Origin of the sequence: Pseudomonas sp. Ga0074129, from assembly GCA_001465025.1 — a bacterium.
Classification (GTDB): Bacteria; Pseudomonadota; Gammaproteobacteria; order Pseudomonadales; family Pseudomonadaceae; genus Aquipseudomonas.
The window spans coordinates 1-51,153 of the sequence record LNDO01000044.1 but is presented as its reverse complement, the minus strand read 5'-3'; the positions used below and the strand labels follow the sequence as shown (position 1 = coordinate 51,153).

35 protein-coding genes, 1 tRNA gene and 3 pseudogenes are annotated in these 51,153 nt (G+C 58.1%); 22 read left to right on the top strand and 17 right to left on the bottom strand.

Annotated features, from left to right (window positions below):
• Window positions 1-97 precede the first annotated feature (97 nt).
• Both AUK77_RS03220 and AUK77_RS03215 read left to right on the top strand, forming a co-directional pair.
• Window positions 98-676: pseudogene (locus AUK77_RS03220) on the top strand (efflux RND transporter periplasmic adaptor subunit); the annotation flags it as partial.
• Between the two features lie 12 nt (window positions 677-688).
• On the top strand, window positions 689-3,850 hold the full coding sequence (locus tag AUK77_RS03215) for an efflux RND transporter permease subunit (RefSeq protein WP_296126035.1): 3,162 nt from the start codon (window positions 689-691) through the stop codon (window positions 3,848-3,850).
• 125 nt (window positions 3,851-3,975) lie between these two features.
• Here the strand turns inward: AUK77_RS03215 and AUK77_RS03210 are convergent, their stop codons facing one another.
• Window positions 3,976-4,518 (bottom strand): ATP-dependent zinc protease, encoded by a 543-nt coding sequence (locus AUK77_RS03210; RefSeq protein ID WP_296126033.1) that lies wholly within the window; start codon window positions 4,516-4,518, stop codon window positions 3,976-3,978.
• Between the two features lie 290 nt (window positions 4,519-4,808).
• Between AUK77_RS03210 and AUK77_RS03205 the strand changes: the two genes are divergently transcribed.
• Window positions 4,809-5,309, top strand: coding sequence for a disulfide bond formation protein B (locus AUK77_RS03205; protein ID WP_296126030.1), 501 nt, complete (start codon window positions 4,809-4,811; stop codon window positions 5,307-5,309).
• Window positions 5,310-5,589: 280 nt separating this feature from the next.
• Window positions 5,590-6,597 carry a TRAP transporter substrate-binding protein gene (locus AUK77_RS03200; protein WP_296126028.1) on the top strand — a complete coding sequence of 336 codons (1,008 nt, stop codon included), beginning with the start codon at window positions 5,590-5,592 and terminating at the stop codon, window positions 6,595-6,597.
• Between the two features lie 80 nt (window positions 6,598-6,677).
• On the opposite strand, the gene AUK77_RS03195 is transcribed toward AUK77_RS03200, so the two are convergent.
• The 9 genes from AUK77_RS03195 to AUK77_RS03155 form a co-directional block, all read right to left on the bottom strand.
• Window positions 6,678-8,177 carry an efflux transporter outer membrane subunit gene (locus AUK77_RS03195; RefSeq protein ID WP_296126027.1) on the bottom strand — a complete coding sequence of 500 codons (1,500 nt, stop codon included), beginning with the start codon at window positions 8,175-8,177 and terminating at the stop codon, window positions 6,678-6,680.
• Window positions 8,174-11,281, bottom strand: coding sequence for an efflux RND transporter permease subunit (locus AUK77_RS03190; RefSeq protein WP_296126025.1), 3,108 nt, complete (start codon window positions 11,279-11,281; stop codon window positions 8,174-8,176). The genes AUK77_RS03195 and AUK77_RS03190 overlap by 4 nt, the downstream gene beginning before the upstream one ends.
• A gap of 157 nt (window positions 11,282-11,438) precedes the next feature.
• Complete coding sequence (locus AUK77_RS03185) at window positions 11,439-14,531, bottom strand: MdtB/MuxB family multidrug efflux RND transporter permease subunit (protein WP_296126024.1); 3,093 nt, start codon at window positions 14,529-14,531, stop codon at window positions 11,439-11,441.
• The gene (locus tag AUK77_RS03180; RefSeq protein WP_296126022.1) at window positions 14,528-15,769 is read right to left on the bottom strand and encodes an MdtA/MuxA family multidrug efflux RND transporter periplasmic adaptor subunit; all 1,242 of its coding nucleotides are present in this window, start codon (window positions 15,767-15,769) and stop codon (window positions 14,528-14,530) included. The genes AUK77_RS03185 and AUK77_RS03180 overlap by 4 nt, the downstream gene beginning before the upstream one ends.
• A gap of 207 nt (window positions 15,770-15,976) precedes the next feature.
• Window positions 15,977-16,477, bottom strand: coding sequence for a thiol peroxidase (gene tpx / locus AUK77_RS03175; protein ID WP_296126019.1), 501 nt, complete (start codon window positions 16,475-16,477; stop codon window positions 15,977-15,979).
• A gap of 129 nt (window positions 16,478-16,606) precedes the next feature.
• The gene (locus tag AUK77_RS03170) at window positions 16,607-17,950 is read right to left on the bottom strand and encodes a sodium:alanine symporter family protein (protein WP_296126017.1); all 1,344 of its coding nucleotides are present in this window, start codon (window positions 17,948-17,950) and stop codon (window positions 16,607-16,609) included.
• A gap of 290 nt (window positions 17,951-18,240) precedes the next feature.
• Window positions 18,241-21,906 carry a translocation/assembly module TamB domain-containing protein gene (locus AUK77_RS03165; protein ID WP_296126015.1) on the bottom strand — a complete coding sequence of 1,222 codons (3,666 nt, stop codon included), beginning with the start codon at window positions 21,904-21,906 and terminating at the stop codon, window positions 18,241-18,243.
• Complete coding sequence (locus AUK77_RS03160; RefSeq protein WP_296126013.1) at window positions 21,906-23,633, bottom strand: autotransporter assembly complex family protein; 1,728 nt, start codon at window positions 23,631-23,633, stop codon at window positions 21,906-21,908. Before AUK77_RS03160 ends, AUK77_RS03165 begins: the two co-directional genes overlap by 1 nt.
• Window positions 23,634-23,727: 94 nt before the next feature.
• Window positions 23,728-24,369, bottom strand: a complete 642-nt coding sequence (locus AUK77_RS03155) for a GNAT family N-acetyltransferase (protein ID WP_296126011.1) — start codon at window positions 24,367-24,369, stop codon at window positions 23,728-23,730.
• Between the two features lie 143 nt (window positions 24,370-24,512).
• On the opposite strand from AUK77_RS03155, the gene xthA reads away from it, so the two are divergent.
• Both xthA and AUK77_RS03145 read left to right on the top strand, forming a co-directional pair.
• Window positions 24,513-25,328, top strand: a complete 816-nt coding sequence (gene xthA / locus AUK77_RS03150) for an exodeoxyribonuclease III (protein WP_296126009.1) — start codon at window positions 24,513-24,515, stop codon at window positions 25,326-25,328.
• A 101-nt stretch (window positions 25,329-25,429) separates the two neighbouring features.
• Window positions 25,430-26,812, top strand: a complete 1,383-nt coding sequence (locus AUK77_RS03145) for a phosphate ABC transporter substrate-binding/OmpA family protein (RefSeq protein ID WP_296126006.1) — start codon at window positions 25,430-25,432, stop codon at window positions 26,810-26,812.
• Between the two features lie 93 nt (window positions 26,813-26,905).
• On the opposite strand, the gene AUK77_RS03140 is transcribed toward AUK77_RS03145, so the two are convergent.
• Complete coding sequence (locus AUK77_RS03140; RefSeq protein ID WP_296126004.1) at window positions 26,906-28,135, bottom strand: acyl-CoA dehydrogenase; 1,230 nt, start codon at window positions 28,133-28,135, stop codon at window positions 26,906-26,908.
• A gap of 157 nt (window positions 28,136-28,292) precedes the next feature.
• Between AUK77_RS03140 and AUK77_RS03135 the strand changes: the two genes are divergently transcribed.
• On the top strand, window positions 28,293-29,216 hold the full coding sequence (locus AUK77_RS03135) for a LysR family transcriptional regulator (RefSeq protein WP_296126001.1): 924 nt from the start codon (window positions 28,293-28,295) through the stop codon (window positions 29,214-29,216).
• A 204-nt stretch (window positions 29,217-29,420) separates the two neighbouring features.
• Here the strand turns inward: AUK77_RS03135 and glp are convergent, their stop codons facing one another.
• Window positions 29,421-30,635 (bottom strand): gephyrin-like molybdotransferase Glp, encoded by a 1,215-nt coding sequence (glp, locus tag AUK77_RS03130; protein WP_296125998.1) that lies wholly within the window; start codon window positions 30,633-30,635, stop codon window positions 29,421-29,423.
• Complete coding sequence (moaB, locus tag AUK77_RS03125) at window positions 30,632-31,171, bottom strand: molybdenum cofactor biosynthesis protein B (RefSeq protein ID WP_296125996.1); 540 nt, start codon at window positions 31,169-31,171, stop codon at window positions 30,632-30,634. Before moaB ends, glp begins: the two co-directional genes overlap by 4 nt.
• Window positions 31,172-31,238: 67 nt before the next feature.
• On the opposite strand from moaB, the gene mobA reads away from it, so the two are divergent.
• The 3 genes from mobA to AUK77_RS03110 all read left to right on the top strand — a co-directional run bounded on the left by mobA (window position 31,239) and on the right by AUK77_RS03110 (window position 32,319).
• On the top strand, window positions 31,239-31,820 hold the full coding sequence (gene mobA / locus AUK77_RS03120; protein WP_296125992.1) for a molybdenum cofactor guanylyltransferase MobA: 582 nt from the start codon (window positions 31,239-31,241) through the stop codon (window positions 31,818-31,820).
• Between the two features lie 73 nt (window positions 31,821-31,893).
• A complete protein-coding gene (locus tag AUK77_RS03115) occupies window positions 31,894-32,115 on the top strand; it encodes a YgdI/YgdR family lipoprotein (RefSeq protein WP_296125991.1) in 222 nt (73 codons plus the stop codon).
• A gap of 127 nt (window positions 32,116-32,242) precedes the next feature.
• A tRNA-Pro gene (locus AUK77_RS03110) sits at window positions 32,243-32,319 on the top strand.
• A gap of 88 nt (window positions 32,320-32,407) precedes the next feature.
• Here AUK77_RS03110 and AUK77_RS03105 read toward each other — a convergent pair.
• Complete coding sequence (locus AUK77_RS03105) at window positions 32,408-32,650, bottom strand: glutaredoxin family protein (RefSeq protein WP_296125988.1); 243 nt, start codon at window positions 32,648-32,650, stop codon at window positions 32,408-32,410.
• A 50-nt stretch (window positions 32,651-32,700) separates the two neighbouring features.
• The gene (locus AUK77_RS03100) at window positions 32,701-33,858 is read right to left on the bottom strand and encodes a DUF5610 domain-containing protein (RefSeq protein ID WP_296125985.1); all 1,158 of its coding nucleotides are present in this window, start codon (window positions 33,856-33,858) and stop codon (window positions 32,701-32,703) included.
• A gap of 260 nt (window positions 33,859-34,118) precedes the next feature.
• On the opposite strand from AUK77_RS03100, the gene AUK77_RS03095 reads away from it, so the two are divergent.
• Window positions 34,119-35,393, top strand: a complete 1,275-nt coding sequence (locus AUK77_RS03095) for an OprD family porin (protein ID WP_296125983.1) — start codon at window positions 34,119-34,121, stop codon at window positions 35,391-35,393.
• Between the two features lie 66 nt (window positions 35,394-35,459).
• Here the strand turns inward: AUK77_RS03095 and AUK77_RS03090 are convergent, their stop codons facing one another.
• Entirely contained in the window at window positions 35,460-36,668 is a 1,209-nt protein-coding gene (locus AUK77_RS03090; protein ID WP_296125980.1) for an ammonium transporter, read from the bottom strand.
• Between the two features lie 388 nt (window positions 36,669-37,056).
• On the opposite strand from AUK77_RS03090, the gene AUK77_RS03085 reads away from it, so the two are divergent.
• The 7 genes and pseudogenes from AUK77_RS03085 to AUK77_RS03055 all read left to right on the top strand — a co-directional run bounded on the left by AUK77_RS03085 (window position 37,057) and on the right by AUK77_RS03055 (window position 44,968).
• A complete protein-coding gene (locus tag AUK77_RS03085) occupies window positions 37,057-37,374 on the top strand; it encodes a YqjD family protein (protein WP_296125977.1) in 318 nt (105 codons plus the stop codon).
• A 13-nt stretch (window positions 37,375-37,387) separates the two neighbouring features.
• Window positions 37,388-37,771 carry a phage holin family protein gene (locus AUK77_RS03080; RefSeq protein ID WP_296125974.1) on the top strand — a complete coding sequence of 128 codons (384 nt, stop codon included), beginning with the start codon at window positions 37,388-37,390 and terminating at the stop codon, window positions 37,769-37,771.
• Entirely contained in the window at window positions 37,768-38,112 is a 345-nt protein-coding gene (locus tag AUK77_RS03075; protein WP_296125970.1) for a hypothetical protein, read from the top strand. The genes AUK77_RS03080 and AUK77_RS03075 overlap by 4 nt, the downstream gene beginning before the upstream one ends.
• 73 nt (window positions 38,113-38,185) lie before the next feature.
• Window positions 38,186-39,450 (top strand): annotated as a pseudogene (locus AUK77_RS03070) (EAL domain-containing protein).
• 71 nt (window positions 39,451-39,521) lie between these two features.
• Window positions 39,522-40,853, top strand: a complete 1,332-nt coding sequence (locus AUK77_RS03065) for a deoxyguanosinetriphosphate triphosphohydrolase (RefSeq protein WP_296125968.1) — start codon at window positions 39,522-39,524, stop codon at window positions 40,851-40,853.
• 3 nt (window positions 40,854-40,856) lie between these two features.
• The gene (locus AUK77_RS03060; protein WP_296125964.1) at window positions 40,857-41,906 is read left to right on the top strand and encodes an FUSC family protein; all 1,050 of its coding nucleotides are present in this window, start codon (window positions 40,857-40,859) and stop codon (window positions 41,904-41,906) included.
• Between the two features lie 95 nt (window positions 41,907-42,001).
• Complete coding sequence (locus AUK77_RS03055; protein WP_296125961.1) at window positions 42,002-44,968, top strand: HD domain-containing phosphohydrolase; 2,967 nt, start codon at window positions 42,002-42,004, stop codon at window positions 44,966-44,968.
• 101 nt (window positions 44,969-45,069) lie between these two features.
• Here AUK77_RS03055 and AUK77_RS03050 read toward each other — a convergent pair whose 3' ends face one another.
• Window positions 45,070-45,411: a YggL family protein gene (locus AUK77_RS03050; protein WP_296125958.1), complete on the bottom strand. Its 342-nt coding sequence runs from the start codon at window positions 45,409-45,411 to the stop codon at window positions 45,070-45,072.
• Window positions 45,412-45,784: 373 nt separating this feature from the next.
• Here AUK77_RS03050 and dacB point away from each other — a divergent pair, with 373 nt between their 5' ends.
• The 4 genes and pseudogenes from dacB to AUK77_RS03030 form a co-directional block, all read left to right on the top strand.
• Window positions 45,785-47,239 (top strand): D-alanyl-D-alanine carboxypeptidase/D-alanyl-D-alanine-endopeptidase, encoded by a 1,455-nt coding sequence (dacB, locus tag AUK77_RS03045; protein ID WP_296125955.1) that lies wholly within the window; start codon window positions 45,785-45,787, stop codon window positions 47,237-47,239.
• Between the two features lie 237 nt (window positions 47,240-47,476).
• Window positions 47,477-50,218 carry a hybrid sensor histidine kinase/response regulator gene (locus AUK77_RS03040; protein ID WP_296125953.1) on the top strand — a complete coding sequence of 914 codons (2,742 nt, stop codon included), beginning with the start codon at window positions 47,477-47,479 and terminating at the stop codon, window positions 50,216-50,218.
• A gap of 61 nt (window positions 50,219-50,279) precedes the next feature.
• The gene (locus AUK77_RS03035; RefSeq protein WP_296125951.1) at window positions 50,280-50,528 is read left to right on the top strand and encodes a YheU family protein; all 249 of its coding nucleotides are present in this window, start codon (window positions 50,280-50,282) and stop codon (window positions 50,526-50,528) included.
• Window positions 50,529-50,630: 102 nt separating this feature from the next.
• A pseudogene (locus AUK77_RS03030) lies at window positions 50,631-51,061 on the top strand (GGDEF domain-containing protein); the annotation flags it as partial.
• Between the last annotated feature and the right edge of the window lie 92 nt (window positions 51,062-51,153).

Sequence of the window (51,153 nt, the reverse complement as noted above, 5' to 3'; positions counted from 1 at the left end):
CCGTGAAAATTGAATCGTCTTCATGATCAATCCCTCGTATTCGGAGATGTCACGATTCAGTTTAGACCACTGCAACAGTTAACTCAGACAGAGCCTTCTTAAATACCTCGAACTGGCGCGCCAAGCTGGCACTGAGGCGCGTGATACCAGTCCTGTGTACCTGGGCTTGTCCAGCGAAGAAGGCCATCCGCACCTGGGGCAACTGGACTTTCTCGACAATCAGGTCAACCCGCAGACCGGCACCCTGCGTGGTCGCGCGGTGTTTGATAACCGTGATGGGCGCTTTACTCCGGGCTTGTACGCACGGCTAAAACTGGTGGGCAGCGGCCAGTACCCGGCTTTGCTGATCAAGGATGAAGCTGTCGGTACGGATTTGGGTAAGAAGTTTGTCCTGGTTCTCGATAGCAACAACACCGTGCAGTACCGCGCTGTCGAGTTGGGGCCAAAGCTTGAGGGTTTGCGTATTGTGCGCAGCGGCCTAAACCGGGGTGAACGCATCGTGGTCAACGGCTTGCAGCGTGCATTTCCAGGCACCCAGGTGGATCCGCAATCGGTGGCCATGGCCGATGAGCAAACCCAGGCGCGCCTGACCTCACTGCGCCAGGCGTTTGAACGGCAAGGTCGCGGCAAGGTTGCCGAGCGAACCCAGCCATCAGCCAACGCGCCACGCAGCTAACGGACATCGAGCATGAATTTTTCGCAATTTTTTATCCAGCGACCGATCTTCGCTGCCGTGCTGTCGTTGCTGATCCTTATTGGCGGTTCAATCTCTCTGTTTCAACTGCCTATCAGTGAATACCCGGAAGTTGTGCCACCCACCGTTGTGGTGCGGGCAGTCTTCCCCGGTGCCAACCCCAAGGTCATTGGCGAAACCGTCGCCTCACCACTGGAGCAAGCGATTACCGGCGTTGAGGGCATGCTCTATATGTCCTCCCAGTCCACCGGTGATGGCCGTCTGACATTAACCATCACCTTTGCCTTGGGCACCGATCTGGACAACGCCCAGGTGCAGGTGCAAAACCGCGTCACACGTACTCAGCCAAGCCTGCCCAGTGAAGTACAGCGCCTGGGCGTCACCGTCGATAAAGCTTCACCCGACCTGACCATGGTTGTGCACCTGACCTCGCCCGACAATCGCTACGACATGCTGTATCTGTCCAACTATGCCGCGCTGAACGTAAAAGATGAGTTGGCGCGTTTGGACGGTATTGGCGATGTGCAACTGTTCGGCTTGGGTAACTACTCACTACGCGTCTGGCTTGACCCCAATAAAGTGGCTTCGCGCAACCTCACCGCTACTGACGTGGTTAACGCCATTCGCGAGCAGAACCGTCAGGTGGCCGCAGGCAGTTTAGGTGCGCCACCCTCGGCGGCAGGCAACAGCTTTCAGCTATCGATCAATACCCAGGGCCGTTTGGTGACTGAGGAGGAGTTCGAGAACATCATCATTCGTGCGGGCGATAACGGTGAGATCACCCGCCTTAAAGACATCGCACGGGTTGAACTCGGCTCCAGCCAATATGCCCTGCGCTCACTGCTGAACAATCAACCCGCCGTCGCTATTCCGATTTTTCAGCGCCCAGGCTCCAATGCCATCGAGATTTCTGACGCTGTGCGTGAACGCATGGCGCAGCTGAAGCAGCAATTCCCGCAAGGCATGGATTACGCGATCGTCTACGACCCGACCATTTTTGTGCGCGGTTCCATCGAAGCCGTGGTTCATACCCTGCTTGAGGCCGTGGTGCTGGTGGTGCTGGTGGTGGTGCTGTTCCTGCAAACCTGGCGGGCCTCGATCATCCCGCTGGCCGCGGTGCCGGTGTCGCTGATCGGCACCTTTGCCGTGATGCACATGCTGGGATTTTCGCTCAACGCGCTCTCGCTGTTCGGCCTGGTATTGGCCATCGGCATCGTGGTTGACGATGCCATCGTTGTGGTGGAAAACGTCGAGCGCAATATTGGACTGGGCAAAACGCCCCTCGACGCTACGCGCCAAGCGATGAAAGAAGTCACCGGGCCGATTGTCGCCACGGCGCTGGTTCTGTGCGCGGTGTTTATACCCACGGCGTTTATATCCGGGCTAAGCGGGCAGTTTTATCAACAATTTGCCCTGACCATTGCGATATCGACGGTCATCAGCGCATTCAACTCACTGACCCTGTCCCTTGCCCTGGCCGCCGTGTTGCTGAAAAGCCACGACGCGCCGAAAGACCGCTTCTCCAAGCTGCTGGATCGTGGTTTTGGTAGTTGGTTATTCACGCCCTTCAACCGCCTGTTCGACCGAGCCAGTCACGCCTATGTCGGTACCGTGAAGCGCGTGCTACGCAGCAGCTCCATCGCCTTATTGCTTTACGCCGGGTTGCTGGGCCTGACGTACTTGGGCTTTGCCAGCACACCCAGCGGTTTTGTCCCGGCGCAGGACAAACAGTACCTGGTGGCGTTTGCCCAGTTACCCGATGCGGCGACACTGGAACGCACCGAAGCGGTGATCAAACGCATGTCAGACATCGCCAGCCAGCACCCAGGGGTGGCCAATACCGTGGCGTTCCCAGGTTTGTCGATCAACGGGTTTACCAACAGCCCGAACAGCGGCGTCGTCTTTACGCCGCTCAAACCCTTTGATGAACGCACTGATCCGGCCATGAGTGCCAGCGCCATCGCTGCCGAACTTAACGCTCAATTCAGCGACATTCAGGACGCCTACATCGCTATTTTCCCGCCGCCACCAGTGCAGGGTTTAGGCACCATCGGCGGCTTCCGCTTACAGGTACAGGACCGCGCCAACCTGGGGTACGACGAGCTGTACGTGCAAACGCAAAACATCATCAACAAGGCTCGTCAGCTACCCGAACTGAACCCGATGTCGGTGTTCAGCAGTTATCAGGTCAATGTGCCGCAGATTGATGCGGCCATCGACCGCGAAAAAGCCAAAACCCACGGTGTGGCCATCAACGACATCTTCGACACCCTGCAAATCTATCTGGGCTCGTTGTATGCCAATGACTTCAACCGCTTTGGCCGCACCTATCAAGTCAACGTGCAGGCCGAGCAACAGTTCCGTTTGGAGCCCGAGCAAATCGGCCAGCTCAAAGTGCGCAACAACCGCGGCGACATGGTGCCGCTTGCCGCCTTTATCAACGTCAGTGCCACTGCAGGTCCTGACCGTGTGATGCATTACAACGGTTTCCTTACGGCTGAGATCAACGGTGCCGCAGCGCCGGGTTACAGCTCCGGCCAAGCCGAAGCCGCCATTGCCAAACTGCTAAAGGATGAACTGCCCAACGGCATGAGCTTCGAGTGGACCGACCTGACCTTCCAGCAAATTCTGGCGGGCAACAGCGCGCTGTTCGTCTTCCCGCTGTGTGTGCTGCTGGCCTTTCTGGTGTTGGCAGCTCAGTACGAAAGCTGGAGCCTGCCGCTGGCGGTGATTCTGATTGTGCCAATGACGCTGCTGTCGGCCATCACCGGGGTCATTCTGGCGGGAGGCGACAATAACATCTTTACCCAGATCGGCTTGATCGTACTGGTGGGATTGGCCTGTAAAAACGCCATTCTGATCGTCGAATTTGCCAAGGAGCAGCAGGAGGAAGGCCTCGATCGCGTCAGCGCAGTGCTGCAAGCCTGCCGTCTGCGCTTGCGCCCCATTTTGATGACCAGCTTCGCCTTCATCATGGGCGTGGTGCCCTTGGTGCTGTCGTCGGGGGCGGGGGCGGAAATGCGCCATGCCATGGGCGTTGCCGTCTTTTCCGGCATGCTCGGGGTGACGTTCTTTGGTCTGCTGCTGACACCGCTGTTTTATGTGTTGATCCGCGCCTTTGTCGAGAAGCGTAAAGCACGCACCCCGCAGACATAGCCGCCGAGGCTAAGCGCCAATGACTGATTTTTTACCCCACAGCTTTTGCTCCTGGCTGTGGGGTTTTTTATGCAGCGCAGAGTGCGATAAGCGTATACGCGGGTAGCAAAAGTCAGCTGTAGCGCTTAGGCGCAGCTAGGCTGCCCAGCCGAATAGCGCAGGCTTGGGCTGACCGCCGCGTTGAGTTTTTTCAGCGCCGTAGAACCAATAAGCAGCGGAAAATCGAAGGCACTGCGGTCGGTCAGGTTCACCTCGATACTCTTCAACTCATCGCCCACGCAGATCTCCATATTCACCACTGGACGTGCGCTGTAGAGCTGTTTGTCACCGGGTTGGCGATCATCGGCACGCCTTTTGATGTAACTCATACGCGCCAGTGGCTTCTCGATAACTGGAGCCTGTTCAACAGATTGCACACCCAGCTGAAAACGTACCCACTCACCGCCATCGCGTTTAAACACATGAATGTTCTTCGCGCTGAGCGAGGCGGTTTCAGCGCCCGTGTCGAGTTTGGCAGGCAGTTTGAGGTCCAATTCATTAAGCAATACATGCTCATGCAGGCCATAAATTTGAGGTTGATTGGCTGTCGCACTGCCGCTGAACAATGCGCCGCACACTGTGAAGGCGACCGTTAACGGTTTAAGGGCAGTGACGATTACTGAGGGCATGAAGAAACTCCTGAAAGCAAAAACGTGACCTGATTATAAATAAGTAGCCTGAATTGAAACTGAACTGGCTGCTGCGCTTGTTGGTGAACGTGATGCCCTCACAATGACCCGCCGATGAATGCCCCTGCTTCTACCTAGGGGTTGTTTGCCGTGGCTATGAGCATCATCCTTGCTGCACTGCCGCTAACGTTTGTTTGCTTGATAAAGCAACTTCAAGCCTTCGCAGGCGTCACACAGCACGCTGTACACCTCGTTTGTTAACGGCCGCATGCGGCCTTTCGGAGACTCAGATGCCACCCGCTACCCCGCTTAAAGCGTTGTTTGCCCTGATAGCCCTTGCTTGTTTTGCCATGCTTGGCGCGGCGTTGATGCTGCAACACATGTGGGGCTGGGAGCCCTGCACCTTGTGCATCCAAATTCGCCTGTGGCTGCTGTGTGGTGGCGTGATCAGCCTGCTGATGTGCTTGCTGGAGACGCTCGGGTGGCGTGTGTTGAACCTGTTGTTATGGCCTTTGCTGCTTGCTGCGGCAAGCATGGCGGTGTACGACAACACCCACTTGGTGTTGATCGAAACAGGCGTACTGGAGAGCACCAGTTGTTCGCCCTTCCCGTTTTATGCCTTCTACCTGCCGTTGCATGAATGGATGCCCAACGTGTTTATGAGCGCTGGTGTATGCGGACAGAACGACTACAACGTGCTGGGCTTCCCCTTTACCTTGTGGACCCTGCTCGGCGTAAGCCTTTTGCTGTCGTTGTGCCTTTACAGCGCTTGGCGGGCTATACGGCGCTGAGTATTTTTCAGGCGGTTTTTCGCCATAAAACTCATGAATAAGCGATTTTTTGCCGATACTTTATTCATTTTGGCGATTATCCGCCGCGCACCGTGCGGTCTGTCACGGTGCTTTTATGGCGTTATGCTCGGTGCAGTGGTTTAACTGAAGTGGCATGTGCATTGCCATACAAACTGGCTAGATCAGCGGGTAACGACCATGCTGAACACCGAAACGCCGACCTGACATCATCAATCTGATCAGGATCGACGTCACTAAAACAACAACTAGGAACATCACCATGTTCAAGTCGATCTGCGCTTTCGCCGCCAGCAGCCTGTTGCTGGCGTCAGCTTCACTGCATGCGGCCACTGATCAAGGCGTCATCGTGATCAAGTTTGCCCACGTAGTGGCAGATAACACCCCCAAGGGCCAAGGCGCCTTGCTATTCAAAAAACTCGCCGAAGAACGTCTGGGCGACAAGGTGAAGGTTGAGGTCTACCCCAATTCCACCCTGTTCGGTGACGCCAATGAACTTGAAGCGCTGACGAAAAACGAGGTGCAGTTGCTTGCACCGTCGCTGGCCAAGTTCGAGAAGTACACCAAAGCGCTGCAAGTCTTTGACCTGCCCTTCCTGTTTGATGACCTGGAAGCGGTTAACCGTTTCCAGAAACGCGCCAAAGGACGTCAATTGCTGCGCGCCATGGAAGATCATAACATTGTCGGTTTGGCCTATTGGCACAACGGTATGAAGCAACTTTCGGCCAGCAAAGCCCTACAGCTACCGGCTGATGCGGCGGGCTTGAAGTTCCGTATTCAACCCTCAAGCGTGCTTGAGGCGCAGTTCAACCAACTCGGCGCGACACCCGTGATCATGCCTTTTGCCGAGGTTTTTGATGCGCTGAAAAACGGCAGCGTACAGGGTGCGGAAAACCCTTGGTCGAACCTCTACAGCAAGCAACTGCATACCGTGCAGCCTTACATCACGGAAACCAACCACGGTGTGCTCGACTACATGCTGGTGAGCAACCCGCGCTTTTGGTACTCCATTCCGCATCAGGTGCGCACCGAGCTTGAAGGCATCATTGATGAAGTGACCTTTGAGGTGAATCGCCAGGCCGAAGCCGCCAATCAGGCTGATCGCGCACGCATTGCTGCGGCCACGGGCACACAAATCATCACCCTCAGCGACGAGCAGCGTGAGGCCTGGCGCAAAGCCATGCAGCCGGTGTGGCAAGAGTTTGAAGGTGTGATCGGTGCCGATGTGATGAAAGCGGCGCAGATAGTCAACCGCAACAAGCGCGACTAAACCCTTGCCGGCGCCGCTGAGCATGCAGCGCCGGCTATGTTTCGCATCATTCGTGCCCCAGCTCTACGCGGCAACTGCGCCTAAGGTGCTGGCGATTCGCTCGGTAATTCGCTGAGCACTTCGCTTTGCCAACCGCCGCCCAGCGCCGCGATCAACTGCACGCTGGTGGTCAGGCGCGTGCCCAGCAGGCTCAAGTTATTGCGCTCGTTACTCAACGCGGTGGCCTGCACGTTGACCACGCTGTTGAAGTCCACTGAACCGGCGCGGTATTGGTTTTCGATCAGGCGCAACGACTCACGCGCCGCTGCCAGCGCCTCTTGCTGAACCCCCGCTTCTTCTTCCAGCACACGCAGTTGCACCAGCGCGTCTTCCACCTCGCGGAAGCTGTCGAGCACGGCCTGGCGGTATTGCGCCACGGTCTGGTCGTAGGCCGCTTCACTGCGTTCACGCTCGGCCTGACGTGCGCCACCGTCAAACAGGGTCAAGGCCAACTGTGGGCCAAGCGACCACACGCGATTGGGTAAATCAATCCAGTTGGCAAAGCTGCTGCCCCGGTAACCACCGCTGGCTGAAATATTCAGGTCTGGAAACCAAGCGGCTTCGGCGACCCCGATTTCGGCATTGGCGGCCATGACCCGGCGCTCAGCGGCGGCAACATCCGGTCGCCGCTCCAACAATTGCGACGGCACGGCCAAGGGAATCACGGGCAACGTGGGCAACTGTTCGCGCGCGGCAATGCTCAGTTCACTGGGCGGCACGCCGATCAGCACCGCGATGGCATGTTCCAACTGCGCGCGCTGCCATTTCAGGTCGATGGCTTGCGCCTGGGTGCTTTTCAGTTGGGTCAGCGCTTGGCTGACATCAGAGCGCGGCACGATACCGGCGTTGTATTGGTTTTCGGTCAGCTTTAGTGAGCGCGCATAGGCGGCCACCGTGGCATCCAGCAGACGTTGCTGATCATCCAGCACACGCAGTTGCAGGTAGTTTTGCACCAGTTCGGTTTGCAGGCTGAGTTTGACCGCCGCCAAATCAGCCGCGCTGGCCTCAAAACCGGCGCGGTTGGATTCCAGCGAGCGGCGCAACTTGCCCCAGATGTCCAGCTCCCACGCCGCGTTGAGGCTCAGGTCGTAGCTGCGGGTGACGCCACTGCTGCTGGCTGTACTACTGCCGCTGGCCTGACTGCCACGAGTGGCCCCAGCACTGCCGGACAATGTGGGCATAAACGCTGACCGAGCGCCCTGCACCAAGGCGCGCGCCTGACGAAATTGCGCTTCGCTGGCGGCCAGGTTCTGGTTGGACACATTCAGGCGTTCAACCAGCGCGTTAAGTTCGGCATCGTTATACAGCTGCCACCACTGGCCGCGCGCCAGTTCATCGCCGGGCTTGGCTAGGGTCCAGCCTTCAATCTGCTTGAACTGTACCGGGGTTTCCAGCGCCGGGCGTTGATAGTCGGGGCCGAGCATGCAGCCGCTGAGCAGCAAGCTGAGCGTCAGCAGCCCTAAATAGGAGCGGACCGGTTTGGTAACAGAAAAGGTTTCGCGAGCATGGCGCGCGCCTACGGGTGTTGGCAGCAGAGTCATAACGGGGTTTCCAAAGCAGCGTCAGTACGCACACCACGCCAGCGGTTGACCCGGTGGCGCAGACGATCGAAATACAGGTACACCACAGGCGTGGTGTACAGCGTCAGTAATTGGCTCAACACCAGCCCGCCGACAATGGTGATGCCCAGTGGCTGGCGCATTTCCGAGCCTTCAGCACTGCTGAGCATCAGCGGCAGCGCACCGAGGATGGCCGCCAGTGTGGTCATCATGATCGGGCGAAAACGCAGCAAACAGGCCTGCCGAATCGAGGCTTCAGGGCTTAGGTGCTGCTGGCGTTCCAGTTGCAGGGCCAGGTCTATCATCAAGATGGCGTTTTTCTTGACGATGCCGATCAGCAAGAACAGCCCCAGCAGCGAGATCAGGCTGAATTCGATGCTCATCAGCTGCAGCGCTAACAGCGCACCGACCCCGGCTGAGGGCAAGGTGGACAGAATGGTCAGCGGGTGTACGTAACTTTCATAAAGCACGCCTAGCACGACATACACCACAACCAAGGCCAGCAGAATCATCCAGGGCTGGTTCTGCTGGGTCTGTTGGAACGCACCGCCCGTGCCGCCCATCATGCCCTGTACCTCAGTGGGTAAACCTACGCGGGCAATGGCGTTATCGATGGCGATGTTGGCCTCATCCATGCTGACGCCATCAGCCAAGGCAAAGCCGATGTTTTCGGCGGCAAACTGGCCTTGGTGATGCACGCGATCTTCTTCAATGCTGCGTTCCCAGCGAGCAAAGCTGGAGAGCGCGACGCGCGTACCCTCGCCAGTGATCAGCTGGATCTGGTCGAGGGTTTCCGGGTATTGAGCGAATTGTGGGTTGATCTCCATGACCACGCTGTACTGGTTCAGGCTGTCGTATATAGTCGATACCTGACGCTGGCTGAAGGCATTGTTGAGCACGGCGGTGATCATGTTCATGTCCACGCCCAGGCGCTTGGCCGTGTCGCGGTCGACAATCAGGCGGATCTGCTGGGTGCCCTCGGCTTCCTTGGCATCGATATCGGTCAACTCTGGCAACGCACGCAGGGCTTCACGCACCGGCGGCAACCAGGTGCGCAGCAAATCCAAATCACCGGACAGCAACATGTACTCGGTTTCCGAGCTGCGCCCTTCTCGCCCGCCTACTTGCAGGTCTTGATCAGGCATGAGGAACATTCGTCCGCCCGGTACCTTGGGCACGGTTTTGCGCAGCCGGTTGATCACCTCTTGCGAGCTGGCGTTGCGTTCGTTGATGGGTTTGAGCCGCACGATGATAAAGGCGTTGTTGATGCCGCCACTGCCGCCAATAAACCCCGCCACACTTTCCACCGCAGGATCGGCCAGGATGGCGCGGCGATAGATTTCCATTTTCGGCTGCATCACCTGAAACGACAGGCCGTCATCGCCGCGAATCATGCCCATCAACTGGCCGGTGTCCTGCTGCGGCAGAAAGGTTTTCGGCACGCTGACAAACAGGAAGATGTTCAGCGCGATAGTCGCCAACAAGCTGAACAGCATCAAGAGTGAATGGCGCAGTGCCCAATCCAGGCTGCGTTGGTAAAACGCTAAGACCCGCTGCTGCACGACCGCGCCCCAGCGCTGCATTGCACTGGGCGATTGCTCGGCACGTTCAGCCTTGAGCCAGCGTGCGCAGAGCATGGGCGTCAGCGTCAGTGACACCAACAGGGAGATCACAATGGCCACGGCCAAGGTGATGGAAAACTCACGGAACAGCCGCTCGACGATACCGCCCATAAACAGAATCGAGATAAACACGGCCACCAACGACAGGTTCATTGCCAGCAAGGTAAAGCCCACTTCGCGCGCGCCTTTAAAGGCCGCGGCCATGGGCGTCTCGCCGGCTTCGATGTGCCGTGAGATGTTCTCCAACACCACAATGGCGTCGTCTACCACCAAGCCGGTGGCGATGATCAAAGCCATCAGCGAAAGGTTGTTCAGGGAAAAATCCAGCAAATACATCACGGCAAAGGTGCCAACCAGCGACACCGGTACGGCCAGCGCCGGGATAAGCGCGGCCCGCCAGCGCCCGAGAAAGGCAAACACCACCAGAATCACCAAGCCGGTAGCGATCAACAGGGTGTGTTCGGCTTCACGCAGCGTGGCGCGAATCACCGGCGAACGGTCCATGGCCACTTGCAACTCAATGTTGGCGGGAATCACTGCGCGCAAGGTCGGCAACTGTTCACGGATGCCGGCAATGGTTTCGATGATGTTGGCTCCGGTTTGCCGGTTGATAACCAGCAATACCGCTTCCTGGTCATTGAAAAAGCCGCTGTTGTAGCGGTTTTCTACGCCGTCGGTGACGGTTGCCACATCGCCCAGGCGCACGGCAGCGCCGTTCTGGTAGCGGATGATCATGGGCAGGTAGTCAGCGGCTTTATCCAATTGATCGCTGGCCTGCACTTGCCAGTGGCGGTCGGCATCTTCCACCGCGCCTTTGGGGCGTTTGGCATTCGCTGCGGTGATGCTCTGGCGCACTTCATCCAAGGCAATGCCGTAGTGATCGAGCAGGCGCGGTTCTAAAGCCACGCGCACGGCGGGCAAGGAACTGCCGCCAATCTGCACCTCGCCCACGCCGGTGACTTGTGCCAGCTTTTGCGCCAGCACAGTGGAGGCCACGTCGTACAACTGACCTTTATCGAGCACCTCACTGGTCAGCGACAAGACCATGATCGGTGCTTGCGACGGATTGACCTTGGCGTAAGTGGGCATGCTGCGCATACCGCTGGGTAACAACTGCCGCGAGGCATTGATCGCCGCCTGCACTTCACGGGCGGCGGCGTTGATGTCACGGTCCAGATCAAACTGGATCATGATCCGCGTGCTGCCCTGGCTGCTGCGGCTGTTCATCTGGCTGATGCCAGCGATGGTGCCGAGCGAGCGTTCCAGCGGCGTGGCCACGCTGGACGCCATAATCTGTGGGCTTGCCCCCGGCAGGCTGGCCTGCACGGTGATGGTGGGAAAATCCATCTGCGGCAGCGGCGCGACAGGCAACAAGCCAAAGCTCACGCCACCCAGCAGCAGAATGGCCAGGCTCAGCAGCAAAGTGGCGACCGGGCGACGGATAAAAGGCGCGGAGAGGTTCATGGCAGCAGCCACAAGCGGCAAGTGGCAAGCCGCACGCGAGAAGCAGAAACCCCGCAGTTTGTAGCCCGGATGAAATCCGGGAGAAGGTCTAACGGCTGATACCGCTCCCGGATTTTATCCGGGCTACGCGTGGACGCTCGGTCTTTTCTATGCGTATTCACACCGCCACCCCGGCCGCACTGCGGCCACTGATGCGCCGCGACAGGCGATCGAAGTACAGGTAAATCACCGGCGTGGTGAACAACGTCAGCACCTGGCTGAGCAGCAGCCCGCCGACCATCACCAAACCCAGCGGCTGACGCAGTTCTGCGCCTGAGCCGGTGGCCAACATCAGCGGAATGGCACCAAACAGCGCCGCCATGGTGGTCATTAAAATCGGCCGAAAGCGCAGCAGCGCCGCTTGGTAAATGGCAGCTTCGGGCGTCATGCCCTGATTGCGTTCAGCGTCGAGGGCGAAGTCGATCATCATGATCGCGTTCTTTTTGACGATGCCGATCAGCAGAATGATGCCGATGATCGCGATAAGACCAAGCTCATTACCGCTGATCAGCAACGCCAGCAGCGCGCCCACCCCGGCTGAAGGCAAGGTGGAGAGGATGGTGATGGGGTGGATATAGCTCTCGTAAAGCACCCCCAGCACGATGTACATGGTGACGATGGCCGCCAAAATTAGCAGCAAGGTGCTCGACAACGAGGCGCGGAAGGCCTCGGCAGCGCCCTGGAAATGCGTCTGCACGGCTGGCGGAATGCCGATCTGCTGCTTAACCGCCTCGATTACGTCCACGGCCTCACCCAGCGATACACCGCTGGCCAGGTTGAAGGACAAGGTCGCCGCCGGAAACTGGCCAATGTGATTAATCAACAGGCTGGCGGCGCGCTCCTCCACCTGTGCCAAGGTCGATAACGCCACCTGCTGGCCATCCGCCGCGCGCACGTGAATCTCGCGCAGCGCTGCTGGGCCAATGCTGCCGGCGTTGGCGCTTTCCAGCACCACGCGGTATTGGCTGGACTGGGTGTAAATGGTGGAAATCTGCCGTTGGCCAAAGGCGTCGTACAGGGCGTTATCAATATCGGCCACGCTTACGCCTAAGCGCCCGGCGAGGTCGCGGTCGATCTGCAAGAACACTTGCAGGCCACGGTTTTGCAGGTCACTGGCCACATCAGTAAGCGCGGGTTGTTCGCGCAGCGCACTGACCAGCTTGGGCACCCACTCTTCCAGCAGGCGGATATCCGGTGACTCCATGCTGAACTGAAACTGCGTGCGGCTGACGCGGTCTTCGATGGACAAATCCTGCACTGGCTGCAAGTACAGTTCGATACCGGGGATACGCGCCAGCGCCGGGCGCAAGCGCTCGATCACCTCGCTAGCGCTGACATCACGCTCAGCGCGGGGCAGCAGGTTGATCAGCAAACGGCCACTGTTGAGCGTTGGGTTGTCGCCGTCCACACCAATGTAGGACGACAGGCTGGCCACGGCCGGATCTTGCAGGATCACCTCAGCCAAGCGCTGCTGGCGTTCACTCATGGCCTTGAAGGAAATCGACTGCGGTGCTTCGGAAATGCCCTGAATCACCCCAGTGTCCTGCACCGGGAAGAAGCCCTTGGGCACGGCTAAGTACAGCACCACGGTCAGCACCATCGTGCCGATGGCCACCAGCAGGGTCAGCGGCTGATGCTTGAGCACCCAGGTCAGGCCAATGCTGTAGCGGGCAATCATGCCGTCAATCACCGCACCTGCAGCGTGGTAGAAACGCCCTTCTGTCTCGGGCTTTTCCGCTTTAAGCAAACGGGCGCACATCATTGGGGTCAGGGTCAGCGACACCACCAGCGAGATCAGAATGGCCACGGCCAGGGTGATGGCGAACTCGCGAAACAAGCGCCCGACCACATCGGCCATAAACAGCAGCGGGATCAACACGGCAATCAGCGATAGGGTCAGCGAAACCAGGGTGAAACCGATCTGTTTGGCACCTTTGAGCGCGGCATTGAACGGGGTTTCGCCTTCTTCCAGATGGCGGGCGATGTTTTCCAGCATGACGATGGCATCGTCCACAACAAAACCGGTGGCAATGGTCAGGGCCATCAACGTCAGGTTGTTGAGGGTAAAACCGGCGAGGTACATCACGGCAAAGGTGCCGATCAATGACAACGGCACGACAATCGATGGAATCAGGGTGGCTGAGAGCTTACGCAGGAACAGGAAGGTCACCAGCACCACAAGGGTGATGGCCAGCAGCAATTCATGTTGTACGCCTTTGACGGCGGCGCGGATGGTTTCGGTGCGGTCGGTGAGTACCTGCACTTCAACGCTGGCTGGCAAGCCTTGGGTCAGGCCGGGCAGCATGGCTTGAATGCGGTCGACCACATCAATCACGTTGGCACCCGGTTGGCGCTGGACATTCACCAGCACCGCTTCACTGCGGTTGGCCCAGGCCGCCAGACGCTGGTTTTCCGCGCCGTCGACGATTTCGGCGACATCTTTGAGGCGCAGCACCGCGCCATCCTGATAGCCGAGAATCAGCTCGCGATACTCCTCAACGGACTTCAACTGATCGTTGGCATCCAGTTGCGACACCCGCGTCGGCCCATCGAAATTGCCTTTGGGCTGGTTGACATTGCTGGCGGTGATCAGCGTACGTACGTCGCTGAGGTTCAGGCCGTAGGCCGCCAAGGCTTGCGGATTGACCTGCAAGCGCACTGCCGGCTTTTGCCCGCCAGCCAGGGTTACCAGCCCTACGCCGGTGGTTTGCGCCAGCTTCTGTGCCAGGCGCGTATCCACCAAATCAAACACCTGCGGCAGCGGCATGCTGCTGGAGGTGATGGCCAACGTCAGCACCGGGGTATCGGCCGGGTTGACCTTGTTGTACACCGGCGGTGCCGGCAGGTCGTTGGGCAGCAGGTTGCTCGCCCCGTTGATCGCGGCCTGCACTTCCTGCTCCGCCACATCCAGGCGTACGTCGAGGTTAAAGCGCAGGGTGATCACCGACGCGCCGCCCGAGCTGGTCGAGGACATCTGCTTGAGCCCGGCCATCTGGCCGAATTGGCGCTCCAGCGGCGCGGTCACCGCGCTGGTCATCACGTCCGGGCTGGCACCGGGATACAGGGTCATGACGCGAATAGTCGGGTAATCCACTTCCGGCAGGGCCGACACCGGCAACAGGCGATACGCCAGCACGCCACTGAAGAAAATCGCCAGCATGATCAGCGTGGTGGCGACCGGGCGCAGGATAAACAGGCGAGAGATGTTCATTGGGCGCGCGGCGCTCCCTGGCGCTCGCGTGGCGGCTGTTCGGCAGCAGGCGCAGCGGTCGCCGGTTTGGCTGCGTTGTCGTCGATTACTTCAACCTGATTACCCGTGCGCAAACTGTCAGTGCCTTCCAGCACCACGCGCGCGCCAGGTTGTAGCCCCTGCTCGACCACGCTGACTTGGCCATCACTGGCTCCGACGGTGATCGGGGTCAGGTGCACTTTGTCGGCCTCATCCACCACATAGGCAAAGGTACCGCCGGCCCCAAATTGCAACGCCGCCGCTGGCAGTAGCGTAGCGTTGCTCAGGGTTTTCACGCGCAGGCGCACGTTGACGAATTGATTGGGGAAGAGCATTTCATCAGCATTGGCGAAGCGCGCTTTGAGCTTGATCGTGCCGGTGGCGGTGTCGATGAGGTTGTCGACGCTTTCCAGTTCGCCTTCTGCCAACTTCTGCCGCTCGCTGCGGTCCCAGGCTTCCACTGTCAGGGTTTGCCCACTGCGCAGTTGTTGCGCCACGGCGGGCAGCTCCGCTTCGGGCAAGGTGAACATCACGGAAATGGGTAGGGTCTGGGTGATCACCACCAGCGGCAACGCATCGCCCGCGCCGACCAGGTTGCCGATATCCGCCTGACGAATCCCCAAACGCCCGCTGATCGGTGCGCGCACCTGGGTGAAGTCAAGGTTGAGTTTGGCCGTGGCCACGTCCGCCTGCAGGCTCTTGAGACCACCGCGATACTGTTCAACCAGGGCTTGCTGGGTGTCGAGGGTCTGCTTGGCAATGGATTGTTCAGCGTAGAGACCCTGATAACGGGCCAAGTCCAGTTCCGCATTGCGCAACTGTGCCTGACGCTCTTGCAGCGCACCTTGCGCTTGCTGCAAGGCAATCTCGTAAGGGCGCGGGTCAATCACGGCGAGCAAATCCCCTGCCTTGACCTGTTGCCCGTCTTTGAACAGCAATTTGACCAATTCGCCATCCACCCGGCCACGCACATTCACCGTGTTGTAAGCCGTGACGGTGCCCAAGGCTTTGAGGATGACCGGAAAATCCCCCTGCGTAACGCTGGCCACGCGCACCGGCACCGCACCCCCGTCGCCCCAAGGGCCGCCACGTTTGGGCGCATCGGGTTTGCTGGGCCAGAACCACCATAACCCCGCCACCAGAACGGCCAATGAGAGCGCGCCGATCAGCCATTGGCGAGACGCGTGTTTGGAACGGGCGGTGAACTGTGTATCAGGCATGGCGAGGGTCACTGTCTTGGGGAGCGTGAACGATATTCACTATCAGGCAGGATGCAAAGCCTCTTTACCGCCTATTTACCTTTCACTTACGTAACTAAATGTCTGAACTGGCTGTAAAAACCCAACCTGCACTGCGCCGCCCAGTACCGTTTTGCGCAAACAAAAACGGCCTGCAAGCAGGCCGTCTGAACCGAGTGAGTCGCGGTGCTACTTGAGCGCCGCCAGGGCTGCCTCATAGTCCGGCTCGTCGGCAATCTCGCCAACCAATTCGCTGTGCAGCACCTTGTCGTGTTCATCCAGCACCACAACGGCACGGGCTGCCACGCCAACCAGCGGGCCGCTGGCAATGGCTACGCCGTAGTTCTGCAGGAAGTCAGCACCGCGCATGGTCGATAGGTTGACCACGTTTTGCAGGCCTTCTGCACCGCAGAAACGCGCCTGAGCGAACGGCAAATCGGTGGAGATGCACAGCACAACGGTGTTATCCAACTGACTGGCACGGGTGTTGAAAGTGCGCACCGAGGTGGCGCAGGTCGGCGTGTCCACGCTTGGGAAAATGTTCAGGACTTTACGCTTGCCGGCCAGGCTGGCCAGGCTGACATCACTCAGATCGCCTGCCACCAGGCTGAAGGCTGGAGCTTGTTGACCGACCTGGGGCAATTGACCGGCGACTTCAACCGGAGAACCTTTGAGGGTGACGTGTGCCATGGAGTTAATCCTTTCTTATGCTGATTAAAAAATAAGGGCGCGAACCTGCTAGCAGCATGCTCGCGCCCGGTGATACAGCGAGCAAGGCTGACCAGTGGGTCAGCCTACCCTGCTCGCCCATTCCCTACATTAATTTTTTGCGAAATGCTCTTTGGTCAGTTTCACCACAATCGGGCTGAGCAGCAGCAACGACAGCAGGTTGGGGATGGCCATCAAGCCATTGAGGGTGTCGGCCACCAGCCAGGCAAAATCGAGTTGGGCAATTGCACCGAACGGCACCGCCACCACCCAGAGAATCCGGAACGGCAGAATGGCTTGGGTGCCGACCATGTACTCCCAGCATTTCTCGCCGAAGTAGCTCCAACCCAGGATGGTGGTGAAGGCAAACACCACCAGGGCCAGCGTCAGGATGTAACCGCCAACGCCTGGCATAGCCTGCTCAAAGGCTGCCGCCGACAAGGCTGCACCGCTGGCACCGCTGGTCCATACGCCCGAGGTGATGATGGCCAGACCGGTCATCGAGCAGATGATGATGGTGTCGATAAACGTCCCGAGCATGCCGATCATCCCCGAACGCACCGGGCTGCTGGTGGTACCAGCCGCTTGCGCGATACCAGCAGTGCCCAAGCCAGCCTCGTTGGAAAAAATACCGCGCGCCACGCCAAAGCGGATGGCCGCCATCACCGCCGCACCGGCAAAACCACCCGTCGCAGCAATGGGGGTAAAGGCGTAAGTGAAGATCATCTCAAACGCGGCTGGAATTTCAGCCGCATTGACCACCAGCACCACCAAGGAAGCGATGATGTAGGCCACGCACATAAACGGCACCAGGGTCGCAGCAACCTTACCAATGCGTTTGATACCGCCCAGAATCACCATGCCGACAAACAACATGGTCACCACGCCGGTGACCCACAGTGGGATATTGAAGGTGGTGTGCAGCGCAGAGGCCATGCTGTTGACCTGCACCATGTTGCCGATACCAAAACCAGCCAGGCCGCCAAAGATGGCAAACGCAGTGCCCAACCACAGCCATTTTTTGCCCAGGCCGTTTTTGATTGCGTACATCGGCCCGCCGACGTGCTCACCGTTTTTGTCTTTTTCGCGGTAATGCACAGCCAGCACCACTTCGCTGTATTTAGTGGCCATGCCCACCAGCGCGGTGCACCACATCCAAAACAGCGCGCCAGGGCCGCCCAGGAAAATCGCGGTGGCCACACCGGCGATGTTGCCGGTACCCACGGTAGCCGCCAGGCAGGTCATCAAGGCTTGGAAGGGGCTGATTTCGCCACTTTCGGCGTCGCCTTTCTGACGCCCTTGCCACATTAATTTGAAGCCTGCGCCAATCTTGCTCAACGGCATAAAGTTGAGGCGCAGCATGAGGAACAGGCCGGTGCCGAGAATCATCACCAGCATGGGCGGGCCCCACACCACGCCGTTGAGTTGATTAACCAGGGTGTTGATAAATTCCATGCTCATTTCCTTATTTTTGTAGTGAACGCGAGGGGGTAACCTGCGCTTCTCCGATGGCCGGGTAGGCATCGTTACAAGCACGCACATTGTGTTTGGCAGGCGTGTCGGCAACGGATCGGGCTCTATCAGTCAGCATCAAGACTGGCCAGTTTCAAGCGGCGGCCAGTATATGAAGAGTCTGATAGGGGGATTCACTGTTTAGATTTCAACGCTCAGACGTTTTGAGCGAGGGGCGCAATTTAAACGCGATTTAACACGCTTAATCCAGCTTAACCCCGGATAAACAACGGCTAAAAATCACGCCGGTAGAATAAATCGAGTGAACTGGCCAACCCGCTGGCAGCCTCGAGATAGAGCTTGCGGCTTAGCTCAAAGCGTAAGGCAATGGTGTTCGCAGGCTCGAACACACCCATGCCATACCGCAGGCTCAAGCGTTCGGACAGGTTGCCGCTGGCCACCACGCTGGTGGTTAGCCCGGTGCCCTGAGTGTCGAGCTGAAAATCACTGATGCCCAACCCCTGCGCCAGGCTGTTGACCACCGTGGCGCTGCTGGCCATACCCAGTGCCAGTGCGGCTTGGGCGAGCATGGTGTTATCTCCACCACCCTGCCCCAATGGCCGCCCCATGACCAGATAAGACAAGGCCTGCTCCTGGCTCATGGCCGGTTCAGAAAACACCGTGCTGGTGGGTTGCGCGGCATTGCCACTCAGGCGCAGGCCGGCGGTGACGTCGTTAACTTTACGCACCGCTTCAATGTCGAGGAACGGCTGATCAATCGGCCCAGCAAACAGCAACCGCGCACGGCGCACTGTGAGGCGTTGGCCATAGGCACGAAAATTCCCCTTGTTCAGGCTCAACTCGCCACGGGTGTCCAGGTCGTTGCCAATGTGCACGCGCCCGAGCAAGTCAGCAGTCAGCCCGAATCCTTTGAAACTCAAGCGCTGCTGGCCGACGTCAACGTCGATATCCATGGCAATGGCTGTGCTGGCGGAAGAACCGTCGGCGCTACCCAACACCAAGGCGTCGCGGGACAACTGCACGGTAGAGGGCGGCAATTCTCGCACCTCAATCTGCCCGCTGGGGATCAGCAACTTACCGGCAAGCGAGAGCTGGTCATCACGCAAACGCAGGCGCAAATCCGGTTCAACGAGCAACGCGGCGTAAGGTTCTACCGTCACCGGCAATTGTGTGCCGGTGACGTGCAACTCCATGGCCAAACCTGCATCCCAGCTCATTTGCCCAGCCAGTGTGCCCTTCCCACTTTCACCGCTACGCCAATCGCCATTCAGCTGCAGCTGATCACCATCGATCTGCGCACGCACCTGCAGGGCTTCGATGCTCATGGGCAGTTCAGCGCCGCTCACCTCGCCATTATCCACGCGCAGGTTGCCGTTGATCTGTGGCGATAACAGCGAGCCTGAAAGCGTGCCGCGGCCGTTTATCTGCCCCGCGAGACGTTCAACCATGGGCACAAACGGACGCAGCAGCGCTAGATCCAGGCCATCAAGGCGGAAGCTGCCGGACAACGGTTTGTTCGCTGGACGCGGGTCTAGCTGGGCTTGCAGCGCCAATGCACCAATGGCTGGGCCGCGCAGCTCAAGTTGATTGTCGATGCGCTGCGGGCGTAACTGCGAACTCAGGCGCAGGCTGTCGTAGGCAAAGTCCAGCCACTGTTCTTGCTCACGGATGCGCCAGAAGCCGCGGCCAGCATCCAGCTCCAGAGTGCCGACCGGGCCGCTCGGGGTGATGTTCAGTTGCAAGCGACCATTGAGTTCGCCCTGCCAGCTGAAATCCGCTGGCCACAACGCGGCCAGGCTGCTCATGGGCAACTGGCGCAGTTGATAGTCCAACTTGGGGGTGGGCAACAGTTGCTGCTCGGTTGCGCAGAGGCTGGCGGCGGCAGACTGCCAACAATGCGCGCCCAGGCTCAGCTGACCGTTAGCCAGGCGTTGCACCCGCGCCGGTTGCTGCAACTGCCAGCGCTGCCCGCTGCTGGTTAACTCACCACGGCTCAGGCTACCGCGCCAGTTGCCTTTGTCCCACTGCCCAACCAAGACCAGTTCGCTGTGCAGCTGCGGCCCTTGCAGGCTCAGCGCCAGACGTTGCTGACGCACATCACCTGAGGCGTCCAAATTCAGGCTGCCGAGATCCTGTTGATTCAGCTCAAGGCCTTGCGCCTGCACACTGAGTTGAGCCTTTTGCTGGGCATTGAGCGTCGCATTCAGATCAAGTTGCCGCACTTGCTGGTCGGCATAGCTCAGGCGCTGGCCTTGCAGTTGTAACTGCCCTTGTGGCGTTTGCAGGGTGCCCGCCAATCTCAGCGCCCCGCTCAGTTGCCCTTGCAGGCCTGGCCATAACTGCGCCAAACGCGGCATGTTTAGCTGCAATTGGCCGCTGAGTTGCTGTTGCAAGGCCGCCTGGCCACTGAGGCGGTTATCCCCCAAGCGCACGTCCAAGGCGCTCAGTTCGCCTTGATCGAGACCACCGGAAAATTGCGCCAGCAACTTTGCCGGCTGGCCACGCAACCGTCCGCTCAGGTCGATATCTGCGCTGAGCTTGAGCTGCCCATCGTCCAGGCTACCGGCACTGTTGAGCGGCCCCGCCAGCGCGCCCGGCAACTCGGCCAGCCAGTACGCCGGGTTTAATTGGCTCAGTTGCAGGCGCACATCCCAGCGCAATGGCCCGGCAAACCCGAGGGAAGCTTGGCCTTCCGCCTTGCCCTGCCCCGCGTGCAGGCGTAGTTCGGGCAAATAGAGATTATTGAAGTCACCACTCAGAGGGCTTTGCAGGCTGAATGCCCCTGCCGGGCCGTCCAGCTCAGCGACGAAATGGCCCAGGTAGTGGCCATCCTGATATGCCAGTTCGCCATTCAGGCTACGCAGCGCCACCGGAGGTGCTTCTGCCAGGGGATACAAGCGTTGCCAGGGAAACTGCTGCCAAGCAAATCGAGTGTCGAGGCTCAGTCCTTGCTGCCAGTTGACCTCACCACTGAGGTGCACCTGCTGCTCGGCATCGGCGTCGAGATTAAGGTGCTTGATCTGCGCGCCCTCGGCACTTAGCAAGGCGCTCAGCGTTAAGGCCATAGGGGCATCGGCGGCAGGCAGCGAAGCCGAGCCGTCGAGTTGATAACCAGCGGCCAAATCACCACGGGCAGTGATCAACACCTGCTCAAGTGTCAGGCTGTTTGGCAGTTCAGCGCTGGCTTTAAAGGACTCCACCTTGGCCTGTAATTCGGCCGGCAGGTGTGAGTCCAAAGGCTGTAACCAGCCGCTCAATACCGCATTTAAGTAACCCTGACTGTTACCGTTCAGTAGCAAGCGTTCGCCCAGCGCACCCGTAAGTTGCAGTGTTAAAGGCCAGGCCTGTTTATCCGGTGCCGGTAACTGCACGTGGGCGTTAAGGTTTACCGGCCAGTCGCCTTGCGTTTGCAGTTGGCCACTGAGTGCCAGGTGCAGATCGTCACGCTTGAGGCTAAGGCGGTCGATCTGTACGCCCTGTGCATCCCAACGCGCCGCCAGTTGCAGCGTCTGTAGCTGCTCTACGCCGTTAAGTTGCAGGCGTTCGATCTGCACATCGTCCAGGTGCAGGGTCAGTGGCAGGCGCAGCGCGGGCAGCACGAGAGGCTCGCTGCTCGGGCTTTGTGCTTCTGGGTAAAACAGCTGCACCGGCCCGCTGTGCAGCTGTTCAATGCACAGCGTCATGCGCAGCAGGCAACTGGGCGATGCACGCAAACGGGGGGTGAGCACCTGCGCGCGGGTATCGCCTTGTTGCCAGCTCAGTTGCGCCGCCTGCCAGCTCCCCGCCAAGCGCCCCTGAAAACCGTCCACCTGCAAACCCGGCACCTGCGCCAGCAACCAACGGCTGCCCGCTTGCGTGCCCACCAGCGCAACGAGGCTCACGAGCAAAACCAATAGCAGCGCGGCGAGCCCAAAGAGGCCTTGGCGTATAGGACGCATCACAGCTCCGGCCCCATGGAAAAGTGCAGGCGCACGCCGCCCTGATCATCCAGCGGATGGGCCAGATCGAGGCGCAATGGCCCTAGCGGTGAGACCCAACGCACCCCCACGCCAACCGCGCTTTTTAGTGATGGCAGCGCGAGCGAATCGAAGGTATTGCCCTGATCAAAAAAGCTCGCCAAGCGCCAGCGCTCGGTCAAGCTGAATTGATATTCAGCACTGGTGGTAAACAGGTAGCGCCCGCCTATTTTATCCCCCGCGCGGTTCTGCGGTGACAGGCTTTGATAGTCATAGCCACGCACGCTTTGATCGCCACCGGCAAAAAAGCGTAGCGAGGGCGGCACCTTGGCAAAACCGTCTGATTCCGTGCCACCCACCTGCACCCGACCGAGTACACGGTGGCGCTGAAACAGCGTAGTAAGGCCCTTGAGCTGAATATTGCCGTGCAACACGTTGGCATCCGACAACAGCCCTTTGGCGGCACCGGACAGATCAAACTGCAAGCGATAGCCCTGGTTGGGGTCCACTTGGTTATCGCTGCGCAACAACGAATAACTGATGCCGGGCATCAATAAGGTGCTGATCCCAGCCTCGTCGCCCAGGTCATATTCCTCATGCTGTGCTTTCAGCGACAGCACGCGCTGCCAACCGCTGTCGAGCTGGCTGTGCCATTCCGGGCCGAAGGTCAGCAAGCGGCTGCGGCTGTCGGTGTTGGCCAGGTCTTCGGCCTGATAACCGCCGGCCACGCGCAATTTGTCGGTCAGTGGCGGGTCGAGCGGCACGTCATACCACAGGCCGACGTTTTGCCGTGGGGCGGACAGCTCAAGCTCCGCTCCGTAGCTGTGCCCCTGAGTATTGGCCCAGTGACGCGTCCAGTTGGCGCGCCCGCGCGGCCCCACGTCAGTCGAAAAGCCCAGCCCCAAGCCCATGCTGCGCGGCTTGCGCACTTGCAGCTCAACCTGCACCGGAATCTGCTCGCCCTGCGCCATCGCTGGGTTGGCGTCCACCTGCACCGATTCAAAATAACCACTGGAACGCAACGCCTGATAAAGCTCGGCAATCAATGCCGAGTCATACGGGGTTGGTGCGGTAAACGGCACCATGCGCTGCAGCAGTTGATCATCGAACGGCGCGTCACCGTTAAAATTCACCGCACCCATTTGATAGCGCGGGCCGCTGTTGTAGATTAGTTCGATGTCCGCAACACCCGCATCAGGATCAATCAGTAAGCGTTGCTGCGTGAAGCGCCCGGCAAAGAAACCATAACGCGACGCCTGATTTTGAATGTCACGTTTGGCGGCATCGTAATGCCCGTGATTGAGTTGAGCGCCTGGCCGCAGCGACGAATTGGCGGGTTGCCGAAAAGCGCGCAGCTCACTGGCCGGCCCCTCGACGCGCACCTGCACCTCACGCAAACGCACGGGTTCACCGGCTACAACCACTAGGGTTAAGCGCGGCTTTTCGCCGTCACTGACTTCGCTGCTGATCTGCGCTTGGTAATAACCCAAGGTTTGCACCGCCTTGAGCGCCGAGCTTTCAGCCACGCGACGAAAGCGCTGCAGCGCCTCGGCATCACGCTCACCCAGATTGCCGATATAGGCTTCAACATTGCTTTTCAGCGCGGTATTGGCCGGCTCAATCCGCACACGCAGTTGAGCTTCAGCCAGAGCCAGAGCGCTGAACGGCAGGCACAAAAGACCAATTATGAGAGTGAGAAAAACACGCATGAAGCGATGCTAGCACGAGCCAATGGCCGATTTAGAGCCTCAGTAACGGACAATAGTTGCGACGCGCCGCCATTCTGCACCGCGTCGCAACCCATCAGGCGCTGGCTTTAACTGCCAACTGCGGGCTTGGATGAAAGAACACGTGCTCGATAATCGGGCCAATGGCTACTTGACCGATTTCCTCGTAACCCTGACGTTGATAGAACGCGAGGTAATGCGGGTTACCGGTATCCAGCACCACGCCTTGCGAGCTGGCGTCTTCGGCGCACCAGTTATGCAGGGCTTCCAATAACTGCTCACCCAACTGCTGGCCCTGGTATTGCGGATGCACCCCCAGCAGCGGCAAGACGTGATAAGGCCCCGGCGGCAAACAGGTGATCACCGCCTCATGGTATTCAAGGTAGCGCTTGGTGCAGCGAAACCCGGTGCTGAGCAACATGCGCATGCGCCAAGACCAACTTTCGGTGATGTCCATGCGTCGTTGTGGCGGCGCGATAAGCGCCATGCCAATCAAACGGTCATCAATCAGCAAGCCAATGGCCGGCAGGTCTTCAACAAAATGCTGCTGCACCAATTCACGCACCGTGGCGCGTACGCGCTGGTCATAGCCAGGGCGCTCGGCTTCAAACAAGTAAGCGAACGTCGGGTCATGGCGGTAAGCGTGATAGAGCAGCGAGCGTGCTTCACGGGCATAGCCGCTATCGAGCATACGAATTTCGGCGAGACTATTGGGCATCGGCGTGACCTCATGTTGTTCTTGATTTACGGGCCTTTTGGCACGTTAGCACCGCCCATCCGCCACCGCCATAGACTGGCCGTGTGCACGGTTAATCGGATAGCATCGCGCGCTTTCCACAGCGACATCCAGGACTGCAGCCCATGAAGATTGTCTCCTTCAATATCAACGGCCTGCGTGCACGGCCGCATCAACTCGAAGCGCTGATTGAGAAGCACCAGCCCGATGTCATCGGCCTGCAGGAAACCAAAGTCGCCGACGAACAGTTCCCCGAGGCGCATATCCGCCAGTTGGGTTACCACGTGCATTATCACGGGCAAAAAGGCCACTACGGCGTCGCCCTGCTGTCACGTAAAGAACCGCTGAGCGTGCATAAGGGCTTTCCTGGTGATGCCGAGGACGCGCAGCGGCGTTTTATCTACGGCACCTTTGCCGACGCACAAGGCAATCCGGTGACGGTGATGAATGGCTACTTTCCGCAAGGTGAGAGCCGTGATCACCCGACCAAGTTCCCGGCCAAGCAACGCTTTTACGCCGACTTGCAGCACCTGCTGGTCAATCAATTCAACCCGGAACAAGCGTTGGTCGTGATGGGCGATATCAATATCTCGCCTGAAGATTGCGACATTGGTATCGGTGAACCCAATCGCCTGCGCTGGCTTAAAAGTGGCAAATGCAGCTTTCTGCCCGAGGAGCGCGAGTGGTTAGCCACCCTGAAAAACTGGGGTTTGGTCGATAGCTTCCGCCACCTCAACCCAGCGGTGAATGATCGCTTCAGTTGGTTCGACTACCGCAGCCGGGGTTTTGAGGATGAGCCTAAACGCGGCCTGCGCATTGATGTGATTTTGGCGTCTCAGGCCTTGCAGGCACGCATCGAAGATGCCGGTATCGACTATGACCTGCGCGGCATGGAGAAGCCCTCCGATCACGCACCTATCTGGTTAAAACTGGCCGAATAAGCCGGCCCAGAGCGGCTGCCCGATAAGTGGCTGTCATATTTCAGTCACTTATTTGTCTTATCGTCGCGGCACTTTCAGCCACCACATAAGGTGATTGCCGCATGCCGCGCACCCTCTCTGCTGCCGATCAAGAAACTTGGCCACGCACTATCAGTTTTCTGGTGCTCGGCTGTATCTGTTATGCACTGCCTTGGTCAGTCTTTGCGGCCCTGCCCATCCCTAGCGATAACAGCAGCGTGCTGCGCATACAGGGTTCCAACACCATTGGCGCCCGACTGGGCCCGGCACTGGCGAAGGGCCTGCTCGAAGAGCAAGGTTTGAAGGCCATTCGCATTGAGCCCGGTATGGCAGAAAACGAACAACGCGTGCTGGCCAAAACCGATGATGGCCGCAGTGTCGTTCTGGATGTGGCTGCCCATGGTTCAGGCACCGGGTTTACCTCCCTGGCCGCTGCCACTGCTGATCTGGCTGCCTCTTCACGCCCGATTAAAGACAGTGAAGCCCAGAGCCTGCTCGCCTTGGGTGATATGAACAGCGCCAGTGCCGAGCAAATCATTGCCCTGGATGGCCTGGCTATCATCCTGCATCCCAGTAACCCACTCGCGGCATTGAGCACCGTGCAACTGGCGCAAATTTTTGCTGGTGAAATCACGGACTGGGCGCAATTGGGCGCACCGGCCGGGGCCATCACCCTGTATGCCCGCGACGATAAATCCGGCACCTTCGACACCTTCAAAGAACTGGTGCTGAGCGCCAACAGCAAAGCTCTGGCAGCAAAGGCAAAGCGCTTTGAGTCGAGTGAGCAACTGTCGGATGCCGTCAGCCAGGATCGCAACGGCATTGGTTTTATCGGCCTGCCCTACATTCGCCAGGCCAAAGCCGTGGCCATTGCCTCCGGTGACTCACAGCCGATGCTGCCCAGTTTGACCCTGATCGCCACAGAGGATTACCCACTCTCACGCCGCCTGTTTTTGTATAACGCCCCCGATACAAACAACCCTTGGACCCAGGCACTGGTGCAATTCGCCCACAGCCCAAGGGGCCAGGCCATCGTTGAGCAAAGCGGCTTTATTGCGCAAACCGTGCAGGCCGTGAAAATTCCGGCGCATACGCAAATGCCAGCCAGCTACCAGGCATTGGCGCAAAATGCACAGCGCCTCTCGGTTAACTTTCGTTTTCAGGAAGGCAGCGCCAACCTCGACAATAAAGCCTTGCGTGATCTCAACCGGCTGATTAAGTACCTGCGTGACCACGACAAGCTGCGCGATAAAGTAGTGCTGGTTGGTTTCGGTGACGCAAAAGCCGACCCGGCCCGCGCCGAATTGCTGTCCAAGCTGCGGGCAATGGCGGTAAGGCGTGAGCTAAACAAAGAAGGGGTTATTTTCCGCGACATTATCGGCATGGGTGACGAACTGCCGGTGGCCGCCAACACCGCCGATGACGGCCGCATCAAGAACCGCCGCGTAGAGGTCTGGGTCTATTAACCGGTTACTGACCTTTTCTCGCTGCCGAGACGGTTTCTAAACAGTAAAACGCAAGAGGCCCGCATTCGCGGGCCTCTTGTTTAACGCTCAGCCTTAGCGGCTGGCTTTCATCAAGTCTTTCGACACGTACTTGCCAATCTCGAACTTACCAATCGCCGCACGGTGCACTTCGTCCGGGCCATCGGCCAGACGCAAGGTGCGCTGCATGGCGTACCAGTAGGCCAGCGGGAAGTCGTTGGACACCCCAGCACCACCGTGGATCTGGATCGCACGGTCAATCACCTTCAGCGCCACATTCGGTGCCACGACTTTGATCTGAGCGATTTCACTGGCGGCAATCTTGTTGCCCACGGTGTCCATCATGTAGGCCGCATTCAAGGTCAGCAGGCGCGCCATGTTGATTTCCATACGCGAGTCGGCGATGTGGTCAATGTTGCCGCCCAGCCGAGCCAGTGGTTTGCCGAAAGCGGTGCGACTGATGGAACGCTCGCACATCAGTTTCAGCGCACGCTCAGCCATACCGATGGAGCGCATGCAGTGGTGGATACGGCCTGGGCCAAGGCGACCCTGGGCGATTTCGAAGCCACGACCTTCACCCAACAGCACGTTTTCATAGGGCACGCGCACGTTCTCGAACAGCACTTCGGCGTGGCCATGCGGGGCGTCGTCGTAGCCAAACACCGGCAGCGGACGCAGCACTTTCACCCCAGGGGCATCCATCGGCACTAGAATCATCGAGTGTTGCTGGTGGCGCGGGCCGTCCGGGTTAGTCAGGCCCATGAAAATCATGATCTTGCAGCGCGGATCACAGGCACCTGAAGTCCACCACTTGCGGCCGTTGATTACCCACTCATCACCCTCACGCACCGCACGGGCCTGCATGTTGGTGGCATCGGAGGACGCCACCGCCGGCTCTGTCATTGCAAATGCGGAACGGATGGTGCCGTCCAGCAGCGGCTTCAGCCACTGTTCTTTCTGTGCTTCGTTGGCATAACGCACCAACACTTCCATGTTGCCGGTGTCAGGTGCGGCGCAGTTGAACGGCTCGGCTCCAATCAGTGAGCTGCCCATGATTTCAGCCAACGGCGCGTATTCGGTGTTGGTCAGGCCGGCGCCCAGTTCAGAGTCGGGCAGAAACAGGTTCCACAAACCTTCGGCTTTAGCCTTGGCTTTCAGTTCTTCCATGATGGCCGTTGGCTGCCAACGATCGCCCTCGTTGACTTGCTGCTCAAAGATGGCTTCGGCTGGATAGACATGGGTCTCCATAAACGCGGTGACGCGTTCACGCAGTTCCTGAACCTTGGGGGAGTAGGCGAAATCCATGGGGGCTACCTTCTGACGCTGATTGTGAGGAAATTCGGTGAATTAAAATGATGCTAGAACAGGACTTTGGATTTACCTAATCTATTCTCGCCGTGTATAAACATTCATCACCGATATATGATCCACTGATGCCGACAACCTGCGGAGCGTGCGTGAAATGAATTTGAACAAGGTCGACCTCAACCTGTTTGTCGTCTTCGATGCCATCTACACCGAGGCCAACCTGACGCGCGCCGGGCAGATTGTCGGCATCACTCAGCCAGCAGTTTCCAATGCGCTGGCGCGCCTGCGTGAAACCTTCAATGACCCGCTGTTTGTGCGCACCGCACAGGGCATGGTGCCTACGCCGATGGCTCAGAACATCATCGGCCCGGTGCGAAATGCCCTGCAGCAACTGCGGATCTCGGTACAGGAAAGTCGCATTTTCAATCCGGCGCAGGCCAACAAAACCTTTCGCATCAGCATGACTGACCTCACTGAGGCGCTCATCCTGCCGCCGTTGTTTCAGCGACTGCGACGCATGGCCCCCAATGTCAATATCGAGAGCATGCTGGCTCGTCGCCGCGAAACCACCAAGGAACTGGCCGCTGGCCGCTTGGACTTTGCCGTAGACGCCCCGCTCAATACCGACCCGCAGGTGCGTCACGTCAAACTGATGGAAGATCGCTACGTCTGCGCCATGCGCCGTGGCCACCCGCTGAACAAAGACAAAATCAGCCTGGATGACTACATGGCTCTGACCCACATTCACATTTCCAGTCGCCGCAGCGGTTTGGGGCATGTCGATCTGGCATTGGGGCGACAAGGCATGCAGCGCAAAATTGCCTTGCGTTCACAACATTACCTAATGGCCACCACCGTACTGCAGACCACCGATATGGCCATGACCGTGCCGGAGCGTTTCGCCAAACGCAATGACCTGCAGTTTTTCGAATTGCCCATCAAAGACATGATGCCGCTGGAAACGCATTTGTACTGGCACGAAAGCACCGACCAAGACCCGGCCAACCGCTGGATGCGCGAGCAAATTATTGAGCTGTGCCAGCTGGTGTGCGCGCGGGAAAAAGCAGAACAGCAATAAGCCCCGCTTGGCGCAGAGAGTCCTTATCAGCGCCTTCACGCAGCTTAGAAAGCGGCGTGAAGGCTTGCGACGTGGCCACCTGCAATTTCAAATCTAAACCAACGTCTACCGCGCAGTGAGTCTTGCAGCTAAACCTTGCTGGAGTTTTGCCATTGGTTTAACCGCTGCCGCTAGCAAGGGCTTTCAGAGAAAAGTGGGGACGGCTTATCCAAGCAGCTCGCTAAGTGGAATAAACCGCAGGCTATCGCCTTCTGCCAGCGTCGTGTCTTCCAGCACTTCGGCAAATCCATCGGCCCAGGCTGCGCTGCGCAGCACACCGGAACTCTGATTCGCATAAGGCACCACCCGACCATTCTCCAGACGCGCGCGCAGGTATTCACGGCGCTTGCCCGGTTTGCTCCAAGCAAAACCTGCCGGCATAGCAAAGCCCAGCGGCTCGACCCGCTGAACGCCCAAGCGGCGAAGTAAGTAAGGTCGGGCAAGTAGGCCAAAGGTCACCAGGGTCGAAGCCGGATTGCCCGGCAAACCGATCACCGGCACACCGCGAAACTGCCCGCAGGTCAGCGGTTTTCCTGGTTTGATCGCCAGCTTCCATAGTGCCAGTTCACCCTCTTCACGCAGGGCCATACCGAGATAATCCGCTTCGCCCACCGACACGCCGCCGGTAGAGAGAATCAGATCAACACCGCTCAATGCAGTCAGGGCCGCACGGGTCAGTGCGAGGTCATCAGGTAAGATGCCGCCGTCGACTACCTCACAACCCAAACGCTCCAGCCAGGCAATCAGCAAAGGTCGATTGCTGTTGTAGATCTGCCCGAGACCTAAAGGTTGGCCAGGCTCGACCAGCTCATCGCCGGTGGATAAAACCGCCACACGCGGCCGCCGACGTACGCGCAACACCGCGCAGCCCAGCGATGCAGCCAAACCCAATTCGATAGGCCCAAGGCGCGTGCCTGCGGGCAACACACAGTCACCCTGCCGCGCTTCCTGCCCTTGGGGGCGGACATTCTGGTTGAGCTTCAATGGCTGGCTAAACAGCACCCGGCCATCGGCTTGCAGCACGGCGTTCTCCTGCATTTCCACAGTATCGGCACCGGCCGGCATGGGCGCGCCGGTAAAAATCCGCGCGCAGGTGCCAGGCTGCAAGGGTGCTGGGGCGCTGCCAGCCTGAATCCGCTGACTGACGTGCAGCGGTTCGCCCGTCCAGTCACTCAAACGCAAGGCATAACCGTCCATGGCGCTATTGGCCCAAGGCGGTAAATCCAAGGTGGCAACCAGTGGTTCAGCTAATACCCGGCCTGCGGCTGCGTGGAGACTGACGTGCTCGATCTCTTCAATCGCACTGGCTTCAGCCTGCGCCAGCAAACGCGCCAACGCCACTTCAACGGGCATCAGCCCCGGCATATCACAGCCGCTCATCCACGGCTCTCGCAGGGCGCTGCGGCTTTCAAATGCGCGACGAAATTGCACGGGCGGTGACGGTTGTCCAACTGCTCGGCGAGGATGCCGTCCCACGCTGTACGACAGGCGTTGGTCGACCCCGGCAGGCAGCACACCAGCGTGCCATTGGCCAGCCCGGCCAAGGCGCGGGACTGAATGGTTGAGGTGCCGATGTCAGCTACGGAAATCTGTCGGAACAGCTCACCGAAACCATCTACTTGCTTGTCCAGCAGGCAGGTCACCGCTTCCGGCGTGCTGTCGCGGCCGGTGAAACCTGTGCCGCCTGTGATCAGCACCACTTGCGCTTCATCTTCAGCAATCCAGGTCGCCACCTGAGCGCGGATTTTGTACAGGTCGTCCTTGAGCAGTACCCGCGCGGCCAATTGATGGCCCGCTGCCTGCAAACGATCAACCAGCAGTTGACCAGAGGTATCGGTGTCCAGGGTGCGGGTGTCGCTCACCGTCAAAACGGCAATGTTCAGGGGCACAAAAGGTGCGTCGGCCTTATGGCTCATGGCAGGCTTCCGGTTATGGGCAATAATGCCCGCCGTTATATCACAGGGCTGTTTTCGGAGACCGTTTATGCCTGGCACAAATACCCCATCCACATGCTCGGTGTTACTGCTCGCTGGCGGACGCGGACAGCGCATGGGCGGTGCCGACAAGGGCCTCTTGGAGTGGCAAGGCCGCCCCCTGATTGCCTGGCTGCATGATCTGGTTCGACCGCTGACGGACGATTTAATCATCTCCTGCAACCGCAACAGTGACCGCTATGCCTGCTTTGCCGATCGCCTGGTGCATGATGATGACAAGGACTTCCAAGGCCCACTGGCCGGAATCCGCGCAGGACTGCGGGTAGCGCAGCACGCGCATCTTTTATTGTTGCCCTGTGATGCGCCCCGGCTTGATAACGCGTTGCTGCACACGCTGCTGGATCAGGCGGGTGAACGTGCCGTGGTACTGCGTCGTGGCGACTATTACGAGCCGCTGTTTAGCCTGATTCCTTGTGCATTACTGGCTGATCTTGAACAGGCCTGGCAAGCCGGCGAACGCAGTCCGCAACGCTGGCTGCGCAGCCTCGACCCGTTGACAATCGACTGCGCGCTCGCCGACCCTCGTTTGGCAAACTTCAACACGCCAGACACACTCGTCACAGCCCGATAAAGCGCTGCCGGGGAACTTGGCGGGCAAAATTTCGTCGTACCTAAAGCCGCTTTAAATCACAAAGGAGATTGTTATGACTCAACGGATCACTGCAGCACTGCTGCTGACACTGGGCTTGGCCACGCTTGCTGGCTGCGCCTCGCCTAGCGTGATCACCCTCAACGATGGCCGTGAGATTCAGACCACTGACGAGCCAGAGTTTGATGAAGAAACGGGCTTTTACGAGTTCGAGCAACTGGATGGCAAGCGCGCCAAGGTGAACAAAGACCAAGTGCGTACGCTCAAAGAACTTTAGGACTCAAGCTGGGCGATGCTACGCATCGCCCAGTACGGCATGGACGCTTTTTACGAACTACGCCGATAGAAAAAATTAAACGCTAACCCCTTGTACCGTAAAACTTTTTCAGTAGAATCTCGGCCATCGGAGTGTAGCGCAGCTTGGTAGCGCGTCTCGTTCGGGACGAGAAGGTCGCAGGTTCGAATCCTGCCTCTCCGACCAAAATCAAAAAGCCCGCATCAACAGATGCGGGCTTTTTTGTGCCTAGGATTTGTAAGGCGCAGCAGCATAGCTGCCGATGATGGGGAACTCAGGCTGCACTAATAAATGCAGCGACCTGCTCCGCTTCGAATGGCCAGTTCAACTCTGCCCCGCTATCGATACGCCTCAACACAGGAATGCGCAAACCGTATTGTTCGACCCACTGCTCATCGTCAGCGATGTCGATCAACTCAACCAATAAGCCGTGTTCAACAAAAGGCATCAGCAGCGCTTCGGCGACTTCGCACAGGTGGCAGCCAAGGGTGCCCAGCAACTGACATTCCGGGAGCATGTTCGCGCCTCCAGTTAGAAATGGAGGCGCAGTTTAGCATTACGACTGACTTATTCGTCGCTGGCAGGGTTGCTATCCAGCGCCGGATTGAGCTGCTTTTGCAGACCATCAAGCAAGCGGCTGTTGAGTTGCTCCGCCTTATCCAGCCGCGCACTGTCAAAGCGCTCATCCAAGGCGAAGCCGCCCTTAAGCAGATCGAGCAGACTGCCTTTAGCGCTGCTTTCCTCGGCCACCTGACTGGTGCTACGCAGCGCCTCCAGCAACCCCTGAGCGTATTCAATCAGCGAATTATTGACCGCGCTGGCTGCCTGCCCACCACTCTGCGCCACAGCGCTGTAGGCATCAGTGGCCTGCCTTACGCTGGTTTGCGTCAGGTTGAGTGACAGTGAGGCCAATTGTTCACCGTCCATTTCCAAGGCCATGGCACGGTCAAATGCGCCGGCCATGTCTCCGGCATAAAAGCTGTTGGATAACTCCTGCACCTGACTGAACAGCTTCTCCAGCGCGCCCAGTTCGTCTGCATCCAACTCGCCTTCAACGCTGACCTGCCAAGCACCGATCTGCATACTGCCGGACTGAGTGCTGGCAACTAGAGCGCTGGCGTTGCCATTACTGCTCGCCGCCACAGGGCTTTGCGACCAGTTGGCCGAGGCTTGGGCGATGGAAATGCGTAAACGATCACCGTCACGGGTAGTCACTTGCATGTCGAAGGTTTCGGCCTGCGCGGCAAAGCGCTCGCTGTAAGCAGCTGCGGAAACATTGCTATTACTGGCCGATGCAGGCGGATTAAAGCGTTGGTCCAACTCGCTAAAACCGTCCTGGATTTTCTGGTAGGTGTCGTCGATGTCGCTCGCTACCTTGCCCTGCAGCACGCCCATGCCGTCGAGAATCTTGCGTGCTTCGGCAAAGCCCTTTTCAACACCGCTGCGAGCCTGCTCCAAGAGGCTTTGTAATTTGGCCGGATCGGCTCCGGCGGCTTGCTCAGTCTGCAAGCGCTGTTCGATAAAACCCAGAATTCGCCCGGCAACTTTCTCTGGGGTGTAGTCATTGGTTTTACCCGCTAACGCGCCCGGTTCAAAACCCAAACGCTCAGCCAGACGATTCGCCAGCGTGGCTTGCGCATCAAAGGCTGGAGAGCGCGCAGCGGAGGGAGTAAGCGCCGTTGCAGGACGCGATGAGGAGGATATAAGCGAGGCCAGAGGATTCATAACGGTTTACCTGGGCAATCTATCTTATCGGTTGACGGCCATAAATGGAAAAACTTAAGCCCTCAACCGCTTAACACGATAAACGGTCAGGCTGCCCGTTTAGAGCCATTTATCAAATAGTGTGAGCGGTTATTTGATTGCCATGGCCTGTCATTGGGCGACCAAAGTCTAAGGGCCAAGCAACGCCGAGCATGTTTTATTGCCACTCGCTGTAACAGATCGGCCATAAACCGACCCGCACACACGAGGAGCTAACAATAATGAGTCAATCTCCCCTCGCCCGCGCCGTGGCTCTCGCCGCGCTGGGTTCCTGCCTCACACTGCCATCGCTGGCTCAAGCTGAATTTATCAAGGACAGCAAAGCCACCATCGAAGCACGTAACTTCTATTTCAACCGCGACTTTCGTCAGGATGGCGGCAGTCTCGCCAACGGCCAGTCCAAACAAGACGAATGGGCTCAAGGGTTTATTCTGCGTTTAGATTCGGGCTTCACTGAAGGCACAGTAGGTTTTGGTGCTGATGCGATTGGCACCTTCGGTTTCAAACTTGACTCCGGCGACGGCACATCAGGTAGCGGCTTGTTGGTTCCTGATAAATCGGGCGGGTCTCAGGACAACCACTCAGATCTGGCGTTAGCGGCCAAGGTTAAAGTGTCCAAGAGCACGCTACGCGTAGGTGCCATGCAGTTCAAAAACCAGGCGATCTCCTCTAGCGACTTACGCCTCCTGCCGCAAATTTTCCAGGCAGGGCATTTGGTTTCTCAGGAAATTGAAGGCCTCACGCTGGACATGGGCCATGTCCGTGAGATGAACGACCGCAACTCTAATGACTACCAAGACATCTCACTGACCACCGGCGGTCGTCGCGGCATCACAGTCACAGGTACCAATGCCACTGACTCATTCAGCTTTTTAGGCGGCAGTTACAAGGTCACCTCTGACCTGACGGCCGGCTACTACCACTCCAAGCTGGAGGATATGTACAAACAGAACTCGTTCAGTCTGGTACACGTGCTGCCGCTAGCCGACAAACAGACCCTGAAGACCGATCTGCGCTATGCCCGATCGACTGACGAAGGCCGTAGCAATATCGACAACAAAGCCCTTGGCGCGATGATTACCTATGGTATTCAAGGCCATAGTTTGGGTTTGGGTTACCAGAAAATGAGTGGTGACACAGGTTTCGCTTACATCAACGGTACCGATCCGTTCTTGGTTAACTACGTGCAGATCGGCGACTTTGCCAACAAGGATGAAAAGTCCTGGCAAGCGCGTTATGACTTCAACTTCGCCAGCATCGGCATTCCGGGTTTGACCTTCATGACCCGCTACCTGACCGGTGACAACGTCGAGTTGGGTGCTAACCGTTCCGAAGGCAAGGAATGGGAACGCAACACCGAATTGATGTATGTGTTCCAGGAAGGTGCTTTGAAAAACCTTGGCGTGCGCTGGCGCAATGCGTCTGTGCGCTCGAACTTTGCCAATGATATCGACGAAAACCGTCTGATCGTCAGCTACACCCTGCCGCTGCTTTAACGCTTTCAGCAGGCTGAAATAGAAAGGCCCGGACACTGTCCGGGCCTTTTGCATTACGTGTAGCCATCAGTCCTGGCTTACGGCACCGATCTTATGCACCGAAAGGTCGGCACCGTAGTACTCCTCCTCCTGGCTCAGGCGAATACCCACGGTGGCTTTCAGTACGCCGTACACCAGCACACCGCCGATCAAGGCCACCACGACACCTAGCGCGGTGCCGATGAACTGGCTGGCGAGGCTAACGCCGCCCAGTCCACCCAGCATCTCCTGACCGAAGATACCGCAGGCAATCCCGCCCCACACGCCGCACAAGCCATGCAGTGGCCACACGCCAAGCACGTCGTCGATCTTCCATTTCACTTGGGTGGCGGTAAACGCCCAGACGAACAGCGCGCCAGCAATCGCACCAGTGGCCAACGCCCCGACCGGGTGCATCAAGTCAGAACCGGCGCACACCGCGACCAAACCAGCCAGCGGGCCGTTGTGCAGGAAGCCCGGGTCATTACGGCCGACCAGCAAGGCCGCTACTGTTCCGCCGACCATCGCCATCAGGGTGTTGACCGCCACCAGGCCGCTGACGCTGCCCAGGGTTTGTGCGCTCATCACGTTAAAGCCGAACCAGCCGATGATCAGAATCCACGAGCCCAGCGCCAGAAACGGGATATTCGAGGGGGCAAATGCCACCAGACGTCCATCGCGGTAACGTCCATTACGACGACCCAGCAAAATCACCGCGCCAAAAGCCAGCCAGCCGCCCATGGCGTGGACCACCACCGAACCAGCGAAGTCATGGAAGGTGGCGCCGAACTGCGCCCCCAGCCACGCCTGAAAACCGTAGTTGCCGTTCCAGATCATCCCTTCGAAGAAGGGGTAGATAAAGGCCACGATCAACACCGTGGCACACAACTGCGGACCGAATTTGGCGCGCTCAGCAATGCCGCCAGAAATGATCGCCGGGATGGCGGCCGCAAAGGTCAGCAGGAAGAAGAACTTCACCAAGGCATAACCGTTGCCCTCGGTCAGCACACTGGCCGGTTCAAGGAAGGTCACGCCGTAGGCGATCCAATATCCGACAAAGAAATAGGCCAGAGCCGATACGGCAAAGTCAGAAATGATTTTCGACAAGGCATTAACCTGATTCTTCTGCCGCACGGTGCCCACTTCAAGGAAGGCAAAACCGGCGTGCATCGCCAGAACCATGACAGCGCCCAAAAGGATAAACAGGGTATTGGAGCCGTGAATCAGTGTTTCCACAGCACTGTTGATGTTGTCCATCTGCGAAGAAAACTCCGTCGCGAGGAAAAGCACCAAAGAAGATCACAAAGGTAAAAATACGCACCAGAGTGCAGCATTTCTCCATTGTCATCTCACCGCAATCAACCTCTTAAAGCACCAAACCAGTGCTTTTAGAGATTCATAGCGTGGCACTAATTCCATAGTTATTAATGAGTTAGTGATGCACCACGGCGTCCAGGCCAAAACCTTTGCAGCCCCATTAAAGAGCGCATAAGCAAAGGAGCGCACCAGCACAATGCAAGCGCTGTACCACCCGTAAACTTGGGTGCATGGGGTAATACGGATAGATGACCGAGAAAAAAGGAACCCCTGTCCAGCTCAGGACTCGAACGCATACACTCACACCGTTACGCTTAGGAGAAACACCATGGCCCGTAAAAACCCTGTGTCCGCTAGCCAAGACCAACTGCTTGAAGAGTTTCAGGCGCTGGTTAGCGACACCGAGCGCTTGCTGCACCAATCCGCCAGCCTCGCGGGCGACCAGGCTGAAGCACTGCGCGAGCAAATTCGCAGCAGCTTAGGCCGCGCGCGAAGCACCTTGCATAACGCCGAAGACGCCCTTCAGGTGCGCGGCAAGGCAGCGCTGGACGCGACAGAGGACTATGTGCAAAGCCATCCTTGGCAAACCCTGGGTATTGCAGCGGCCATCGGTCTGCTGCTGGGCATGTTGATTTCACGGCGCTAACGAGAACCCGTCTATGGATGCAACACCTTCTACGCCGCCCAGCAGCGGACAATCGCCACGTCGCTTTGCCAGTGCTTTGCTCGGCTTGCTGCACGGTCATCTCGCGTTGCTTGCCGAAGAGTTCAAAGAGCAGCAGCAGCACACGCTTAGCTTGCTGGTATTGGCCAGCCTAAGCGTGGTGTTCGGTTTCCTGCTGATTATTGGCTTATCTGCGGCGTTGCTAATTGCCTTCTGGGACAGCCATAAACTGCTGGTCATCACAGCCCTCTGCGCCACTTACGCCGCGGGCTTTTTGTGCGCATTAGTGACCCTGCTGCTGCGCCTGCGTGATGCCCCTGCCCCGTTTAGCGCCAGCCTTGAAGAACTGGCCCGTGACCGTGAGCAACTGCTGCCATGACGATGCCCGAACTGCCTGCCAATGCTTCACGCCGTGAACTGCGTAAAACCCTGCTGCGCATGCGTTTGGAAATGCACCGCCAGGAATTACGCCACGAGACCTTGGTAATGCTGCAACCGTTGCGCCAAGCGCAACAGCTAAAGCGGTATTGGCGAGACGAATTAAACGGTGGCGCACCAGTTTGGGTCGCTTCGGGCGCGTTGCTGTTAGCCACCTTGGGGTTGGGCAAAGGCCATTGGCGGCGCTGGCTGCGTATTGCTCTGATTGCTTTTCCCTTGTTGCGGCGCAATCCACCGCGCCAAGCAAGCGACCCGACTAAAGATGTTTCATCAGGGGATTAATCTGGCCACGATCTTGCTTTAACCCCAGGCTTAATCGCCCACAAGGCGCAGCGCCTGCTTAAGGAAGCCGACCGTGTTCAATGGACAACCGCTTGCTGTTTTCCAACCCTTCATCGATACCGCCACCGGGCGTATTGCCGGTGTTGAAGCACTGGCGCGGCTGCGCAGCGATGACGGGCGATTGCACTCGGCGGGTCCATTGTTCAGCGACCCCAAAACACCGCCGGCCGCTCTACGCCGCCTAGATCGTGAAATCCGCCGCCAGGCGCTAAGTCGCTTTCATGAGGCGCCTTCGGACTGGTTCCTCAGTTTAAATATCTCACCGCGCTGGATCAGCCGCCTTCGTCCAGCGCAGCCTCTGCCCAGCCTTAAACAACTGGGACACAGTGGCATTGACCCGGCACGGATTGTGTTTGAAATCACCGAACTGGGTGGTGCGAGCAGCCGTTTGCCCGGCGTAGTGGCGTCTTACCGCCAAGCGGGGGCGAGAATCGCCATCGACGATTTTGGCGCAGGCTATTCGCAGCTCGACCGCGTGCTGGCTTTGCAACCGGACATACTCAAACTCGACATGCGCCTATTTCAACAAGCTGCGCGTGGCGGCCCCAGCAGCGAGGTGGTGAAAGCGCTGGCACAGATGGCGGAAAAAACCGGCTGCTGGATCATTGCCGAGGGAGTCGAAACCGAAGCAGAGCTGGATTTTGCCCTCGAATGCGGCGCGCGCTATGTGCAGGGCTATCTGTTTGCTAAACCTGAAGAAGCCTTTTTCAGCAGCCAGGCCTTTGTTAAACGCTTTGCTCAACTACGCGACCATTATGTGCAACAAAAACTCGCCGAGCGCGCACGCCTGATGACGCTGCGCCAGCAACTAGGCGAGCTGATGAACAGCTTCAAAACCTGGATCAGTGCGGGCGAACACGCCGAACAATTACCCCATCCGCACGCCCACCCCTGGCTGCTGCGCATTTACCAATGCGACCGCCATGGCACCCAACTTGCCTCGCAGATTCCAGCTTTTTACATGCAGATGGCTGCTCAATCGGCGAAAGGATGAAACTTTATTTATACGGATGACACTTTATTTTCATCCCACAACTGACTGCCAACCTGGAATGGCGCGAACAGACCTGGCACAGCGACAGCCGCTACATCGGCCACAACTGGTCCTGGCGACCGTACTTCTACCAGCTGTTGGCCGAAGGCTGGGAAGAACGCCGACTGATTCTCTCCAGCACCTACCGCGACGCCACCACCAACCAGTACTGCCTGACAGCCGGACAATTTATCGACAACGGCAAGCGGCTCTTGCTCATCGACATCGACGCCGCCGGTTTTTAACCGAACCTCGCCTTGCATCAACGGCTTAGAAGCTTGAAGCTAGCCGGCACAGGCAACGGCGAGGACATCCCTTGGATTGGCAAACCCTGCTCACCCGCGAACGACTCGGCAAACCGACACACAGCGTTGCCGAACTGGGTCGTACGCCGTTTCACAAAGACCACGACCGCATCATCTTCTCCGGGGCCTTCCGCCGCCTGGGGCGCAAAACCCAAGTGCACCCCGTGTCGAGTAACGACCATATCCACACACGCCTGACCCATTCGCTGGAAGTCAGCTGCGTGGGCCGCTCGCTGGGCATGCGCGTTGGCGAGATGATCCGCGACGCCTTGCCTGACTGGTGCGAACCCAGTGATTTGGGCATGGTGGTGCAGTCCGCCTGCCTGGCCCACGACATCGGCAATCCACCGTTCGGCCATTCTGGCGAAGACGCCATCCGCCACTGGTTTCAGCAGGCGGCTGGACGCGGCTGGTTGGATTCCATGAGCAGCGCCGAACGTGGAGATTTCCTTAGCTTTGAGGGCAACGCCCAGGGCTTTCGCGTACTGACTCAGCTGGAATATCACCAGTTCGACGGTGGCACACGGCTGACCTACGCCACCCTCGGCACCTACCTGAAATACCCCTGGACGGCGCGACACGCCGAAGCCCTCGGCTACAAAAAACACAAGTTCGGCTGCTACCAGAGCGAGTTACCGCTGCTCGAGCAAATCGCTGGCAAACTCGGCCTGCCGCAACTGGATGATCAGCGCTGGGCACGCCACCCGCTGGTGTACCTGATGGAAGCTGCCGACGACATTTGCTACGGCTTGATTGATCTCGAAGACGGCCTGGAAATGGAGTTGCTCGACTACTGTGAGGTCGAAGCGCTGCTGCTGGATCTGGTGGGTGATGATTTGCCGGAAACCTACCGCCAACTCGGTCCGGACGACTCACGCCGGCGCAAGCTAGCGATTCTGCGCGGCAAAGCTATCGAACACCTAACCAATGCCGCCGCCGAAGCCTTTGTTGAACAGCAAGACGCCCTGCTTGCCGGAACCCTGCAGGGCGACTTGGTCGAGCACATGCACGGCACGGCCAAGCGTTGCGTGCAGAGTGCCAAGGACATGGCCCGGCAGAAGATCTTCCACGACAAACGCAAAACGCTGCATGAGATCGGCGCGTATACCACCTTGGAAATCCTCCTAAACGCCTTCTGCGGGGCTGCTCTGGAGCAACATGGCGGGCGCACGCCCTCCTTTAAAAACCGCCGCATTCTTGATCTGCTCGGCAATAATGCGCCGGATCCCAACTGGCCGTTGTACCGCTCATTTCTGCGCATGATCGACTTTATTGCCGGCATGACCGACAGCTATGCCACCGAAATGGCGCGCGAAATGACAGGCCGCTCCAGTCCGGTATAAGCCATGAATAACGTCTTGCGAGAAAGCTTCAGCTGGCACCCCGGACCAATCGCCTGGGGGCCGGCTGTGATCGCGGGTTTGGGCTGCGCCTTGCCGTTGCTACTTGGTTTGTTCAGTGGCCATCCGGGGTTTATCTGGGCCTCGGTGGGAGCATTCCAGGCGGCGCAGGCTAATCCGCTGCATCGCCTTGGCATGCTGCGCATGTTGATGCTCTGTGGTCTAGGCGCCTGCAGCGCAGGCGTTGGCTTTTGGGCGGGCAGTCACCCGGATGCAAGCCTGCTAATTTTTGCCTTGTTCGGTTTCCTGCTCGCCTGGCTGCAACGTTTTGGCAGTGAAGCCGGCAAGCTGGGCATCGGCTTGGCCATCTGCTTGTGCTTGGGTCAAGGCCAGTACGGCATGGGAACGCTGAATAACCCCTACGCCATCGCCACCCTGTTTATCCTCGGTGGGCTCTGGGTCATGCTGCTGGCCTTTGGTTACCGGGGCTTACATGGCTTGCGCATGTGGCCCCACATGCCGCGTTTTATCAGCATTCTCAAAGTCCTCAAGCGCCACGCCAAACGTCTACCACAACAAAAATGGCGGCTGCATGCGCTCGGCTGCACCCTGGCATTCGCACTCTCAGGGCTAATCGTCAACCTGGCCGACTTGCACCGGGGGTACTGGTTGACGCTGACTGTCATTTCCACCTTACAGCTCAACTTTCAGGCCAGTCTGGTGCGCGCAGTGCAGGCAACAATGGCCAGCCTCGGCGCGGCGGGGTTGCTGATACTGCTAGGGCATAGCCTGCAAGACCCGAGCATGATGGTCGCCACACTACTTCCGCTGATCGTGCTGAGTCGGGCATTACAAGCCAAACATTACGGTCTGTTCGTGCTGCAAACCAGCGTGTGCTTTGTGCTGCTGGCCGAAAGCCTGGCGCATGACTGGCACCTGCCAGAGGTACGTTTGTTCAACAGCCTGCTGGGCGTTGCGCTGGCCCTGTTGGTCGCCTTGTTGATTTACGGGCTTGAGCGTTGGCTAAACAACCACTGGCGCACCACTGCTAAGTAGTTATGGCCGCGGTTAAACCGTGAAGCGAATCCGGGCAAAGCCGGCCAAGCTTCACTATGCTTGACAATCGGTCGGCGCGAGCAAGGAAAGGCAGGATGCAAGAGCACGCACGGGGCAAAACAGGAATGCGCGCAAGGCGCTTTCCGCTGCACATTCATATCAGTGCACTCTTTACCTTTTTGCTGCTCAGTTCGGGCGCGCTGCTCGGGCTGTTTAACTACCAGCAAACCAGCGACATCATCCTCAGCAGCAGCAACCAGTTGTTTTCCCAGATGCGCCAGGAAGTCAAAGCGGATCTGCGCAACACCTACCAACCCATTAACGCCATGATCAACTTGCTGGCGCGTAACGAGCAGGTCAACGGTCGCGACCGCCATGACCGCATGGTCATGTTGCCCATTTTTGCTCAAGCCCTGCGCGACAACCCTAAGCTGGCATCGATCTACATCGGCTATGGCAATGGTGATTTCTTTATGGTGCGCCCACTGCGCAGCCAAAAACTGCGCGATATTTTTTATGCGCCCCCTAATGCGGCGTTTCAAGTGTGGAGCATCGACCGCATCAGCACGCAGCAGGCCGACTCGGAACATCAGTTTTTCGATGCGCAGTTAAAACCGCTCAACCGTCGGCAAAACCTCCGTGAAACTTTCGATCCGCGCAGCCGCGCTTGGTATCACGGGGCGCTGGACAGTGAGGCGCATTTCACCACCGCACCTTATGTGTTTTTCTCCAGCAGTGAGATCGGCACCACCATCGCGCGTAAAAGCAGTGCTGAAACAGTGATAGGTGCAGACCTTACTTTGGATGATCTTTCTGCGACGCTCGCGGCTCATCAACTCACGCCATCAACCGAAGTGGTGCTCTACAGCAGCGATGGTAGCGCGGTCGCCTATCCCGACAGTTCACGCTTGGTTATCCCCGGCCAGACCCTGCAGTTGGCTCCGCTACACACCCTCAGCCCCGTTTTGGCAGCGTTCCGCGCGCTGAATCTGCAGCAAGACCACCAAGGCGTGTTGATGCTTAACCAACAACGCTGGCACGTATCCTACAGCCGGTTAAGCGAAGGTGGCCCGCAGGGCTTGCACTTGGCCTTGATGGCGCCCGAACAGGAACTGCTGGCCGACGCCTACCGCATTCGCTGGCAAGGTGCCGTTCTGACCCTGAGCATCTTGTTGCTGTGCATTCCGCTGGGCTGGGTGTTCTCGACCATCTTGGTCAAACCACTGCGCGTGCTTGTGGGTGAATCCGAAGCGATACGCCGTTTTGATTTCGACCACCCGGCCAGCGGACGCTCCATGGTCAAGGAAGTCGATCAACTGGCTGTGGCGATGAAACACATGAAAGACACCATCGCCAGCTTTCTCGACATTACCGCCAGCCTGTCCGCCGAAACCCGCTTTGATGCACTGCTGCATCGCGTGCTGCGTGAAACCGTCGGTTTGAGCGAAGCCAGTGGCGGTTTACTTTACCTACGCGACATGAACACCGGCCGGCTAGAACCTTACGAACTTTTGATCGATCAAGAGCCGCAAAGCTTACTCAGTCACGTTATTCCCGTGTTCGAGCAGGCAGACGCGCAACTACCGGATTGGCTCGCGCAGGTTGCCAATGGCGGCGACAGTGTCACGGTGGCCCTTGGCTTTGAGCATGCGCAAAGCTTCCAAAGCCTGCTGCATGCGCTCGAAAGCCCACGCGCTCACTTGGTTTGTACGGGCCTGCATAATCGTCAGGGGCAAACCTTGGGCGTGCTGGTACTCCTGCACCGCGACACCGGCGATGAAACTCGGCTGGCCATGCTACGCCCTGAACGCATTGCCTTTGTGGAGGCGGTATCAGGCGTTGCAGCGCTGTGCATCGAAAGCCAGCGCCTGCTCGATCAACAGAAAAAACTGCTGGACGCATTTATTCAGCTCATCGCGGGGGCCATCGACGCCAAAAGCCCTTACACCGGTGGCCATTGCCAGCGCGTACCCGCCATCACGCTGATGCTCGCCCGCGCCGCTGCCGACAGCACCCAAGCGCCCTTCAATACTTATCAACCCACCGAACAAGAATGGGAGGCCCTGCATATCGCGGCCTGGCTGCATGACTGTGGCAAGGTCACCGTGCCGGAATATGTGGTGGACAAAGCCACCAAACTGGAAACCCTATGCGACCGTATCCATGAGGTGCGTATGCGTTTCGAAGTGCTCAAGCGTGATGCCTGGATTCTCTATTGGCAGCACGTGAGCCAAGGCGGTGATACCGAGCGCCTGAGCCAGGAGCGCGATGCATTATTGGCGGCGCTGGATGAAGAGTTTGCCTTTATTGCCCGTTGCAATCTGGGTGGCGAAGCCATGGCCGAGGCCGACTTGCAACGCCTGCGGGAGATTGGCGCACGCACTTGGACACGCACATTGGACGATCGCCTGGGCGTATCGTGGGAAGAAAACCTGCGACAGACACGTCAGCCTGCGCAGCCACTGCCTGTGCAGGAAACATTGCTTAGCGACAAAGCGGAGCACTTGATCGAACGGCCTGACACTGAGCGAATCGCTGAGGACAATCCTTGGGGCTTCAAGCTCGACGTGCCCACCTATAAATACAACCGTGGCGAGTTGTACAACTTGAGTATTAGCCGCGGCACGCTGACCGAAGAAGAGCGCTTCATCATTAACGGCCACATGGTGCAGACCATCCGCATGCTCAGCCACCTGCCCTTCCCGCCGCACCTGGCTAACGTCGCTGAAATTGCCGGTGGTCATCACGAGAAAATGGACGGCACCGGCTACCCGAAACGCCTCAAGCGTGAGGACATGAGTTTGCCGGCCCGGATGATGGCCATAGCCGATATTTTCGAGGCGCTCACGGCGGCTGACCGTCCCTATAAGAAAGGCAAATTACTCTCCGAATCGCTCGCCATCATGGCAAGCATGTGCAAAGGCGCACACATCGACCCCGAGTTGTTTGAGCTGTTTATTCGCGAGCGGATCTATCAGAAATATGCCGAGTTGTTCTTACACAAGGAACAGATCGATCACATCGATCAAGCGGCATTACTGGCCAAGGCGGGATTAATTTGAATGGCCGCTACGCAGAAGGGATTAGTGCGGGTAGAGAAGGAACTGAGGCTATTCCCGTGTTATCAGCGCGCTGCCGACAACACGGGAAAGAGTTGTAGCGATTAAGCCTGGGGAATCGGAGTATCCGGGTACCAGACGTCAATCAGCGGGCTGACAGTGAAATCCACCAGCTCGTCACGGCCCTTGAGCCAGGCTTCAACAGCGGCGCGCTGCTCAGCGCTGACCGAACCACGCTTGGACAGGCATACCAGACCGAAGTCATCACCGCCAACATAGCCAAGGCCGTTAGCGGTCATTGCTTCACTCAGGAACTGCTCAAGAAAGCTGTCGATGGCTTCATCAGCCAGGTCTTGCTTGAAGTTCAGGTTCAGCTCAAAACCCAGCTCCTGGAATTCATCCACGCAGAGTTTTTTGCGCAGACGGCGGGAACGGTTAGTAGCCATGGGACAATCCTCAAAAGTAATTACGCGCGGCACTTTAGCAGTTTCAGCGCCCAAGTGCCTGCCTGGAAGACGACAGGTGCGTCATCTTCGTCTTCATCCAAGCCATATTGTTTGAACTGCGCGCGCCTTTTAGTTGGACGCGTGTTCAGCGAAGCCCATTAAACTACCGCTTGTTTCGCTCATCGTGGCCAGCACAACAGCAGAAACTATCGCCGCGCCTCAGCCAATCGGGCATAGCTGCAATTAAAGTCCTGTTAATCAAGAATCTGGGCGCTCAGCCAGGGCCATCCTGGGGCATAATCATTCTCATAATCTAAATCTGCGAATTTTGCTTCGCACTGTCTATTTCCCCTCAACAGGAGGGTATCTACCCATGATCAAATCATTGCGTCGCCTGGCACTGGCCAGTCTCTTGTTACCGGTGTGTTTACCTCTGGCAGCAGCCAATGGCGTGTTATCCAACAAAGTTCAGCAATCACTGAAAGCCAACAAGATCAGCAGTCAATCCTTGGCTGTCGCCTTGGTGCCGCTCAATGGTCCCGGAAATAGCAACTTTGTGAATGCCGATATTTCCGTTAACCCAGCCTCAACCATGAAGCTGGTCACCACCTACGCGGCACTGGAATTGCTCGGCCCCACGCATAAATGGAAAACCGAGTTCTTTACCGACGGCCAGCTAAAAGACGGCGTGCTAAACGGTAATCTTTACCTTAAAGGCGGCGGTGATCCCAAGCTGAACATGGAGCGCCTGTGGCTGATGATGCGCGACCTGCGCGCTAATGGTGTGCTGCAGGTTAACGGCGATCTGGTGTTGGACCGCAGTCACTTCGTGCAACCGCAATTGCCCGAGTTCAACGATGACGGTGGCGATGCCAACAAGCCGTTTCTGGTCACGCCCGACTCCCTACTGGTCAACCTCAAGGCGTTGCGTTTTATCGCCCGCACCGAAGGCGGCAAAGCCTTTATTGCGATTGAGCCACCGATTGCCAGCATTCGCATCGACAACCGCCTCAAAGTCCTGCCTGCCGCCAAATGCCCAGGCTGGCCGGACGTGCGTTATAACCCGGTTACTGAGTTTGACGGCACTACGGTGATCGTCACCGGGCAACTGCCCAATGGTTGCAGTGCGCAAACCTACCTCTCCTTGCTCGACCACCCGGGTTACGCGGCCGGTGCCATTCGCGCAATCTGGCAGGAGTTGGGCGGCAGCATCATGGGCAAAGACCGTCTGGCACCGGTGCCGGAGAATGCGCGTTTACTGGCACGGGCCTTTTCTCCGGATCTGACCGAAATCATCCGCGACATCAATAAATTCAGTAACAACACCATGGCGCGTCAGCTTTACCTGAGCCTGGGCGCGCAGTTCCGTAACTCCGCTGACCAGGATGACAGCAAGGCCGCGCAGCGCGTAATCCGCAGTTGGCTGGCACGCAAGGGTATTACTGCTCCCCATCTGGTGATTGAGAACGGTTCAGGTCTGTCTCGCGACGAACGCGTCAGCGCACGAGAAATGGCTGCCATGTTGCAGGCAGCTTGGAAGAGTCCCTATGCCGCCGAGTTCATGGCTTCACTGCCGCTGGTAGCAATGGACGGCACGATGCGCAAACGCCTGCACCGCACCCCCTTGGTTGGTGAAGCACGGATCAAAACCGGCACGCTCAACAACGTGCGCGCCATCGCCGGTTACAGCCGCGACAGCAACGGCAACAGTTGGGCCGTGGTGGCCATCCTCAACGACCCACGTCCATGGGGAGCTTCGTCGATTCTTGATCAGGTACTGATCGACCTCTACCGCCAGCCAAAACCAAAACTCAGCGCCCAGCGCTGAGTCACCCGCCGCGGCGTCTGCATGACGCCGCTTCTTCGCCGCCCTCAGTTCAACAACAGGCCATGCTGCATCGGCTGAGCAACAAGTTTAAGCGAGGGCGACGCTCCAGATAGAAGAGCAATAAGCGCCAACAGGCCTGTTGCAAGAGCAGGCTTGAAGGGCGGCGTGCATCAGGGCAAAGTGGCAGAAGAACACGGAGCATGGTTGGGCTCCGGATAAGAATAATGAGAGTGCGAAATGCCTCGGCTATACCTCGCGGTGATGCTCTTCTGCTTAATTGGACCGGCGTGGGCCTTACAGCCCGCAACGCTGGACAGCAGCGACTTGCACCTGTCACTCGGCCCTGCGATGGCCTATCTCGAAGACCCCAGAGGTGAATTGAGCGTTGAAGAGGTCCGCGAGATGGACGATCAACGCTTCACCCCAGTCAACGGCGAACATGCCAATTTGGGCAAAAATGAATCCGTCTGGTGGTTCAAAGTTCAGCTCAACAACACCCTCAACCGCCCACTGGCCGGCTACCTGGAGGCCAACTACCCGCTGCTCGACCACCTGCAAGTGTTTCTGCTTGGTGCTGATGGCGCTTATTACATGCAGGAGAGCGGCGACCAATACGCGTTTTCTCAACGCCCGGTCAAGGTCCGTAACTTCTGGTTCCCGCTGGAATTGGCCCCGGGCGAGAGCACCCTGCTGGTCAGGGTCAACACCACCAGCACGATCTACCTGCCGCTGTATTTCAGCACCTACCAGGCCAGCGCTGTGGCCCAGGAAAACCTCATGGGCATCAACGGCGCGTTCTACGGCGTGCTGTTTGCGATGTTCTGCTACAACCTGTTCCTGTTTATTTCCCTGCGTGAAGCCGCGTACTTCTGGTACCTGATTTACAACCTGAATATGGTGCTCTTCGCCGCCAGTTTTGACGGCATGTTGTTCAAGCTGCTGCCGGAGCACGTCGGCATGCAGTCGGTGAGCATCTACATCCTGATGTTTATTCACTGCTTGACGGCCACCCAGTTCAGCCGCCACTTCCTCCACACCACTCAATATTTCCCACGTTTGGATATGGGCCTGAAGCTGTTCATGTTGCTGGTGGCCGGCTGCTTGCTGTCGGTGCCACTGATTGGCCTGCAAGCATGGAATATTCTCGCCAGCCTGACGGTGCTGGCCGTATCGCTGGTGTTGCTGCTCAGCGGTGCCTACGTCTGGCGCAAGGGGCTGCGTTACGGCTCCTATTACATCCTCGCTTGGGGCGTGCTGCTGGCTTCGTTTATTGTCGCCACATCCGGCTCACTGGGTGTTGAACTGTTTGGTCTGTATGGCTCAGCGGTGGTCAAAGTCGGCGTCACCATCGAGTTGATCACCCTGTCGATTGGCTTGGCCGACCGCATCAACCTGCTCAAAGAAGAAGGCTTCCAGTCGCGTCGTGCGGCCGAGCAAGCAGGTATCGAGAATCAGGCCAAGAGTCGCTTTCTAGCGAAGATGAGCCATGAAATCCGCACCCCACTCAATGGCGTGCTGGGCATGCTGCAACTGCTCAAGGAAACCTCACTGGATCGCAGCCAGCGATTCTATGTCGACACCATCTCCAGCTCCGGCAGCTCGCTGATGGCCGTGATCAACGACATCCTCGACTACGCGCGCATCGAGTCCGGCAAGCTCAACCTGGAAGACATTGAATTTGATCTTGAAGAACTGATTTCAGAAACCCTCAGTCTGTTTACTGGCCAAGCCTTGGATAAACGCCTGCGATTGTATGTGAGCCTGGAAAACGGCATACCTCGGCGCACCACCGGAGATCCAACCCGGCTCAAGCAAGTGCTGATGAACCTGCTCAGCAATGCCCTCAAATTCACCGATGAAGGTCATGTGGCGTTGAACGTCAGCCGCCGCAATGATTCGCAAGGCAATGCGCACCTGATTTTTGCCATCAGCGACAGTGGCATCGGCATCAGTGATCAAGCGCTTAGCCAGCTGTTTGAGTCCTTCGCCCAAGGCGACTCAAGCACCACCCGCCGCTACGGCGGCAGCGGTCTGGGCTTGGTCATCAGCAAGGAGTTGGTGGAAATGATGGGGGGGCGCATCGAAGTGCAAAGCACATTGGGCCAAGGCACGCGGTTTGCCTTCGATGTGCCACTCAAAGACGTAGCCATTGCCGCTGACCCACTCTACGAATTGCTCAAAGGCCGCACAGCGCTGCTCACCTCCCTAGACGGGCTGGGCCTCGATGCGTTGAGTCGAACGCTGGGCCGCTGGGGCATGCGCACCGAGCGCTGTCAGAATCCGGAAACCCTGCACAGCTACCTGCAAGAATTCGCTTCACCGCCATTGCTCGTACTCATGGCTCCATGGCCGGGCAGCATTCAGCACTGGCTTGATTCCCTGCAGCCACTGCTGCAACCCGGCCAGCGCGTATTGTTGCTTTGTGCGCCCGAACAATGCCGGCAACTGCCCAACCCGGAACATCTGCGCGTGCTCGGCCTACCTCAACCTCTGGCCATCAATGCCTTACGTGACGCCTTGCTAGAGCTTTACACAGAGCCACGCAGCAGCACCATTGAGCCCGTCGCACTGCCGCTCAAGTACGCAGCACGCACGCCATGCATTCTCGTGGCCGAAGACAACACGGTTAACCAGCTAGTGGTGCAGGGCTTTCTAAAAAAACGCGGCTATAACGTGCGCCTCGTCACTAACGGGCTGGCAGCGCTGACTGAATACCAACGCGACCCGAGCGCCACACAGCTGATCCTGATGGACTGTGAAATGCCGGAAATGGACGGCTTCGAAGCCACACGCCAGATCCGTCGCCTGGAGCGAGAACATAACCTTGCAGCCGTGCCCATCATCGCGCTTACGGCGCACATCCTCGATGAGCATCGGCAACACGGTGCACAAGCCGGCATGAATGACTTCCTCGGCAAACCGCTGGACAGCAACATGCTCTACAGCACCCTGGAAAAGTACCTAACAGCCAGGCCATAAGACACATGGCCAGCCGGCTCAGTGCGCGTTAGCATCGCCGCTGAACTTTGGAGTACCTGCCGTGCTGATACCCTATGACTTGCTGGAAGCTGACACCCTCACTCGCCTGATTGAAGATTTCGTCACCCGCGACGGCACTGATAATGGTGATGAAACGCCCTTGCAGATACGCATTGAGCGCGTGCGCAAAGCCCTCGGCAATGGTCAGGCAGTGATTGTGTTTGATGCCGACAGCCAGCAATGCCAGTTGGCCCTCAAGCGCGACGTACCCAAGGAATGGCTCGACGCCCTTGAAGACGCCGACCGTTGAGGACAACCTGAGCGTCAAATAACCAACGTCAAGATGTTTCAGCAGCGCCGCTGTAAGCTGAACGCTACACTGCGTCTATTATTCCAATCATCCGAGCCCTGCATGCCTCAGTCGTCGCCTATGAAGCATCAACGATCGCTGATCGTCGTGCTGCTGGTTTTGCTTAGCTGTGGCTTTTTGGCTACATCCTTGGTCAGTTATTACACGGCTCTGAACTCAATCCGCGACGGCATCATCAATACCGAATTGCCGCTTACTTCGGACAATGTCTACTCGGAAATCCAGAAAGACCTGGTTCGCCCCATCCTGATTTCGTCAATGATGTCGCGTGATACCTACGTACGTGACTGGGTGATCGCCGGAGAGCAGGATGCCGAACAGATCACTCGCTACCTGCGCGAAGTGCAGGAACATTACGGCACGGTCACCAGCTTCTTTGTCTCCGAAAAAACCCTCACCTATTACCAGGCTAAGGGCATTCTCAAACGCGTTAAAAAGATGAGCCGCGCGACGCTTGGTATTACCGTGTGCGGATTCCACGCTGACTCGGACACCCATTCCACGCACATCCGGACAGTGATTCCACGCTGATCCGGACACTCATTCCACGAGCATCCGGACACCG

Excerpts from the sequence above, each read along its gene's own strand:
- AUK77_RS03215 (WP_296126035.1), top strand. The coding sequence starts at position 689 with ATGAATTTTTCGCAATTTTTTATCCAGCGACCGATCTTCGCTGCCGTG.
- AUK77_RS03210 (WP_296126033.1), bottom strand. The coding sequence starts at position 4,518 with ATGCCCTCAGTAATCGTCACTGCCCTTAAACCGTTAACGGTCGCCTTC.
- AUK77_RS03205 (WP_296126030.1), top strand. The coding sequence starts at position 4,809 with ATGCCACCCGCTACCCCGCTTAAAGCGTTGTTTGCCCTGATAGCCCTT.
- AUK77_RS03200 (WP_296126028.1), top strand. The coding sequence starts at position 5,590 with ATGTTCAAGTCGATCTGCGCTTTCGCCGCCAGCAGCCTGTTGCTGGCG.
- AUK77_RS03195 (WP_296126027.1), bottom strand. The coding sequence starts at position 8,177 with ATGACTCTGCTGCCAACACCCGTAGGCGCGCGCCATGCTCGCGAAACC.
- AUK77_RS03190 (WP_296126025.1), bottom strand. The coding sequence starts at position 11,281 with ATGAACCTCTCCGCGCCTTTTATCCGTCGCCCGGTCGCCACTTTGCTG.
- AUK77_RS03185 (WP_296126024.1), bottom strand. The coding sequence starts at position 14,531 with ATGAACATCTCTCGCCTGTTTATCCTGCGCCCGGTCGCCACCACGCTG.
- AUK77_RS03180 (WP_296126022.1), bottom strand. The coding sequence starts at position 15,769 with ATGCCTGATACACAGTTCACCGCCCGTTCCAAACACGCGTCTCGCCAA.
- tpx (WP_296126019.1), bottom strand. The coding sequence starts at position 16,477 with ATGGCACACGTCACCCTCAAAGGTTCTCCGGTTGAAGTCGCCGGTCAA.
- AUK77_RS03170 (WP_296126017.1), bottom strand. The coding sequence starts at position 17,950 with ATGGAATTTATCAACACCCTGGTTAATCAACTCAACGGCGTGGTGTGG.
- AUK77_RS03165 (WP_296126015.1), bottom strand. The coding sequence starts at position 21,906 with ATGCGTCCTATACGCCAAGGCCTCTTTGGGCTCGCCGCGCTGCTATTG.
- AUK77_RS03160 (WP_296126013.1), bottom strand. The coding sequence starts at position 23,633 with ATGCGTGTTTTTCTCACTCTCATAATTGGTCTTTTGTGCCTGCCGTTC.
- AUK77_RS03155 (WP_296126011.1), bottom strand. The coding sequence starts at position 24,369 with ATGCCCAATAGTCTCGCCGAAATTCGTATGCTCGATAGCGGCTATGCC.
- xthA (WP_296126009.1), top strand. The coding sequence starts at position 24,513 with ATGAAGATTGTCTCCTTCAATATCAACGGCCTGCGTGCACGGCCGCAT.
- AUK77_RS03145 (WP_296126006.1), top strand. The coding sequence starts at position 25,430 with ATGCCGCGCACCCTCTCTGCTGCCGATCAAGAAACTTGGCCACGCACT.
- AUK77_RS03140 (WP_296126004.1), bottom strand. The coding sequence starts at position 28,135 with ATGGATTTCGCCTACTCCCCCAAGGTTCAGGAACTGCGTGAACGCGTC.
- AUK77_RS03135 (WP_296126001.1), top strand. The coding sequence starts at position 28,293 with ATGAATTTGAACAAGGTCGACCTCAACCTGTTTGTCGTCTTCGATGCC.
- glp (WP_296125998.1), bottom strand. The coding sequence starts at position 30,635 with ATGAGCGGCTGTGATATGCCGGGGCTGATGCCCGTTGAAGTGGCGTTG.
- moaB (WP_296125996.1), bottom strand. The coding sequence starts at position 31,171 with ATGAGCCATAAGGCCGACGCACCTTTTGTGCCCCTGAACATTGCCGTT.
- mobA (WP_296125992.1), top strand. The coding sequence starts at position 31,239 with ATGCCTGGCACAAATACCCCATCCACATGCTCGGTGTTACTGCTCGCT.
- AUK77_RS03115 (WP_296125991.1), top strand. The coding sequence starts at position 31,894 with ATGACTCAACGGATCACTGCAGCACTGCTGCTGACACTGGGCTTGGCC.
- AUK77_RS03105 (WP_296125988.1), bottom strand. The coding sequence starts at position 32,650 with ATGCTCCCGGAATGTCAGTTGCTGGGCACCCTTGGCTGCCACCTGTGC.
- AUK77_RS03100 (WP_296125985.1), bottom strand. The coding sequence starts at position 33,858 with ATGAATCCTCTGGCCTCGCTTATATCCTCCTCATCGCGTCCTGCAACG.
- AUK77_RS03095 (WP_296125983.1), top strand. The coding sequence starts at position 34,119 with ATGAGTCAATCTCCCCTCGCCCGCGCCGTGGCTCTCGCCGCGCTGGGT.
- AUK77_RS03090 (WP_296125980.1), bottom strand. The coding sequence starts at position 36,668 with ATGGACAACATCAACAGTGCTGTGGAAACACTGATTCACGGCTCCAAT.
- AUK77_RS03085 (WP_296125977.1), top strand. The coding sequence starts at position 37,057 with ATGGCCCGTAAAAACCCTGTGTCCGCTAGCCAAGACCAACTGCTTGAA.
- AUK77_RS03080 (WP_296125974.1), top strand. The coding sequence starts at position 37,388 with ATGGATGCAACACCTTCTACGCCGCCCAGCAGCGGACAATCGCCACGT.
- AUK77_RS03075 (WP_296125970.1), top strand. The coding sequence starts at position 37,768 with ATGACGATGCCCGAACTGCCTGCCAATGCTTCACGCCGTGAACTGCGT.
- AUK77_RS03060 (WP_296125964.1), top strand. The coding sequence starts at position 40,857 with ATGAATAACGTCTTGCGAGAAAGCTTCAGCTGGCACCCCGGACCAATC.
- AUK77_RS03055 (WP_296125961.1), top strand. The coding sequence starts at position 42,002 with ATGCAAGAGCACGCACGGGGCAAAACAGGAATGCGCGCAAGGCGCTTT.
- AUK77_RS03050 (WP_296125958.1), bottom strand. The coding sequence starts at position 45,411 with ATGGCTACTAACCGTTCCCGCCGTCTGCGCAAAAAACTCTGCGTGGAT.
- dacB (WP_296125955.1), top strand. The coding sequence starts at position 45,785 with ATGATCAAATCATTGCGTCGCCTGGCACTGGCCAGTCTCTTGTTACCG.
- AUK77_RS03040 (WP_296125953.1), top strand. The coding sequence starts at position 47,477 with ATGCCTCGGCTATACCTCGCGGTGATGCTCTTCTGCTTAATTGGACCG.